This window comes from Novosphingobium sp. BL-S-21, from assembly GCF_055521655.1.
The window spans coordinates 734,169-789,285 of sequence record NZ_CM145496.1 but is presented as its reverse complement, the minus strand read 5'-3'; the positions used below and the strand labels follow the sequence as shown (position 1 = coordinate 789,285).

Genomic DNA, 55,117 nt, shown 5'->3' with positions numbered 1-55,117 from the left:
GACGACCTGATGGTCTCGCGCTGGCCGGGCGGTTTCTACATCGTCGTCAACGGCGCCACCAAGTGGGACGATATCGGCACGCTGCGCGAATATCTGCCGGACGACGTCACGCTCAACCACCTTGACGACCGCGCGCTGCTGGCGTTGCAAGGCCCCAAGGCTTTCGCTGCGCTGGAACGCGTGGCCGAGGGCGAATACCCGCTGTCGGCGCTGACGTTCATGAAAGGCGGCCGCTTCACGCTGGGCGGTGTCGATGCCTGGATCAGCCGTTCGGGCTACACCGGCGAGGACGGTTTCGAAATCTCGATCCCCGGCGAAGCTGCTGCCACCGTGGCGGACCTGCTGCTGGCCCAGCCCGAAGTGAAGCCGATCGGCCTTGGCGCGCGCGATTCCCTGCGCCTCGAAGCCGGTCTGCCGCTCTATGGCCATGACATGGACCCCGAGCGCGGCCCAGTCGAGGCCGGTCTTGCTTTCGGCGTCAACAAGCGCCGCCGCCTCGAAGGCGGCTTCCCCGGCGCGGACCGCGTGCAGCGCGACTTTGCCGAAGGCACCGCACAGAAGCGCGTCGGGCTGAAGCTCGAAGGTCGTCAGGCCGCGCGAGAAGGCGCCAAGGTCTTCCATGGCGAACAGGAAGTGGGCGTAGTGACCTCGGGCGGCTTCTCGCCCTCGCTCCAGCACCCCATCGCCATGGCCTATGTCGACGCCTCCGTGGCGGCGGACGGCACGGCTCTTTCCATCGAAATACGGGGCAAGAAGCTCGACGCCATCGTCGCAGCCATGCCCTTCGTCCCCAACCGCTATCACCGCTGAGGATACCTACCCATGACCCGTTATTTCTCGCAGGAACACGAGTGGATCGAAATCGAGGGCGACCTCGGCACCGTGGGCATCACCGACTATGCGCAGGGCCAGCTTGGCGACATCACCTTCGTCGACCTGCCCGAAGCCGGCGCCACGTTCGGCAAGGGCGATTCGGTTGCGGTCGTCGATTCGGTGAAGGCCGCTTCGGACGTCTACACCCCGGTTTCCGGCGCGATCGCCGAAGCCAATGGCGCGCTCGCCGATGAGCCCGAACTGGTCAATACCCAGGCCGAAACCGGCGGCTGGCTGTTCCGCATCACTCTTTCGGACGCTTCCGAACTCGGCGCGCTGATGGATGAGGCTGCTTACAAGCAGTACGTCGAAAGCCTCTGATTTACCGATAGAATTCACGGAGTATCGCCGCTTGCGCTACCTGCCCCTGACTCCCGCCGATCGTGCCGAGATGCTCGGCGTCATCGGTGCCGACACGGTCGACGACCTCTTCGTCGACGTGCCCGCCGAGGCCCGCCTTTCCGGTCCCATCGCGGGGCTGCCGCTCCACGCCAGCGAAATGGCGGTGGAACGGCACATGTCCGCGCTTGCGGCCAAGAACCTCTCGGCCGGAACGGCGCCGTTCTTTATCGGCGCTGGCGCTTATCGCCATCACGTTCCGGCCTCGGTCGATCACCTGATCCAGCGCGGCGAGTTCCTGACCGCCTACACGCCCTACCAGCCGGAAATCGCGCAGGGCACGCTGCAGGTGCTGTTCGAGTTCCAGACGCAGGTCGCGCGCCTGTTCGGCACCGACATCGCCAACGCATCGATGTACGACGGCTCGACTGCCTGCTGGGAAGCGATCCTGATGGCCAGCCGCATCACCCGCAAGACCCGCGCCGTGCTGTCGAGCGGTCTGCACCCGCACTACGCCGAAGTGGTGCGCACGATGGCCAAGTTCACCGAAGACGATATCGTCTCGTTGAAGGCCGAACTGGTGGCCGAGGCTGACGACGCCGCCGTGATCGCGTCGATCGACGACAAGACCTCCTGCGTCGTCGTCCAGTATCCGGACGTGATGGGCCGCATCCCCGACCTCGCCGCAATTGCTGAAGCCGCGCACGCCAAGGGCGCGCTGCTCATCGCGGTCGTCACCGAGCCGGTGGCGCTGGGCATGATCGAGGCGCCGGGCGCGCTGGGTGCCGATATCGTCGTGGGCGAAGGCCAGTCGATCGGCGTCGGCCTCCAGTTCGGCGGGCCTTACTTGGGCCTGTTCGGCTGCCGCGAGAAGTTCGTGCGCCAGATGCCGGGCCGCCTCTGCGGCCAGACGGTGGACGCCGAAGGCAAGCGTGGCTTCGTGCTGACGCTCTCCACGCGCGAACAACATATCCGCCGCGAGAAGGCGACCAGCAATATCTGCACGAATTCAGGGCTTTGTGCGCTTGCTTTCAGCATTCACCTGACCTTGTTGGGCGGTGAAGGCCTGGCCCAGCTCGCCGCCGTGAACCACGATAAGGCGCAGGCAATGATCGAGCGTCTGGCCAAGGTGCCGGGCGTGACCGTGCTGAACGACGCCTACTTCAACGAAGCAACGCTGGTCCTTACCCGCGACGCCCGCGAAGTGGTTCGCGAACTGGCAGATCGCAAGGTTCTGGGCGGCGTCTCGCTCGGCCGCCTGTTCCCCGAGGACAGCGATCTGCACAAGGGCCTGCTGGTGACGGCGACCGAGACCGTGACTGACGAGGACATCGAAGTGTTTGCCCGTGAACTTGAAGGAGTGCTGGCATGAACGCGGTAAACGCAAGCGGCTGGCGCCCGAGCATGGGTGAAGCTGGCGAAGGCACCCCCTTCAAGACCGCCTCGGGCGATTATGGCCTGATGCTGGAAGAAGCGCTCAGCTTCGAACTCGGTTCGTCCGAGAAGTGCGGCGTCGATCTCGACACGCCCAGCCGTCCGGCGGCGGCCGGCCTGTCGAAGTTCCTGCGCAAGTCGGCTCCGGCGCTGCCCGGCCTGACCGAGCCGGAAACCGTGCGCCATTACACCCGCCTGTCGCGCCAGAACTACGCGATCGACCTCGGGCCGTTCCCGCTCGGTTCGTGCACGATGAAGCACAACCCGCGCCTGAACGAGAAGATGGCCCGCCTGCCGGGCTTTGCCGACGTTCACCCGCTCCAGCCGCAGAAGACGGTCGAGGGCGCGCTGGAAGTGATCGAGCAGCTGGCCGACTGGCTGATCACGCTGACCGGCATGGCCTCTGTGGCGATGAGCCCGAAGGCCGGTGCGCACGGCGAGCTTTGCGGCTTGCTCTGCATCCGCGCCGCGCTCGACGCGCGCGGTGAGAAGCGCGACGTGGTGCTGGTGCCCGAAAGCGCCCACGGCACCAACCCGGCGACCGCCGCTTTCGCGGGCTTCAAGGTTCAGTCGATCCCGGCGACCCCGGAAGGCCGCGTCGATGTAGAGGCGCTGAAGGCCAAGCTGGGCCCGAACGTCGCTGGCGTGATGATCACCAACCCGAACACTTGCGGGCTGTTCGAGCCGGAGATGAAGGCGATCGGTGACGCGGTTCACGCGGCCGGCGGCTACGTCTATTGCGACGGCGCCAACTTCAACGCCATCGTCGGCAAGGTGCGCCCCGGCGACCTCGGCGTCGATGCCATGCACATCAACCTGCACAAGACCTTCTCCACCCCGCACGGCGGCGGCGGTCCCGGTGCCGGCCCGGTCGTGCTGTCCGAAGCGCTGGCGCCCTTCGCGCCGCTGCCCTTCGTCAGCCGCGGTGAAGACGGCCGCGTCCACCTCGTCGAGGAGGAAAACGCGGGCGAGGGCCATGCGCAGGCATTCGGCCGCATGGTCGCCTTCCACGGCCAGATGGGCATGTTCACCCGCGCGCTGACCTACATCCTCAGCCACGGCGCGGACGGTCTGCGCCAGGTGGCCGAAGACGCGGTGCTCAACGCCAACTACGTCCTGCGTTCGTGCGAGGATCTGCTGCCGGCACCGTTCGCCAAGAGCGGTCCGTGCATGCACGAGGCGCTGTTCAGCGATGCGGGTCTGGCCGAGGGCTTCTCCACGCTGGACATCGCCAAGGGCCTGATCGACGAGGGCTTCCACCCGATGACGGTCTACTTCCCCCTGGTGGTGAAGGGCGCGATGCTGGTCGAGCCGACCGAGACGGAAAGCAAGGCCGGTCTCGATCGCTTCATCGGTTCGCTGCGCAGCCTGGCCCAGCGCGCCAAGGATGGCGACCAGAGCCTCCACAGCGCCCCGCACTTCGCACCGCGTCGCCGCCTTGACGAAACGCTCGCGGCGCGCAAGCCTGTGCTCGTATGGCAGGGCGCCCCGGGTGAGCCGGGCACGCCTTCGCTGAGCGAAATCGGGGGTAGCTGAGACTATGGGGGGAAACGGATATGCGGCCTGGCTGCCGCTGCTGATTTTCGCAGCAGTGATGGCCTGGCGTTTTCGCAGCCTTGAAAAGGCGCGGCCGCTCCGTCTCCCCCTTCTCTGGATTGCGCCGCTGATCGTCGGAGCGACCGTCAGTCTGGCGCTCTATGGCATGCCGCCGGGGGCGCTGGGCTGGATGGCCCTGGCCGCCGGCTTCGCCATCGGCGGCGGGATCGGCATGCAGCGTTCGCGCCTCATGCGGCTCCATGTCGAGGGTGAGGGGGACGAGGCCCGGGTGATGATGCGCCAGTCGCCCTTGGCGCTGGTGCTGATTCTGGTCGTCTTCGCCTTGCGGCGGATGATCTTGCCGGGCGGAATGGCGATCGGGGCGGGCCATCCGGCTGCCAATGCCCTGCTGATGACCGATGCCATGCTCGGCTTCGTGCTGGGGATGGTGGTGATCAGCCGCATGATCCTGTGGCAGAGGGCGCGCGCCATGGTGGCGAACCACATCTCGGACAGCTGATCTTCAAGGGAAAAGCTTGTGGCGCGAAGCGGCAGACCGTTTCGCGCCACGTTACCTTCGGAGACCTCAGGTCGCGCGGTCAACCGCGTTTGCGGCAGACTCGATGTCCTGGCCGACGCCGCGAACGGTATTGCAGGCCGCCGCACTGAGCACGAGGCCCGAAACTGCAAGCGCCAGAACCGCTTTCCTGATCATGATTGCTTGACCCTTCAACGAACAATGTCCGAGGCGGATGCCTCGCGCTGTCGCTAATCCATCTTCCGATGGAGAGAAAGGGGCTCGCGGTCAGGTCAGCAGGCTATCCGCCGCGCCGATACGGCGTTGCGCCGCATCGGAGCAGCGGTGCTGGACGCCTCAGGCGAATTACTTGTTGATGGCGTCGTCGCCGGCCTGGCCGACCGATTCAACGTCCTTGCCCGCGCCCTTCACGGTGTTGCAGGCTGCGGCGGAGAAGACGATGCTTCCGGCGACCAGCGCGAGAACGAGATTCTTGACCATGTGAGGTTCCTTTCTACGCAATCCCGATCATTCAAGCGGGAACGTTGGAGGCAACTCTCGGTGAAGCCGCCGGTTCCCGGAGGCTAGCGCGAAGGCAGCACGGATTCTTCGATCGCGCTTTCATCCAGGGCGGAAGTCGGAGAGATCCGCTTGCTCAGGACATGCTCCCGCCAGGTGATGACGAGCCCGGCAGCGATGATCAGCGGGGCGCCGAACCAGATCGAAGGCGGCGGTGCGTCGCCGAAAACGGTGTATCCGTAAGTGGTTGCCCAAATGAGGGCGGTGTAGTCCATGACCACCACGGTGGCGACCGCGCCGTGGCGCAGCGCCGCGGTGATGAGCAGTTGCGCCAGGGTTCCGGTAACCCCCACGGCGACAAGCAGCAGCCATATCTGGGGTTCGTGAGCGCGACCGTAGAAGGGGAGCAGCACGGCGGCGAAGAGCGAACCGAAGAAGGCGAACCAGAACACGCAGGCGATGGGTTCTTCGGTCCGGGCAAGGTCGCGGATCTGGAAGCTCACCACGGCGACGATGACGCCGGCGCCCAGTCCGGCGGCCAGCCCCACCAGTGGCAGGTCCTGCACCGGGGCATCGGGCCGGGTGATGACAAGCACCCCGAGGAAGCCCAGGACCACCGCAAGCCAGCGCCAGGGTCCGACTTTGTCGCGCACGACCAGCGCAGTGATGAGCACGGCGAAGAGCGGCGCGGTGAAGCCCAGGGTCGTGCCCACCGGCAACGGCAGCAGCATGGCTGCGGTGACGTTGCAGACCAGGCCGAGCGTGCCTGTCGTCGCGCGGGCGGCGTGAGTGCCGAGCCGCCGTGTCCGCAACATCGGCAGGCGGCCCGTCATCAACAGTCCTCCGGCGATGAGGGGCACGGCCATGGCCTGGCGCCAGAACACCATCTCCGCTGCGGAGACCCCGCTGCGCCCTGCCAGCTTGACCAGCATGAACATCGTCGAGAGCATCACCATCGCCATCAGGCGCAGGGTGATGGCAAGCATCGGGCGGTCGGGCCGGGATGTTTTCGATGATGTGCGGGCGGCGTTCACCGCCAGGGCTTTAACTTGGCGGCGGAAGGAGGCAAGGGCGGGCCATGAACGATTCCGATAAGATCATGGCCGTGATCGGCGGCCTGGCGGTTGCCCTGGCGGCCGTGGCCTGGCTGGGCGACCGCCGCCGCATGAAGCGCCGCGACCTCGACCGGGTGGGCTTCATGCCCTGGACGCCCGTGTTCTTTTTCGCCCTCATGGCAGCGGTACTGCTGCTGGGGGTGGTCGGGAAGGATCTGTTCAGGGGTTAGAGGCAGGCTTCGAGATAGGCCTGGTCGAAGCCGAACTGGCGTGCTTTTTCCAGGGTGTAGGGGCGCAGGCCGGAGCTGCGGAATTCGCCGATGATCTTGCCGTCGTCGGTCTCGTCCAGATATTCGAACTTGAAGAGTTCCTGGGTGACGATGACATCGCCCTCCATGCCGATCACTTCGGTGATGTTGGTGGTGCGGCGCGAACCGTCGCGCAGGCGCTTCACCTGCACGATGAGGTCCACCGATTCGGCGATCTGGCGGCTGATCGCTTCCTTGGGGATCTTGATGTCGCCCATCAGGATCATGTTTTCCATACGGCCCAGGCACTCGCGCGGGCTATTGGCGTGAAGCGTGCACATCGAGCCATCGTGGCCGGTGTTCATCGCGGCCAGCAGGTCGAAGCATTCCGCGCCGCGGATTTCGCCCAGGATGATGCGGTCGGGACGCATGCGCAGTGCGTTCTTGACGAGATCGCCGATGGTGATGGCGCCCTGGCCTTCGAGGTTCGGCGGGCGGGTTTCCAGCGGCAGCCAGTGCGGCTGCTGCAGGCGCAGTTCGGCGGCGTCCTCGATGGTGAGCACGCGCTCGCCGGGGTCGATCATCTTGGACAGCGCGTTGAGCATCGTCGTCTTGCCGGACCCGGTACCGCCCGAGATCACGACGTTCATCCGGCAGGCTCCGGCGATCTTCAGCGTGGTCGCCATCTTCTCGCTCATCGAACCGAAGTCCTTGAGCATGTCGATGGTGATCGGCTTCTCCGAGAATTTACGAATCGAGATGGCGGTGCCGCGCAGTGAAAGTGGCGGCACGATCACGTTGACGCGGCTGCCGTCCTTGAGGCGGGCGTCGGCCAGCGGCGTGGTCTGGTCGACGCGGCGGCCGACCTGGTTGACGATGCGCTGGGCGATCTGAAACAAGTGCTGCTCGTCGCGGAACTTGGTCGTCGCGAGCTGGAGCTTGCCCTTCTTTTCGATGTAGGTCTGGTTCGGACCGTTGACCATGATGTCCGAGACGTCGGGATCGTTCAGCAGCTCTTCCAGCGGGCCGAAGCCCAGCAGCTCATCGATCAGGACCTTCTCCAGCGCGAACTGCTCGCGGCGGTTGAAGGTGATCTTGAGCTCGGCGAGGACTTCAATGATGATCGGGCGGAATTCCTCGGACAGTTCGTCCTTGGTCAGGGTCGCGGCGGCTTCGGGGTCCACGCGCTCCAGCAGGCGCGGCAAGACCTGCTCCTTGATCTTGTGGATCGATGCCTCGAAGCCGCTCTGCTCGGACTGGCCATCATGCACGGCATTGGCGCGGTCCGCGAGACGCGACATCGCATCGTCGCGGGAGTTTTGCGGCGCAGTCGTCCCGGAGCCGGCGGGCAGGGGGAAGGGATCACTGGAAGGCTGGGCGGCCCCGGCCGTAGTCTCGGCGCCAACCTTCAGCGGCTTGGCCACGCCGAACGCAGGCCTTGCGCCCTGGCCCAGTCCGCCGATGCCGTTGCGACGCCCGAATGCAGTCATGTTTTCGTCAACCCTTTCAGCGCCGGCACACCCTGCCGCATGGCGATGTCCTGCGATTGAGCGCAGGATTAAGGTTGAAACTTTGATAACTTCCTAATGGTGGCTGGAGTTCAACCATATTGCGGTGCACCGGCTCTTCAGGTCCAAAGGTGCCGCAAGTTGGCAGTTCAAAGCGGTCAGGGCGGTTTCCGGAAAGTGCTGATTAGCTATGCGTTAACTACGCTTGCAATAGATAGCCGGGCGAAAGATCGGCCGGGGCAGGTCAGGTCGAATGAACGTTGGCTTGTGGGGTGCCGATGGGTAAGTTTACTTTATTGCGTAGTTTCTCGTTCAGTTTTACTTTCTGGTGGATTTGCATTCCGAACATCGGTGCAATTGCCATGTGGCCGATTGGCGGGCCGCAGATGGCATTCCCGATGGCTGTCTGTGGTGTCGCTGCCGTCGCGATTTGCCATTCTGAAAACGTTTGGATCAGGCGAGCAGGTATTGTTTTCTGCTTTTTGACTAGCGTGATGATGTACATCGCAATCTCGTTCAATCTGAACCCAACGACGGTCGTTGCTTCCGTTGAGTTTGCAAGAGAACTCGATCTTCGGCAATCACCCGAATATCTAATGGCCGTGGGAACCATATTGGTAGCAATGGTGCTTGCGATCAAATTTGCGCCGCAAGTTCCAAAGCTCTCGACGCTGGATCACAAGATCATGGCTTTGGCTACGGTGGCGCTTCTGATCCTTGTCGATGGTGCCGCTACTGCTGGAGCACGAGGGTCGTATAAGATGACCGCCCCAGCGGATGCACCGATCGACTCCGCCATGATCCGGAATGAATTAACGCCGAGCACAGTTAGCGCGCGGAATCTTGTCGTCATTCTTGTTGAGTCCTTGGGGCAGCCCAACAACCCCCATGATCAGGCTTTGTTCGATAAAGCCTGGGGTAAAGCGCGTTGGTCCAGCCGATATGAAGTCACTGGCGGTACAAGCGCTTATTATGGTTCAACAACAAATGCAGAATTACGGGAGTGGTGCTCAGTCTGGAAGGACTTCGAGAGCTTCGACTTCGATAATGCGCATTGTCTGCCGGCGCAGTTCAAGGACGCGGGTTTTCACACGACCTCGATTCACACTTTCACTGGAGACTTTTTTGAGAGGCAAACCTGGCATCCAAAACTGGGGTTTCAGGATCAGCTTTTCATGCCCGAGTTACTGGGACTCGATGCCCATAAATGCGGGGGTGTTTTCCCAGGTGCCTGCGATACCGACATACCAAGTATAATCGGGGACAAGTTGCGTTCGTTACCTGACCAAAGGAACCTAATCTACTGGCTTACATTAAACAGTCATTTGCCAGTGGCGGAAGATAGTGACGCTCATACCGACAACTGTAGGCTTGCCGATCAGAATTGGAATGAGCAGTTTCCCATGCTCTGTCGTTCCTACTTGCTCCAGCAGCGACTTGCCGATTCTATCATGAAGGAAGTTATGAGGCGTGATTTCCCGGAAGCCGATATTCTCATTGTCGGGGATCACATGCCACCATTCTTCCAGCGAGCTCTTAGAAATCGCTACGATGCAGAACATGTTCCTTGGATCATGCTTCGCAACCGACGAGCATTGGATCGATCACGACAGGGGGCTGCCCTTTAAGAATATTGTTTCATCTTCAAATCAAAAAAAAGGCCGCCTCGGCTGAGGCGGCCTTTTTTTTATTTTTTTTATTTTTGCCGACTAGCGTGAGAGATCAGCCGACGTGCTCGGCGAGTACGGTCAGGCCTTTGTCGCCCACTTCGGCGAAGCCGCCGGTGATGCGGATTTCTTCCGGAGTGGCGTTCTCGGTCCGGTAGACCTTGAGCGCGCCGTCGGCGATCGTCGACATGAAGGGCGCGTGGCCCTCCAGCACGCCGAACTCGCCTTCGGTGCCGGGGACGACCACCATGTGGACGTCTTCCGAGCGGACGAGCTTGGCCGGCGTGACGAGTTCGAAGTGCAGAGCCATGATCGATTACGCCTCTTCGGCCAGCTTCTTGGCCTTGGCGACCGCTTCCTCGATGCCGCCGACCATGTAGAAGGCTGCTTCCGGAAGGTGATCGTATTCGCCTTCGACGACGGCCTTGAACGACTTCACGGTGTCTTCGAGCTGGACGAACTTGCCCGGGATGCCGGTGAAGACTTCCGCGACGTGGAACGGCTGCGAAAGGAACTTCTGGATCTTGCGGGCGCGGGCGACAGTGAGCTTATCTTCTTCCGAAAGCTCGTCCATGCCCAGGATCGCGATGATGTCCTGAAGCGACTTGTACTTCTGCAGGGTTTCCTGAACGCGGCGGGCGGTCTCGTAGTGCTCGGCACCGACGACGCGGGGCTCAAGAACGCGCGAGGTCGAGTCGAGCGGGTCGACGGCCGGGTAGATGCCCAGTTCCGAAATGGCGCGGTTCAGCGTGGTCGTTGCGTCCAAGTGGGCGAACGAGGTGGCCGGCGCCGGGTCGGTAAGGTCGTCCGCGGGAACGTAGATCGCCTGGACCGAGGTGATCGAGCCCTTGGTGGTCGAGGTGATGCGTTCCTGCAACTGGCCCATGTCGGTCGACAGGGTCGGCTGATAGCCCACGGCCGAAGGAATACGGCCGAGCAGGGCCGACACTTCCGCACCCGCCTGGGTGAAGCGGAAGATGTTGTCGACGAAGAACAGAACGTCCTGGCCTTCCTGGTCGCGGAAGTACTCGGCCATGGTCAGGCCCGAAAGAGCGACGCGGGCGCGGGCGCCCGGCGGCTCGTTCATCTGGCCGAACACGAGAGCAACCTTCGAACCTTCCGACACGGCGTTGCCTTCGGCGTCCTTGGCGATAACGCCGGCGTCGAGGAACTCGTGGTAGAGGTCGTTGCCTTCACGGGTACGTTCACCGACGCCCGCGAAGACCGAGACGCCGCCGTGGCCCTTGGCGATGTTGTTGATCAGTTCCTGGATGAGAACCGTCTTGCCCACGCCGGCGCCGCCGAACAGGCCGATCTTGCCGCCCTTGGCGTAAGGCGCGAGAAGGTCGATGACCTTGATGCCGGTGACCAGGATCGCCGCTTCGGTCGACTGGTCGACGAAGGGCGGGGCTTCGGCGTGGATCGGGGCGAACATGTCCGAGCCGACCGGGCCGCGCTCGTCGATGGGATCGCCGACGACGTTCATGATGCGGCCGAGCGTCTTGGGGCCGACCGGCACCGAGATCTGCTTGCCGGTGTTCGACACGGGCTGGCCGCGGGTCAGACCGTCGGTGCCGTCCATGGCGATGGTGCGCACGGTGTTCTCGCCGAGGTGCTGGGCGACTTCGAGAACCAGCTTCTGGCCGTTGTTCTCGGTCTCCAGCGCGGAGAGGATGGCGGGCAGTTCGCCTTCGAAGGTCACGTCGACGACGGCGCCGATGACCTGGCTGATCTTGCCGGTAGAAGTTTGGTTGAGCACGGGTGCAGTGGCCATTTCGGTTTCCTTGCCTGCGATGACTTAAAGCGCTTCCGCGCCAGCAATGATTTCGACGAGTTCGGTGGTGATCGCAGCCTGGCGGGTGCGATTGTAGACGATGGTCAGCTTCTTGATCAGGTCACCGGCGTTGCGGGTGGCGTTGTCCATCGCCGTCATCGACGCACCCTGTTCGGACGCGGCGTTTTCCAGCAGGGCGCCGAACAGCTGGGTGCGCAAGTAGCGCGGCAGCAGCGCGGCGAGGATTTCCTCTTCCTCCGGCTCGTATTCGGTCACCGCATCCGCACCGGCGGTAGCGGCCACCGCCTTGGGAGCGGGGACGGGAATGATCTGCTGGTCTGTCGGCTCCTGCAGCAGGGCCGACCGGAACTTCGAGTAGAACAGATGCGCCACGTCGAACTTGCCGGCTTCGTACATCGCCACCAGTTCGTTGGCGATACGCTCGGCTTCGTCGAAGCCGGGGTCACGCACATCGGTGGTGTCGAACATGTGAGCGATCTGCTTCGGGAACTCGCGGCGCAGCGGCGCGCGGCCCTTGCGACCGACGAGGTAGAACAGGACGGTCTTGCCCTGTGCTTCCAGTTCACGCGCCTTGACGCGGGCAGCCTTGACGATGTTCGAGTTGAACGCGCCGCACAGGCCCTTGTCCGAGTTCGCGACGACAAGCAGATGCACCTTGTCGCTGCCGGTGCCGGCGAGCAGCTTGGGGCTGTTCTCGCTGACAGTGATCTTGGACGCGAGCGAGCCCATGACCTCTGCGAGGCGGGCGGCGTAGGGACGCGCGGACTCCGCGGCGGCCTGCGCCTTGCGCAGCTTGGCCGCGGCGACCATCTGCTTGGCCTTGGTGATCTTCTGGGTCGACTTGACCGAGTTGATGCGGCCCTTGAGTTCCTTGAGCGAAGCCACTCGTTGTTCCTCGTTTCGTCTTCCCCGGGATGGTCCGGGACCGGTGGGCCATCTTCAGGAAATGCCTCGCAGGGAGGTCGGTCCCGATGATGGCCCGCGATCCCGGCTTACACCGGGATGACGGTTTCTCTTAAGCGAACTGCTTGGCGAAGGCGTCGAGCGCGGCCTTGGTCTTGCTCTTGGCTTCGTCGCCGAAGTCCTTGGTCGAGCGGATCAGCGCGAGGACATCGGCATGCTGTTCGTGCATGAAGTCGAGCATTTCGGCTTCATACTCGGTGACCTTGGCGACCGGCAGGCCGTCGAGGTAGCCGTTGGTGCCGGCGAAGATCGACACGGTCTGCTCTTCGAACGACAGCGGCGAGAACTGCTTCTGCTTGAGCAGTTCGGTCAGGCGCGCACCGCGGTTGAGGAGCTTCTGGGTCGAGGCGTCGAGGTCCGAACCGAACTGGGCGAAGGCCGCCATTTCGCGGTACTGGGCCAGCTCCAGCTTGATCGAGCCGGCAACCTTCTTCATCGCCTTGGTCTGGGCCGAACCGCCGACGCGCGACACCGACAGACCCACGTTGATGGCCGGACGGATGCCCTGGTAGAACAGGCCGGTTTCCAGGAAGATCTGGCCGTCGGTGATCGAGATCACGTTGGTCGGAATGTAGGCCGAGACGTCGCCGGCCTGCGTTTCGATGATCGGAAGCGCGGTGAGCGAGCCGTTGCCGTTCTCGTCGTTCATCTTCGCGGCGCGCTCAAGCAGGCGGCTGTGGAGATAGAACACGTCGCCCGGATAGGCTTCGCGGCCCGGAGGACGGCGCAGCAGCAGCGACATCTGGCGGTAGGCGACGGCCTGCTTGGAAAGGTCATCATACACGATCACGGCGTGCATCGCGTTGTCGCGGAAGAATTCGCCCATCGCGGCGCCGGTGTAAGGCGCGAGATACTGCAGCGGAGCGGGCTCCGAAGCGGTGGCGGCGATGACGATGGAGTATTCCATCGCGCCGTTCTCTTCGAGCTGGCGCACGATCTGCGCGACGGTCGAGCGCTTCTGGCCGACGGCAACGTAGATGCAGTAAAGCTTCTTGGATTCGTCGTCGCCTGCGTTCGCTTCCTTCTGGTTGATGAAGGTGTCGATGGCGACGGCGGTCTTGCCGGTCTGGCGGTCACCGATGATCAGTTCGCGCTGGCCGCGGCCGACGGGAACGAGCGCGTCGATCGCCTTGAGGCCGGTCTGCACGGGTTCGTGCACCGACTTGCGCGGGATGATGCCGGGAGCCTTGGCTTCGACGCGGGCGCGCTTCTCGGCGACGATCGGGCCCTTGCCGTCGATCGGGTTGCCGAGGGCGTCCACCACGCGGCCGAGCAGGCCCTTGCCGACGGGAACGTCGACGATGGTGTTGGTGCGCTTGACGCTGTCGCCTTCCTTGATCTCGGCGTCCGAGCCGAAGATCACGACGCCGACGTTGTCGGCTTCGAGGTTGAGGGCCATGCCCTGAACGCCGTTGGCGAATTCGACCATTTCACCGGCCTGGACCTTGTCGAGGCCGTGGATGCGGGCGATGCCGTCACCGACCGACAGAACCGAGCCGACTTCGGAAACCTGGGCTTCGGTGCCGAAGCTGGCGATCTGGTCCTTGATGACCTTCGAGATTTCTGCTGCGCGGATATCCATTGTTCTGCCTTTCTTAGCCCTTCATGGCCTGGGCGAGCGAATTGAGACGGGTGCGGATCGAGCTGTCGATGCGCTTGGAGCCGATGGTGACGACGAGACCGCCGAGCAGGTCCGGATCAACCTTGGTGCTGACCTTGACCTTGCGACCCTCGCGCAGTTCCAGCTTCTGGCGCAGCTGCTCGACCTGCTGGTCGTCCAGGGCGTGAGCCGACGTGACTTCGGCAGTCGATTCACCGCGCTGGGCGGCGGCGATCGAAGCGAAGGCGCGGATGATCTCGGGAAGGGCGACGAGACGGCGATTGGCCGCCAGAACGCCCAGGAAGTTCCTGGTCAGCGGCGCAAGGCCGAGGACATCGGCAACGGCTTCGATGGCCGCGCCGGCAGCCTTGCGGCTGATTTCGGGGTTGCGAATCAGCTCGGCCAGATCGGCGCTTTCGCTGATGGCGAGGGCGATCTTTTCGAGGTCGGATTCGACCGTCGTTACGACGCCGTTCTCGCTGGCAAGATCAAACAGCGCCGAAGCGTAGCGTCCTTGCAAGCTGGCCTTGATGCCGCCGGAATTCTCCACGCGTGTCCTATCCTTACATCGGGTGGGCTGGGACACTTTGGGGCGCACGACAATGACGTGCCCCCCGGCCCGCAGACGGGGCGCGCATAGCGACGATAGTGTTACGATGCAAGCTATGGGAGGCGGCCTGACCACAATGGTTGGGAAAGCGCTTTAAAAGCAAGGGGCGGGAAGTATCGCCGCAGCGGCTGCTGCAAGGTTGGGACAAACGAACCAATGGAGTTTGCCATGACCTATCGAATCATCGGTTTGCCGAAAGATCGGTTCGCACCGTTTTTCGCGATGGACGCGCAGGAACTGGAGAAAAACGGGATGCGGCGCGTGATCGCGACCTCCCGTCCGGGCTATCCGTGCCGTGTCAGCCTGCAGGATGCCGAGCCGGGCGAAAGCCTGATCCTGGCGAATTTCGTCAGCCATGATGTCGCCGGTCCCTATCGCAGCGCCTATGCGATATATGTAAGGGAGAACGCGGCGGAGGCCCAGCCGCATGTCGACCGGCTGCCACCGGTGTTCGCCGGTCGCACGCTTTCGTTGCGGGGCTTCGACCGGGAGGGGATGCTGGTCCGGGCCAGACTGGCAGGACCGGGCGAGATCGAGGAAGCGATCGGGGCCTTGTTCGAAGATCCCGCGATTGCCGGGATTCACGCTCACAATGCCGCTTACGGCTGCTTTGCCGCGCGGATCGAACGCCATGGAGAGATGCAGTGACCGTCCTGGACATCCCCGTAAGCGAGGACCGCGCCTGGCAGGCCGTGCAGTCGCGCGACCGCACGTTCGACGGCCGCTTCGTCACCGGCGTGCTGACCACCGGCATTTACTGCCGCCCCTCCTGCTCGGCGCGGCACCCCCGGCGCGAGAATGTGCGGTTCTTCCCGGATGCCGGCGAAGCGGAGCAGTTCGGCCTGCGCGCCTGCATGCGCTGCCGGCCCAACGATGTCTCGCGCGACGAGGAAGCGGTGACGATAGCGCTGCGGTTGCTCGATTCCGATGAGGAGCGAACGCCGGGCCTTGCCGAGCTGGCCGAGGCGACGGGCTATAGTCCGACGCATTTCCAGCGGGTGTTCAAGCGCGCGGTCGGTCTGTCGCCGGCGGAATATCTCCGGGCGAAGCGGGTCGCGCGTGCCGGCGATGCCCTGAGCAGCGGCGCGAGCGTGACCGAGGCGATCTACGAGGCCGGGTTCGGCGCCAGCTCGCGGTTCTACGAGGCAAGCGAGGGCAGGCTGGGCATGACGCCTTCGGCCTGGCGCGAGGGTGGGCGCGGCGTGACCATCCACTGGGCCGTCGTTCCCACCAGCCTCGGCGCCATGCTGGTGGCGGCGACCGGGAAGGGCGTGTGCCGGCTCTCCTTCGAGGAAGGGCGCGAGGAACTGGCCGCGCGGTTTCCGAATGCGGAACTGGTGGAAGGCGGCAGCGACTTTGCGCACCTGCTGGCAAGCGTTGTCGCGGCGGTGGAGCAGCCGGGGCAGTCGCGGGTGATCCCGCTCGATGTGCAGGGCACGGCATTTCAGGAGGCGGTCTGGCGCGAGCTGCAGCGCATTCCCGCCGGCGAGACGCGCAGCTATGCCCAGATTGCGGCGGCGGTCGGCAAGCCGGGCGCGGTGCGCGCGGCAGGCTCGGCGAACGGGGCCAACAATGTCGCGGTGCTCATTCCCTGCCACCGAGTGATCCGCACCGACGGGTCGATCGGCGGCTATGCCTACGGCGAGGAGATCAAGCGGGAACTGCTCAAGCGGGAGCGGGGGTGAACGGCAAGGCCCTCGCCGCGCATCGATCCGGCGCGGTGAATTTCACACGAACGAATAAGGATCGATGTCGATGTTCACCCGCACACCGCGGGGGAACTGCAGCGGTTCCAGCCATTCGCGCAAGGTCTTCTGCAATTCGGCCGAGCGACGGGCATTGATCAGCAGGCGGAACCGATGACGGCCGCGGAGCAGCGATAGCGGGGCAGGGGCCGGGCCGAGCACCAGCATGTCGGGATGGTTGGGCGCCGTGCCGCCAATGGCGCGGGCGGCGGCTTTCGCCTCGGACTGGTCTTCCGAGGAAACGATGATCGCCGCCCAGCGTCCGAAGGGGGGCGCACCCGCATCGCGGCGGGCCTCGGTCTCGGCGGCGTAGAATGCGTCCCGGTCCCCGGCGGCCAGTGCCGAGATCACCGAGGCTTCCGGATGGCGCGTCTGGATCAGCACTTCGCCCGGCTTTTCGCCGCGGCCCGCGCGCCCGGCGACTTGGGCGACCTGTTGGTAGGTGCGCTCCGCCGCCCGCAAGTCGCCGCCCTCCAGGCCCAGGTCGGCATCGACCACGCCCACCAGGGTGAGATCGGGGAAGTGGTAGCCCTTGGTCACGAGCTGCGTGCCGACGATGACGTCGATCGCCTTACCCTCCGCCTTGGCGACGAATTCGCCGACGGCCTCGGCCGTGTTCATCGTATCGGACGTGACGAGCGCGACACGGGCCTCGGGCAGGATCTCGGCGACTTCGTCGGCAATGCGCTCGACCCCCGGCCCGCAGGCGACCAGGCAGTCTCCGGTGCCGCATTCGGGGCAGGCCGCGGGCACCGGCACTTCATGGCCGCAGTGGTGGCAGGCCAGGCGCTGCGAGAAGCGGTGCTCCACCAGCCAGGCCGTGCAGTTCGGGCACTGGAAACGGTAGCCGCAGTGACGGCACAGCGTCAGCGGCGCGTAACCGCGGCGGTTGAGGAACAACAGGGACTGTTCGCCGCGCGCCAGCCGCGCCTTCATTTCCTCCACCAGGCGCGGGGCGAGCCACTTGCCGCGCTCGGGCGGCTCCTGGCGCAAGTCGAGGATCTGGATGTCGGGCAGTTGCGCGCCGCCGAAGCGCGAGGGCAGGTCGACCTTGCGATAGACGCCTGCCTCGGCCAGCTGCATCGATTCGAGCGCGGGTGTCGCGCTGGCGAGCACGACCGGTATCCCTTCGAACTTGGCGCGCATCACCGCCACGTCGCGCGCGTTGTAGCGCACCCCGTCGTCCTGTTTGAACGAGACTTCGTGAGCCTCGTCGACCACGATCAGGCCGAGGCGGGCATAAGGCAGGAACAGCGCCGACCGCGCGCCGACCACGACTTGCGCCTCGCCCGCCACGATGGCGCGCCAGGCGCGGCGCCGCTCGCTGGATTTCAGTGAAGAATGCCAGAGGATCGGCGGCACGCCGAAGCGGTGCTCGAAGCGGCGCAGGAAATTCTCGGTCAGCGCGATCTCGGGCAGCAGGACCAGGATCTGCCGTCCGCGCCGCAGCGCCTCGGCCACGGCCTCGAAATAAGTCTCGGTCTTTCCAGAGCCGGTCACGCCGTCGAGCAGGAACGGCGCGAACGCATCGGCGCGAACGGCCTCGACGAAGATGTCGGCCGCTTCCTGTTGACCGTCCGACAGCATGGGCTGGGCATGTTCGGGCCGGGCGCGGGCATAAGGACGGTCGAGATCGACGACCACCGGCTCCAGCAGGCCCGCGCCGACCATGCCGCGCAGAACGCCGTCCGACACCGAGGCCAGCTCGGCCAGTTCCTTGATCGAGGCCTGCTCGCCCTGGAGAGCGTCCAGCGCGGCGGCGCGTTGCGGGGTGAGCCGGGCGGGCTCCTGTCCGGTCAGGCGGTATTCGGTGGTGGTGCCGCCGCCGCGCAGCGCCGCCATGCTGCCCAGCGCCATGCGCGCCACGGACGAAAGCGAGGCGCAGTAGTAGTCCGCGGTCCATTCGATGAGGCGCCGCAGACGCTCCGGCAGGGGCGGCACGGGCATGACTTCCAGCAGGGGGCGCAGTTTCGATTCAGGCACTTCCTGCGTGTTCAGGCGTTGCGGCTCCCAGACGATGCCGAGCACCTGCCTCGGCCCGAGGGGCGCAACCACCACGGAGCCGAATTCTATCGCCATGCCTTCGGGGACGCGGTAGTCGAGGACGCCCAGTGCGGCGTTGAAGACGAGGATTCGGACGCGTTTCATGTAGGTTGCATATAGGCACTGCTGTCCGGGGGCGTGAAGGAGTTGATGATGGTGAACTGGGGAACAGGGGATAATTCGGCAGCCATGGGCGCTTCGGCGGAAGCGGACATGCATGTCGAAACCGGCGCGGCAAGCGCGTTTCGGTCCGACTGGAGCCGCCGCGGCGTGCTCATCGGCATGCTTGCAACCGGAGTGCTGATGCTGCCGGGCTGCTCGACTCTCGCGACGGGTTCGGGCCTGGGCTCGGGCTCTTCGGCCGGCGCGGACCCCGTACGCCGCCTCATGCGCTTTTCCTCGGAACGGGCTTTCGCCTGGCTCGGCCAGCCCGAGGGCTTCTGGACCAGCCCCGTGGCCCGCATCCCGATGCCGGTGCTGTTCGACCGCCCCGGGCGCACGACCACGGGCGTGCTCAAGTCGAAGGCCTTCCGCGACAAGCTTCAGTATCAGCTCAACCTCTTCGCGACGCCCGGCGCGCGCGTGGCCGGTCCGCTGGTGCTCAAGACCGTGCAGAGCGTCGCCATCCCGAATCCGGCCGAAGTGATGGCAGGCGGCAATACCGCGGCCACCACGCTGCTGCGCCGCGCGATGGGGCCGGCGCTCGTCAACGCCATGATCCCCGAGATCGAGCGCGCCATGAAGGAGGCGCAGGACCCCACGCTGAACCAGGCGATCGCCGCGCTGAAGGGCGTGACCGTCCAGGACACCGCCCATGCCCTCGCGCTCGATGCCGACAACGGCATCTGGTACGAGATCGGTGCGGCCGAGGCGGCAATCCGCCAGGATCCGGCCGATACCAACGATGCCGTGCTGATCGGCGCGTTCAAGAAGGCCTGACCGGCCGGCCGCTCCGGCGGCCGCAAGGCGCAGGGTAGCGGGGAAGGGCGCGCTTCCCTATAGGGGGCGCCAGAATCGACGGGCAGCGCGACGCCGCCCGTCGCAGCCCCGCACCCACAGGAACCGCGCCATGAAGTTCTTCGTCGACACCGCAGACACCAACGACATCGCCGATCTGGCCGCCACCGGCCTGCTCGACGGCGTTACCACCAACCCCTCGCTGATCGCCAAGTCCGGCCGCGACTTCCTGGAAGTCACCAAGGAAATCTGCGGTCTGGTCGATGGTCCGGTCAGCGCCGAAGTCGTTGCGCTCGACCATGAAGGCATGATGCGCGAGGCCGAAATCCTCCGCAAGATCGCCGACAACGTCTGCATCAAGGTGCCGCTCACCATCGACGGCCTGAAGACCTGCAAGAAGCTGACCAGCGACGGCACGCTCGTCAACGTCACGCTCTGCTTCTCGGCCAACCAGGCCCTGCTCGCAGCCAAGGCCGGCGCGAGCTTCGTCTCGCCCTTCGTCGGCCGTCATGACGACAACGGCTTCGACGGCATGGACCTGATCCGCGACATCCGCCTGATCTACGACAACTACGCGTTCGAGACCGAGATCCTCGCGGCTTCGATCCGCCACCCGGTCCACGTCCTCGAATGCGCCCGCATCGGCGCCGACGTCGCGACGATGCCGCCGGCCGTCATCAAGAACCTCGTGAAGCACGTCCTCACGGACAAGGGCATCGAAGGCTTCATGGCCGACTGGGCCAAGACCGGCCAGTCGCTCTGAAATTGACGTCCCTCTGACTTGACGTCGCTCTGACTTGACGCCGCTCTGATCTGAAGCCGTTCCGGCCCGAGGTCAGGGCAGCATGGATCGTCGTCCCGGACCGCGTCCGGGACGACCTCTTGCTCCCAACCGATCCTTCCCGGCTTGCACCCGGCGGACTATGTCGCCATTGAGCGGTCATGTCCGATGAAACACCCGTCGATCGCTTCAAGCTGGCCCTGACTGGCGCTTCGCGCGCCATCGCGCAGGATGCCGAAGTCGAGGTCAACTGGACCGCCGACGCTCCAAGCTCCACCGGCCAGACGTTCCGCGTGCCGATGCCGGGCCGCTCGATTCCGCAGGCGGCCGCCATGCAGGCGCGCGGCTATGCCGACAGTTTCGCGCTCAGGCTGCGCCATCACAACGACAGGCTGCACATGCGCAATGCGCCCGCCGATCCTTCGGCCCGGGCCTGCTACGATGCGGTGGAGGCCGTGCGCTACGAGGCGCTGGGCGCCAATCACTACGAGGGCATGCGCGCCAACCTCGATGCCTCGCTGGAAGCGCGCATCGCCAGCGATCCGATCTCGCGGGCGGACAGCCCGGACGGCGTGCCGATCCCGACCGCGCTGGCGCTCATGCTGCGCGAGCGTCTGACCGGCCAGCCAGTGCCGGAATCGGCCCAGTTCGGCGTCGACATGGTCCGCCGCTGGATCGAATCGAAGGCGGGTGACGATTTCGAGGCGCTGGCCGATTCCATCGAGAACCAGAAAGCCTTCCAGAAGCTCTCGCTCGACATGCTCATGCACCTGGAGATGACCCAGGCCGAGCAGATCGAACAGCCGCCCGAAGAGTCCGAGGACATGGACGGCGACGAGGAGACCGAGGAAGACGAAACCGGCGACGAAAGCGGCAAGGAGGAGCAGTCCACCGAGATGGCCGCCGAGCCGTCGAGCGGTCAGGACGAGGGCGAGAGCGAGGCCGAGGGCGAGAACTCGGACGAGATGGACGACGGCGAAGAGGGACAGGAAGGCGAGGAGGGCATGATGCCCGTGCGCCCGAACCGACCCTGGACCGACATTCCCGACAGCTTCGACTATCAGGTCTTCACCGAGGCCTTCGACGAAGTGGTGGTCGCTTCCGAACTGTGCGACGACGAGGAACTGACCCGTCTGCGTGCTTATCTCGATGCCCAGCTCAAGGGGTTGCAGGGCGTGGTGACGCGCCTTGCCAACCGGCTCCAGCGCCGCCTCATGGCCCAGCAGAACCGTTCGTGGGACTTCGACCAGGAAGAGGGCATGCTCGATGCCGCGCGGCTCGCCCGCGTGGTCGTCTCGCCCGGACAGTCGCTGTCCTACAAGATCGAGCGCGATGTCGAGTTCAAGGATACGATCGTCACCCTGCTGCTCGACAATTCCGGCTCGATGCGCGGTCGTCCGATCTCGATCGCGGCGATCAGCGCGGATGTGCTGGCGCGCACGCTGGAGCGCTGCGGCGTCAAAGTGGAGATCCTGGGCTTCACCACGCGCGCCTGGAAGGGCGGACAGAGCCGCGAATCCTGGCTGTCGAACGGGCGCCCCCAGCATCCGGGCCGCCTCAACGATCTTCGCCACATCATCTACAAGAAGGCCGACGAGCCGTGGCGCCGGGCGCGCAAGAATCTGGGCCTGATGATGCGCGAGGGCCTGCTGAAGGAAAATATCGACGGCGAGGCGCTGCTCTGGGCGCACAACCGCATGCTGGCCCGGCCCGAAGACCGGCGGATCATGATGGTGATCTCCGATGGCGCTCCGGTGGACGATTCGACGCTATCGGTGAACTCCGCGGGCTATCTCGAAGCGCACCTTCGCCGCGTGATCGAGTGGATCGAGACCAAGAGCCCGGTCCAGCTCGTCGCCATCGGCATCGGCCACGATGTGACGCGCTACTACCGCCGCGCCGTGACGATCATGGACGCCGAACAGCTCGGCGGGACCATGATCGAACAGCTCGCCGGACTGTTCGAAGAGGAAAAGGGCAGGAAATGAGGGCGTCCCGGACCTGGTCCGGGACTGCCGGCCTTTCTTCAGGGCGTCGCTTGCGCGGGAGCTTCCCGTTATCGGGATCCGTTCGGGTCGGCGTCCTCAAGGATTGACCTCGCCTCGGCCAGCCGCTTATGCCGCGGCGCATGACCGAAACCCAAAGCCTTACCCTGTTCAACAGCCTCACCCGCCAGCTGGAGCCGTTCCAGCCCGTCCATGAAGGCGAGGCGCGGGTCTACAGCTGCGGGCCGACGGTCTACAACTACCCCCATATCGGCAACATGCGCGCCTATGTCTTCGCGGACATCCTCGGCCGGACGCTGAGCCACAAGGGCTACAAGCTCACGCACGTCATCAACATCACCGATGTCGGCCACCTGACCGACGACGCCGATGCCGGTGAGGACAAGATGGAGAAGATGGCGCGCACCCAGGCGCAGTCCATCTGGGACATCGCGGCCCATTACACCCAGGCCTATTGGGCCGACATCAAGGCGCTCAATATCCGTCAGCCGGCGAAGTGGTCGATCGCGACCGACTATGTGCCGCAGATGATAGAATTTGCCGAGAAGATAGCTCCAACTCACTGCTACGAATTGGAAAGTGGTCTCTATTTCGACGTTTCCACCGTGTCCGACTACGGCCGCCTGGCCCGGGCCGTCACGGACGAGGGGGAGGGGCGCATCGAGGCTGTCGCGGGCAAGCGCAATGCGGCGGACTTCGCCATATGGCGCAAGACTCCATTGGGCGAGACGCGCCAGATGGAATGGGATTCGCCTTGGGGCAAAGGTGCTCCGGGATGGCATCTCGAATGCTCGGTGATGTCCGGCGACTTGCTCGGCTTTCCCTTCGACATCCACACCGGCGGCATCGATCACCGCGAGATCCATCACCCCAACGAGATTGCCCAGAACCAGGCATTCTGCTGCACCAATGGCCTCGACATGGCCGCAAATTCCGGTGCCAAGATATGGATGCACAACAATTTTCTGGTCGAACGCTCAGGCAAGATGAGCAAGAGCTCGGGTGAATTCCTGCGGCTGCAATTGCTGATCGACAAGGGCTACCACCCGCTCGGCTACCGCATGATGTGCCTGCAGGCGCACTATCGCTCGGAGCTGGAATTTTCGTGGGATGGGCTGGCCGCCGCGCTGGTTCGCCTCAAGCGCATGATCATCGTGATCGAGCGACTGGGCGACGTGGAGCCGGGCGATGCCGGCCATCCCAAGCTCGCGCCCATGCTCGAAACTTTCGAGAAGGCGGTGGGAGAGGATCTGAACACCGCCGTGGCGCTTACCGCGCTGGAAGACGTTCTGGCCGCCAAGAAAGTCGATCCCGGCGCCAAGCGGGCCGTGATCGAGGCGATGGACGCGGTGCTGGGTCTCGACCTGTTCGGCACCAGCCGCGCCGATCTTCGCCTTCGGCCCAAGGCGGCCGAGATCACCGAGGCCGAAATCGAGAGCGTCCTCGTCCAGCGCAAGGAAGCGCGCGCGCAGAAGGATTTCGCGACATCGGATGCCCTGCGCGACGCGCTGGCCGCGAAGGGCGTGGACGTGATGGACGGCGATCCGCTGGGCTGGGAATGGAAGCTCGGCTGACCGCTTGAGCGGGGCGGGACAGGGCTTGCAGTAAGCGCGGGCCAGGCCCCCTTGTCATCCCGGCTGGCCATCCCGATCAAGGTGCAAAGGCCTGAATTAGGCCGCCAATCGGAGTCCGTCCATGACCGCCGCCGTGATCAACGCCAAGTCGCGTGCCCTTCTTGAAGGGCGCTTGCCCGAGGGTGTGGAGCCGCTCTGGTTCGAAAGCGATGCGCAGCTGCTGCAACTGGCGCCGCGCGCGGAGATCGCCTGGCTCGATCCCGTATCGCCTGCCATCGCGGCCGAGTTCATTGCCGCTGCAGACAAGCTGACCTGGTACACGGCGCTGTCGTCTGGGGTCGACTGGCTTCCCCTGACGCTCCTTGTGGAGCGCGGCGTCCAGCTTACCAACGGTTCGGGCATTCATGCGCAGTCGGTGGCCGAATACGCGGTGATGGGGATGCTGTCGGTCGCCAAGGGCTGGCGCGAGGTGGTGCGGGCGCAAGATCGGCACCAGTGGCTGGCCCAGCCGCCGGGCAAGCGCGAACTGCTGGATTCGAAAGTCCTGGTGGTCGGCGCCGGCGAGATCGGCGGCCGGATCGCCGAACTCCTGCGCGTGTTCGGTGCGGACGTGACGGGCGTGCGCCGCCGTCCGGGACCGGGCGACCTGGCATCCGATGCCTGGCGCGCGGAACTCGGCCGATTCGACTGGGTCATCGCCGTCGTGCCCTCGACCCCGGAAACCCAGCGCATGTTCGGTGAGGCGGAGTTCTCCGCGATGAAGCCCGGCGCCGTCTTCCTCAACTTCGCGCGCGGGACGGTGATCGATCAGGACGCCCTGCTGGCCGCCATCGACTCGGGCCATCTGGGCGGCGCTTTCCTCGACGTGACGGAACCCGAGCCGCTTCCGGCCGACCATCCGCTCTGGTCGCGCGAAAATATCCATATTTCGATGCACCTGGCCGGCCGGGCGCAGGACACCCTGTACGAGCGCGGATCGGCGCGATTTCTCGCCAATCTTCAGCACTTCGTGCGCGGCGAGCCCCTGGACCATGTCGTCGATCTGTCGCGGGGTTATTGACCGGCCACTACTTTGGCCAGATGCCCGGCGTTGAATTCTTCGCCACATGCCCTGACACTACGACCTGAAATTCGGGATCAAGCGGAGGGAAGATGCACATGGCAGAGAGCGACAAGCGCAAGGCGTCCGATCTATTCATCGAATGCCTGGAGGCGGAGGGCGTCGAATATATCTTCGGCGTTCCGGGCGAGGAGAACCTCGATTTCCTCGATTCGCTTTCGCGGTCCAAACAGATCCGGCTGATCCTCACCCGGCACGAGCAAGGGGCGGGCTTCATGGCGGCCACTTATGGCCGCCATACCGGGAAAGTGGGCGTCTGCCTCTCCACACTCGGCCCGGGCGCGACCAATTTCGTGACCGCCGCGGCCTATGCGACGCTTGGCGGCATGCCGATGCTGATGATTACCGGGCAGAAGCCGATCAAGAAATCGAAGCAGGGGCGCTTCCAGATCCTGGACGTCGTTTCGATGATGCAGCCCATCACCAAGTACGCGCACCAGATGGCCAGTTCGGACAATATCCCGAGCCGCGTCCGCGAGGCGTTCCGCATCGCCGAGGAAGAGAAGCCCGGCGCCACCCATGTCGAACTGCCCGAGGACATTGCCGACGAATATACCGATTCGCGCCCGATTCCGCGCTCGACGGTGAGGCGGCCGACGGCTGACGCGAAGTCGATCGCACAGGCGGTGGAGGCCCTGCAGAAGGCGAAGCGCCCGGTGCTGGTGATCGGTGCAGGCGCCAACCGCAAGATGACCAGCAAGATGCTGGGCGAATTCGTCGAGAAGACCGGAATTCCTTTCCTCACCACGCAGCTCGGCAAAGGCGTGATCGACGAGCGCCATCCGCGCTTCCTGGGCTGCGCGGCGCTGTCCTCGGGCGATTTCGTTCACCGCGCGATCGAGGACGCCGACTGCATCGTCAATATCGGCCACGACGTGATCGAGAAACCGCCGTTCTTCATGCATAACGACGGTACGCGGAACGACCGCGTGGTGATCCACGTCTCGACCAAGACCGCGGAAGTCGATCCGGTCTATTTCCCGCACATCGAGGTGATCGGCGATATCGCCAACGCCGTATGGCAGATCAAGGAAGCCATCGCGCCGTCGGCGAAATGGAACTTCGATGCCATGCTCGGCTATCGCCAGGCCGAAGTGGAGCATACTGAAAAGCTGGCTGCCGACGAGCGCTTCCCGATCTTCCCGGCGCATCTCGTGAAGCAGGTTCGCAGCGCCTTGCCTGACGATGCGATCGTCTGCCTCGACAACGGCGTCTACAAATTGTGGTTTGCCCGCGGCTATTGCGCGTCCAAGCCCAATACCGTGCTGCTCGACAATGCGCTGGCATCGATGGGAGCAGGGCTGCCGTCTGCCATGGCCAGCGCGATGGTCTATCCGCACCGCAAGATCTTCGCGGTCTGCGGCGACGGCGGCTTCATGATGAACAGCCAGGAGATGGAAACGGCGGTTCGCCTGGGCCTCAACCTCACCGTGCTGATCCTGAACGACAATGCCTATGGCATGATTCGCTGGAAGCAGGCCAACATGGGCTTTGCCGATTTCGGGCTGACTTACGGCAACCCCGACTTCGTGAAATATGCAGAGAGCTATGGCGCCAGCGGCCACAGGGTGGAGAGCGCGGCCCATCTCAAGACACTGCTGGCCCACTGCCGCGATACACCGGGCGTCCATGTGATAGATTGCCCGGTCGACTATTCGGAAAACGATCGCATCCTGAACAGCGAGATCAGGGAGCTTTCGCTGGCCCTCTGAATGAAAACGGGAAGGCAGGGCGCGCGCCTGCCTTCCCGCAGCGTGGCTTTTTCCCGATCAGCAGTCTTCGAGCAGCAGAAGTTCGATCTCCACGGTCAGGCTGGGCGGCGGACCTGCCCGGTGGTCGGCTTCGGTCACCACCGCGTCCGCCACCAGGTGGCCGGAAATGGTGAATTCATGGTCGGGCAGAGCCGCGATCAGGTTCTCTCCGTCCTCGATGGCGTCCTCGCCCGCGAAAGTCAGCGCCACCGTATGGCGAGAGCCGGCGAAAGTGGCGCTTGTCCAGGGGCGTTCGGCGTGGCGCAGGAACTCGGCGCGGGAACCGGCGAGTTTGAGCAGGGCCGCAATCAAGGGCAGCCATGGTCCGCGCGCCGCATAGCGCTGCGCACCGTCGCCCAGGGCCTGTCGAGCCGATGCGAGCATCGCGCGGTCATGGGCAAAATTAACGTGCATGTGGGCTCTCCAGGTAAGTCGTCATGAAAAGTCGGATGCGTGCCGCGGTCCCGGCGCGGGGCCGGCGCCCGTTGCGTAAATCGCCGACGAATCGCGGATCGTGTGCAGCGAGGCGCCCGAACTTGGTCCACGGCATCCGGGTGAGGCGCAGGAAGCGCTCTATCTGGCGTAAAAGCATGGAACTTTGGGCTCCGGTGAGTGAGATTCGCGACTCGTGTTCCTAATATGTTCCAACCGAATGGGGCTTGTCTAGGAAATTTCCTACGACTAGGATTACATTATGGAAAACGCCGAAATTCGCCGCCGTTTGCTGGAACTTGCCGAGGAACGCGGTGCGAGCCTCTCGTCCCTGTCGCGAATGATCGGAAAAAATACCACTTATCTTCAGCAATTTATAAGAAAAGGCAGTCCGAGGAAGCTGGAGGAGGGGGATCGCGGCCAGCTTGCACGGTTCTTCGGAGTGGACGAATCGGAATTCGGGAAATCGAAGGAAAAATCCTACGTAAGCGACCGAAATTCCTACGCCGGTGATTGGGTGGACGTTCCGCGTCTTTCGATCGGCGCCTCCGCGGGGCCGGGCGCCTTGCCGGACGGGGAGGACGTGTTCGGAACGATCCGTTTCTCCCCCCGCTGGCTGCGTTCGATGGGGCTGCGCCCGGAAATGCTGTCGGCCATCGTGGTCAGCGGCGATTCGATGGAGCCGGTGCTGCGCGATGGCGACGAGATCCTCGTGGACCGCGACTGGCGGCCGCTGCGGGACGGCATCCATGTCGTCCGACTCGACGATACGGTGCTGGTGAAGCGACTGGAGGCCGGGCGGGCCGGACGCATCGCCTTGTTGAGCGATAATCCGGCCTATCGGCCTATCGAATGCGATCTCCAGGAAATCGAGGTGATCGGCCGCGTCGTGTGGAAGGGCGGGCGAATCTGAACGGCTCGCAGGCCTGACGGGGAGGGGCGCAAGGTTGCATTCCTCCCGGCTTGCGGCCATTTCCGCAGCCATGACCCAAACCAGCGAGAAGCCTCAGGAACAGTCGATGCGTGTCGGCATCATTCCCGTCACGCCGCTCCAGCAGAACTGTTCACTGCTGTGGTGCACCAGGACCATGCGCGGTGCCTTCGTCGATCCGGGAGGAGACCTTTCCAAGCTGCGGCAGGCTCTGGAAAAGACCGGGGTGACGCTGGAGAAGATACTCGTCACCCATGGCCATCTCGATCACTGCGGCATGGCGGGAATCTTCGCGAAGGAAATGGGCGTCCCGATCGAGGGGCCTCACGAAGAGGATCGGTTCTGGATATCCAAACTGGACGACGACGGTCCGCGCTGGAACATGGAAGCCGAGACGTTCGAGCCCGATCGCTGGCTCGAAGACGGCGACAGGGTGACCGTGGGCGAGCTGGAACTGGATGTCGTCCATTGCCCGGGGCACACGCCGGGGCACATCGTGTTCCATCATGCACCCAGCAAGTTCGCGATGGTGGGGGACGTGCTGTTCAAGGGCGGCATCGGCCGGTGGGATTTCCCGCGCGGCAATCTTCAGGATCTGGTCGAATCGATCACCGCGAAGCTCTGGCCGCTGGGTGACGAAGTGACGTTCGTCCCGGGCCACGGACCTATCAGCACGTTCGGAGACGAGCGGGCGAGCAATCCCTATGTCGGCGACGCGGCGCTGGAGCACGGCTTGCCGGGCTGAGGGCTGTGCCATTCCTCACGCTATTATAGGAGGGCGGTGCCGGTGCACCGCCCCTTTTCGTTTTAGAACCACCCCAGGGCGATCAGCACGGCCACGGCGGACAGTCCGGCCAAGGTGAGGACGGTTACGAGAACGCCGACCATGCGCAGCGGGTTGGGCCTGTCGATGTCCATGCCCAGGCCATGGGACACGCGGCCCAGCATGAAGAGCGAGCCGACGATGGCCAGCCAGATGCCGCCCTTTCCGGTCATTTCGATCGCTGCGGCCAGGATCAGCACGAAAGGCGTGCTTTCCACGAAATTGAGCTGCGCCCGCATGCGCCGCGCGAGAGGATCGTGGCCTCCGTCGCCGAACAGCACCTTTTCCCGCATGCGCATCTGGCCGATACGCGCTATATGCCAGAAGGTAATCACGCCGGCCGCGGCCGCGAGGCACAAAGTTGTCTGCAGAATCATGGTTCGAATTCCCCCTAGGTGGATTTCACGTTCATGCTGCGGGGAGGAACGGGTTGCAACTCGTGCGAAATCGGTTATAGGCGCGCCTTCGCAAGCCGCCGGTCCGCGAACACGGTTTCCGGCGGCCTTTTTGACATTCAATTCCAGGAACAGGTGCCGAAATGGCTGTCCCTAAAAGAAAAACGTCCCCGTCCCGCCGGGGCATGCGCCGCAGCCACGATGCTCTGCAGGTCGAAGCATTCCACGAATGCCCGAACTGCGGCGAACTGAAGCGCCCGCACAACCTCTGCAACGCTTGCGGCCACTACAACGGTCGTGAGATCGTCGCGGTCGAAGCTTAAGACCAAGACGATTTTCGGAGGTTGCCCATGAGTTTGCCGCGTATCGCTGTCGATGCGATGGGCGGCGACGAGGGCGTGCGCGTCATGATTGAAGGCGCTGCTCTCGCGCGCCGTCGTCACGATCGCTTCAAGTTCCTGTTGGTCGGTGACGAGCCGCGGATCAAGGCCGCGCTCGAAAGTCATCCGAATCTCAGGGCAAGTTCCGAGATATTGCACACTGAAGGCGTCATCAGTGGCGAGGATAAGCCCAGCCAGGCATTGCGCCGGGCCAAGGGCACCTCGATGGGACGCGCTATCGAGGCGGTGAAGGCGGGTGACGCCGGAGCCGCCGTCAGTGCCGGCAATACCGGCGCTTTGATGGCGATTTCCAAGCTCGCGTTGCGCACGATGCCCGGCATCGATCGCCCGGCGCTGGCTGCCCTGCTGCCGACTCTGGAAGATCATGACCTGGTCATGCTCGATCTCGGCGCCAATGCCGAGTGCGATGCGCGCAATCTCGTGCAGTTCGCGATCATGGGCGCTGCCTATGCCCGCGTCGCCACGGGCCGCGAGCACCCGCGCGTGCGCCTGCTGAACATCGGCACCGAGGAAACCAAGGGCACCGAAGACTTGCGCGACGCTGCGGCGATGCTCAAGGCCTCGGCCGCCGACCTGTCGATCTCGTTCGACGGTTTCACCGAAGCCGACAAGCTCGGCCGCGGGGACATGGACGTCGTCGTGACCGACGGTTTTTCGGGCAATGTCGCGCTCAAGGCTGTCGAAGGCACGGCGCGCTTCGTGGCAGACTTGCTGCGCCGCGGCTTTTCGAGTTCGCTGCGCTCGAAGATCGGTTTCCTGATCTCGAAGCCGGCCACCGAGCTGCTCAAGCATCACCTCGATCCCAACAATCATAACGGCGCGGTTTTCCTGGGCCTCAACGGCATCGTGGTGAAAAGCCACGGCGGTGCGAACGCCGCAGGCGTCGCCAATGCCGTGGCGGTTACCGCGCGCCTCTTGGAGGAAAACGTGACCGAGCGGATTTCCGCGGACCTTGCCCGTCTGGGCGGGACGTCCCTGCGCAAGCCTCGCGTCCAGGAAGAGAGTGCCTGATGATTCGTTCGGTTCTCGTCGGTACGGGTTCGGCCCTGCCGCGACGCGCGGTCAGCAATGCCGAACTCGCCGAGCGCGTCGACACCAGCGACGAATGGATCGTCGAGCGTACCGGCATTTCCAATCGCCACATCGCCGCGCCTGACGAAACGACCTCTAGCCTGGCCACCGATGCGGCCCGCAAGGCCATCGAGGCGGCCGGCTTCGAGGCTTCGTCGATCGACCTGATCGTGCTGGCCACGGCCACCCCTGACCAGACGTTCCCGGCCACGGCCACGATCGTCCAGAACAACCTCGGCTGCCGCGGCGGAATCGCTTTCGACGTTGCCGCCGTCTGCTCCGGTTTCCTCTACGCAGTGGGCGTTGCCGATTCGATGCTCCGCACCGGCATGGCCAAGCGGGCACTCGTCATCGGTTCGGAAACCTTCAGCCGCATTCTCGACTGGGAAGATCGCACCACTTGCGTTCTTTTTGGAGACGGCGCCGGGGCGATCGTTCTCGAAGCGCAGGAGCAGGGCGAAGAGGGTTCGCGCGGTATCCTGGCGACGCGGCTTCATGCCGATGGCGCGCACAACGAACTGCTCTATGTCGATGGCGGTCCCTCGACGACCGGCACCGTGGGCAAGTTGCGCATGAAGGGCCGTGAGGTCTTCCGGCACGCTGTTGTGAACCTGGCCGAAGTTCTCAAGGAAGTCCTTGAGGAAACAGGACATTCTCCTTCCGATATCGATTGGCTGGTGCCGCATCAGGCCAATGCCCGCATCCTCGATGCGACGGCGCGCAAGCTCAATCTGCCGGCCGAAAAGGTCGTGATGACGGTGGGCCAGCACGCCAATACTTCAGCTGCCTCGGTGCCTCTGGCGCTCGACCAGGCCGTTCGCGACGGCCGCATCGTGCAGGGCGATCTTGTCGTCCTCGAAGCGATGGGCGGCGGTTTCACCTGGGGCGCAAGCGTCGTTCGGATCTGATTCGGTGCTCCGTTATGGAGGATCGGGTGAACTGATGTGGGGGAGCATTGCTTTTCCCGCATTTTTTCATAATATTGTCCGGGGGGTTGTCGCACGGAGGGGATGCGGGACTTATGCGCTCCACGGACACATTGACGAGGGCCGAAATCGCTGAAGCCATCCACAGGAAGCTGGGATTGTCCAGATCCGAGTCGCTTGCGATGGTCGAAGCTATACTGCAGCATATGTCGGAAGCCCTTTCGGAGGGCGAAAATGTCAAGATTTCCGGGTTCGGGACTTTCCTGCTTCGCGACAAGGGCGAACGGATCGGCCGTAATCCGAAAACCGGCGTGGAGGTGCCGATTACGCCTCGCCGGGTCATGACATTCCGGGCCAGTCAGATGCTGAAGGACCGCATTACCGACTGATCCGGTTCCGGCATCACGTTGGTTATACGGAGAATTCTGCCATGACTGCGATCGAAGCGAACCGTCCGGAAGCGACCATCGTCAATGATGGAGCGTCCGGGACGGGGGTCTTCAACGACGGCAAGGCGCACGATGCGCTGCGCACGATCGGTGAAGTGACGAAGGCATTGGGCATTCGCCAGCATGTCCTGCGTTACTGGGAAGAGCAGTTTCCTGCCCTTCAACCGATCAAGCGCAGCGGCAATCGTCGCTATTACCGGCCGGAAGACGTCCTGCTGATCGCCGAGATCGACCGACTGGTCAATCGCGAGGGCTATACGTTGCGCGGTGCGCGCATGGCTCTTGAGGAGCCGGCATCGGTGGAGACCGGCGCCGTGAGTGATCGACTCGCGGAGGCGGCGCCTGCAGGCGCGTCCGATTCCTTCATTCAGGAACTGCTCGGAATTCGCCTTCGACTGGCACGGGCGCTGGCCGCGGCCTGACAGGGCCGAGGCGGTACGCCGCGTTCCGGCTTAATCCAGCGCGCTGGGCCCCAGTTCGGGGTCGAGGTCGCGTGGGCGGGTGAGATGCACCAGCCGGCCTGTGCCTTCGGCGATCTCGTCCCAGGATTCGATGTCCAGTTCCACCACGGCATAAGCGGCGGTGGGAAATTTTTCCTCGACCACATCGCGCATCGGGCTGCTGCCGTCGTCCGGCACGAGATCGAAGATCAGGTCTTCGAGGCCCGGATTGTGCCCTATCAGCATGATCGAGCGCGGATCGCCCGCCTGTTCGCGCAGGAGGTCGATCAAGGTGGCGGAACTGGCAAGGTAAATCCGGCGATCCCAGGTGATCGGCGGCATTTCGCCCGCGGCTTCTCCGGCCAATTCGATCGTCTGGGTGACGCGAACGGCGGGGGAGGCGAGGATGCGCTTCCAGCCCACGGCGTGGTCGCGGATGTGCAGGCCGATCAGGGCGGCGCCCTTGCGGCCGCGCCCGTTGAGCGGGCGGTCGAAGTCCCGGAGGCGGGCATCGTGCCAGTCCGATTTGGCGTGTCTTAGGATTCCGAGGGTTTTCATCGAGGCTTTCGGTTCGCTGATCGGTCAAATGGGCGGTTGGCTGGGCGGGGCTTCGGCGGTGCCGGCTGCCTCGTCTGGTTTTTCGCTCCCCCCGGAACTGCTCCCTGCTGAACTGTTCTCTCCTGAACCATTCCAGCTCACGCGTTGCAAGGCTTCCTCCAGCGAAATGCGGAGCACCGGCGTGCCGGCCGGGAAGGCGCTGAGCAGCCGCGAGGGGAATGCCGAAGACAATACCACGAAGTGCCCGCGGTCGCCGCGGCTGCGGATGAGCCGGCCGAAAGCCTGGGCCAGCTTGGCGCGGATCAGGCTGTCGTCATAGGAGGAGCCGCCGCCGGCCAGCCGGCGCGCGCGGTGCAGGATGGTCGGGCGCGGCCAGGGAACCTGTTCCATGATGACCAGTCGCAGCGATTCTCCGGGAACGTCCACTCCGTCGCGCAGGGCATCGGTGCCCAGCAGCGAAGCGGCCGGATCGTCGCGGAAGATGTCGACCAGGGTGCCGGTGTCGATCGGATCGACGTGCTGCGCATAGAGCGGCAGGCCCGCGCGGGCGAGTCGATCGGCGATGCGGCCGTAGACAGCGCGCAGGCGCCGGATCGCCGTGAACAATCCGAGCACGCCGCCGCCCGCCGATTCGATCAGCCGCGCATAGGCCCCGGCCAGCGCCGGAATATCGCCGCGCGGGATATCGTTGACGATCAGCACTTCGGCCTGTGCGGCATAGTCGAACGGGCTGAGATGCTCCGAAAGCCGGGGCGCCACTTCGATATGGGCGGCGCCGGAACGGGCGATGGCCTTGTCCCAGCTCTCGCCGTCGCGCAGCGTCGCCGAAGTCATGACGACGCCGTGGGCCGGTTCCAGCACGACGCTGGCGAAGGGCTTCATCGGGTCCAGCCAATGGCGATGAATGCCGACGTCGTATTCGCGCGCCTCGGAACGATCGAGGGCGAGCCAATCGACGAATTCGGGATCGGCGGGTCCATTGAGGCGGCCCAGCATGGATTCCCAGGCGAGCAACAAGTCGACGCGCCAGGACAGGGACTGGCGCGCGCCTTCGATCCGGGCGCGGCCCTGGCCGTCCAGCCAGTCAGGTCCGTCCTCCAGCAGGGCTTCAAGGCGCAGCCCTAACCGGACGAGGGGCTGGCGCAGTTCGCCGAGCGCCTCGCGCGCTGCCTCGGTCACTTCCGCGAAGGCGCCCTCCAGCCCCGCCGCTTCGGTTTCGAGGCCGTAGCCGGCCTCCTGTCCGCCGCTTTCGTCGCGCGCGTAGACGGTGGCGCGTACCGCCGCGAGCAGTTCCTCGATCGGACCGGAAGGCTCACCTTCGGTCAGGCGCTGCATCCAGCCGTCGCCGGGAAGCGCTTCGGCGGCGGCGCGCGCGGCCTCGATCGCCTTGGCGCCGGCTTCATCGTAGCTGGCGACATCGGCGAGACGGGCGGAGAGGCCGCGCCGTCTGCCGCGCGAGGCTTTCTCGGGACCGATCACCCAGCGGCGCAGTTCGATGGCTTCGCTGCCGGTGAGGGCTGCCGCGAAAGTCGAGTCGGCGGCGTCGAAGACGTGATGGCCTTCGTCGAAGACGATGCGCGTGGGACGCGCGGCGTGATCGCGCCCGCGTGCGGCGTTGATCATGACCAGCGCGTGGTTGCCGATCACCAGGTCCGCCCCGGCGCTGGCGCGCGCGGCGCGCTCGATGAAGCATTTGCGATAATGCGGGCAGCCCGCATAGACGCATTCCCCGCGGCGGTCGGTGAGCGCGGTGATGCCGCGTTGGCGGAACAGCGTGCCGAGCCAGCCCGGCAGGTCGCCGCCGATCATGTCGCCGTCCTGGGTATAGGCGGCCCAGCGCGCCACGAGCTGCGCGAGAATCGCCGCGCGGCCGGCGAAACCGCCTTGCAGCGCATCTTCCAGATTGAGCAGGCAGAGGTAGTTCTCGCGCCCCTTGCGCACGACGACGGGCCGCGAGCCGTCCGCGCGCCGGTCCGGCCAGGCGCGGCGGCTTTCCTTGCGAAGTTGGCGCTGCAGGGCCTTGGTGTAAGTGGAAACCCAAGTGGTGCCGCCCGACAAGCCGCTCCAGAGCGAAGCCGGCGCGAGATAGCCGAGCGTCTTGCCGATGCCGGTTCCGGCCTGGGCCAGGAGGACGTGCGGCCGGCCCGAGGACTGGCGCGGGGCGAAGGCGGCGGCGGCCTCGGCAGCATAGGCCTGCTGGGTCGGTCTCTGCTCCGCGTCGCTGCCGGTCAGCTCCGCAAGGCGTTGCAGCACTTCGCCGCGTTCCAGCGTGACTTGCCGGGGCTGGGGCAGTTCCGGGCTCTCCTCCCATTCGGGCAGGCGCGTGAAGAGCCAGCGTTCGGCGCGCTCGGGCCGGGCGACACGCGGGTTGAGCAGGGTAGCCCAGGGCCAGCGCATGCGGGTGAGCGATTGCAGTGCGGTCCAGGCGCCTTCGCGCTCGGGCCAGTGGGGACTCTCGCAAATGTCGAGCAGGGCGCCGGCCGCTTCCTGAAGCAGGCGCGGCACGTCGGCATCGTCCTTCGGTTCTGCGAGGCCAAGCGCATGGGCAAGGCCCTTGGGCGTCGGCACCACGAACCGGGCCGGGTGCATGAAGGCGTAGAGTTCCAGCAGGTCGAGCCCCGAGAGATCGGGATAGCCGAGACGCGTGGCGATGAGCGGAGCGTTGAGAATCAGCAGCGGCGTGTCCGCCGCCGACATGACCGCCTCGCCCTTGGAAACGGGACGCGTTCTGCCGGCTCCGTCGCGCATCCAGGAACCGCCATGGCTGGCGTGAAGGGCGGGGAGGGGCAGGGCGGCCATGGTGATCGTCTTAGGCAAGGCGCGGACAAAAGGGAAACCTCTGAACCTGCCCCGCGGTCGAAAACCCGGCGCTCCGGCAGGAAAATACATCAAGATACATTTTAGCGTCTTGCGAAGATCGATTTAAGATATATCTTGTGGCCATCATGAGAAACAAGAGAGATGAAATGAGAAACATCAACAACCCTTACGGACATGGCGGCTTCGGCCGTGATCGCGGCATGCGCGATGGCATGGAACACGACATGGAGCGGGGCGGCGGCCGATGCGGCCATCGCGCTCATCGCGGTCATCGCCATGAAGAACACGGCATGCGCGGGCGCGGCGGCTTCGGCATGGCCCGCGGACCGTTCGGCCGCGATGGCGACGGGTTCGAAGACGGCTTCCCCGGTGGCCGAGGACGGGGTCGTGGTGGCCGCGGGGAAGGCTTCGGGGGCGGCTTCGGCGGCGGTTTTGGTGGCGGCTTCGGAGGTCGCCCCGGTGGCGGTCGCCGCAAGCGGCTGTTCGATCAGGCCGAACTCCAGGTGCTCCTGCTTGCGCTGATCGCCGAGGCGCCGCGCCACGGTTACGACTTGATCCGCGAGATCGAGACGCTGTCCGGCGGCGACTATGCGCCGAGCCCGGGTGTCGTCTATCCGGCGCTGACGTACATGGAGGAATCGGGGCTGATCGCTCCGACTGCCGAGGAAGGTTCGCGCAAGTCCTATGAAGCGACCGAGCAGGGCCGGACCCAGGCCGATGCCGATGCCGAAAAGGCCGCTGCGCTGAAGCTGCGTCTCTCGGCGCTGGCCGAAGCACGCGAGAAGGTCGATCCTGCCCCGGTCCGCCGCGCGATGCATGCGCTGAAGATCGCCATGTTCGACCGTCTCTCCAAGGACGGCGCCAATCGCGAGGTGATCCTGCAGATCGCCGATGCCCTCGACGAGGCGACCCGCAAGATCGAAAGGATCGAAGGTTGAGCACGATCGCAGCCCGCGTGCCCACGGAGAATGGCGGCAAGTACGTCCGCCAGCTCTGCAAGCACTGGAGCCACAAGCTCCAGACCGAAGTCGAAGGCGATACCGGCACGGTGACCTTCCCCACGGCCGTTGCCACCATGGCGGCCGACGGGGAGGGTATCTCCATCGCCATCACCGGCGAAAACCGCAGCGATGTCGAGGGTTTGACCGACGTGGTCGCCCGCCACATCGATCGTTTCGCCTTCCGCGAGGCGCCGCTGGCCTACGATTGGCAGTGGCGGGAAGATTGAACTCCACACCGCATCCCGGGGGCGATCCGGGGCTGCTGGTCCGGGCGCGCTTTGCCCTTCGCAAGGCGCCTCCAGGCCGATAGCGGCTGCCGATCGAGTCCGGGGCGCGGCAATTTCACAGGCCGTGCTTGCGCCTTCGCCCTTGCGAAATGCGCGCTTTTCGCCAAAGAGCGCTGCATGACTGAACAAGCCCTGATCGAAGCCGCACGCGTATCCAAGGCCTGGCCCTTCCAGGAGGCCCAGAAGCTGCTGAAGCGTTTTCCTCAGGGCAAACCCGGCGGCGCGCCCGTGCTGTTCGAGACTGGCTACGGTCCTTCGGGCCTGCCGCATATCGGCACGTTCCAGGAAGTTCTGCGCACCACCCTCGTGCGCCGTGCCTACGAAGCGCTGACGGGCGGCGCGCCCACGCGCCTTGTCGCCTTTTCGGACGACATGGACGGGCTGCGCAAGGTGCCGGACAATATCCCCAACGCCGAAGTGCTCGCCGCCAATCTCGGCAAGCCGCTCAGCCGCATTCCCGATCCTTTCGGCCATGAAGGCGAGCAGGGGCATGAGAGTTTTGCGCATCATAACAATGCGATGCTGCGCGATTTCCTCGACCGTTTCGGTTTCGACTACGAATTCGTCTCGGCCAGCGATCGCTACAATTCCGGTGCCTTCGATTCCGCGCTGACGCGGGTGCTGGAGTGCAACCAGGCCATCCTCGACGTCATGCTCCCCACCTTGCGCGAGGAGCGTCGCAAGACCTATTCGCCGGTGCTGCCGGTTTCGCCCACCAGCGGCGTCGTGCTGCAGGTGCCGGTCGAAGTGCTCGATCCCGCCACCGGCCTGATCCGTTTCACGGACGAGGACGGCACCGTGGTCGAACAGTCGGCCTTCGGCGGCAAGGCCAAGCTCCAGTGGAAGGTCGACTGGGCGATGCGCTGGTATGCGCTGGGCGTCGATTACGAAATGTGCGGCAAGGACCTGACCGACTCGGTCACCCAGTCCGGCAAGATCGTGCAGGTTCTGGGCGGCCGCAAGCCGGAAGGGCTGATCTACGAACTGTTCCTCGATGAGAATGGCGAGAAGATCTCGAAGTCCAAGGGCAACGGCCTGACCATCGAGCAGTGGCTGACGTACGGCACCGAGGAGTCCTTGGGGTTCTACCTGTTCCGCGAACCGAAGAGCGCCAAGCAGCTTCATGTCGGCGTGATCCCCAAGGCTGTGGACGAGTATTGGCAGTTCCGTGGCAATCTGGCCGGACAGGCGCTCGACAAGCAATTGGGCAATCCGGTCTGGCACCTGCTGCGCACGGCGGGCGGCAACCAGGGCGAAGCCACGGAAGGCGCGGGCGATACCGTGCCGGTGACGTTCTCGCTGCTGCTCAACCTGGTGGGCGTGCTGGGTGCCGATGCGACGGCCGACCAGGTCTGGTCCTACCTCGGTAACTATGTGGCCGACGCCACGCCCGAGGCGCACCCGGAACTCGGCGAGATGGTGCGGGCCGCGCTTGCCACCAACCGCGATTTCATTGCGCCCACCCTCCAGCGCCGCGCGCCCACCGCCAATGAGGCGGAAGCGCTCGCCGTGCTCGACGCCGAACTGGAAAAGGCCGGCCCCGAAGCCACGGCAGAAACGCTGCAGAACGTGGTCTACGAGATCGGCAAGAACGAGGCCTATCAGTTCGAAAGCCTGCGGGACTGGTTCAAGGCGCTTTACGAAACGCTTCTCGGTTCCTCGCAGGGCCCGCGCATGGGCAGCTTCATTGCGCTCTACGGCGTGCCGGAAACGCGCAAGCTGATCGCCGAGGCTCTTTCCGCGGCGGGCTGACGTCAGGGATCGAGGCGGCGATGCACAAGGATCCGCGAACGCCCGAGGAACTTGCCGAAGAGTTGCTCGGGCGCAATTTCGCGGAACTGGGAGGCGAGGAGCAGCGCGTGCTCTGCCGCATCGCCTCGGGTACGGTGATCGGGCTGGATGCCGACGAACTGGCCGCGACCCATGCCACCCGCGCGGACCGTCTGGCCGATCGGGTGGCGGCGGTGGGTGGCAGCTGGGGCTTCATCATGGCTTTTGCCGTGGTGCTGCTTGGCTGGATGCTGCTCAACAGCACGATCCTCCAGGCGCTGGGTATCAGGCCCTTCGACGGCTATCCCTATATCTTCCTGAACCTGATGCTCTCGATGCTGGCCGCGATACAGGCGCCGGTAATCATGATGAGCCAGAACCGCCAGGCCGACAAGGATCGCATCACGGCGCGCCACGATTACGAGGTGAACCTCCGCACGCAGTTGGAGATCATCCGGTTGCACCGCCGTTTCGACCGGTTCGCCGAGTATTTCGAAGCGCGTCGCTCTGCCGAAGATGGCAAGGAATGCCAGGCGCCGAGCGGCAGTCAGTCCCAAGCCGACGGCGGCCATACCTGCGGATAGTCTTTCGAACGCCAGCCTCGCAGTCTCTCGCTGTGTCGGTCGGTACCAGTCGCGCGGGAGACAGTCGCGAAAGCGGCTGACACCTCCCTGCCAATGCCGATCGGCAACAGAGAAGTTAGCCTTGGACCTCAGCGCCAATGGCGCGCCCGGAACCACTTCGTCACGACATATTTGACCCCGCTCACCACCGGGCGCGCCGCGTGCATCGTCAGCGGGTTGGGTGTGCCGTCCGGAAGCGCATTGTTCCAGATCAGCAGCGATCCCGCGGCAGGCGCGACCTTCAGGTCGAGATGGACGAAATCCGTCGTTCCGCCTTCGTCCACTGCGTTCAGGTAGACCATCGCCGTCCAGCTGCGCTGGCCGCCGTTGCGGCTTTCGTGCCCCCAGTAGGGGGCATCGGTGTCGAACCAGTCCCAGTGATCGTGGTAGAATTCGCCCCGGTGGTAGCGCTGGCCCTGGGTGGACTCGCCGTGGCCGGGATCGATTCCGGTCAGCTTGCAGAGCCGGGCATCGAGCGAGCGGACGATCCGGTCGCGGGGGTTGATGTCGCCCGAGAAGCTGGTGCGGTAGCCGTCCCAGTCGTCCTCGTCGACGAGGCGCGAAGGGCAGGCGACGCCATCGATCAGGCCGATGACATGGCGGCAATGCGCCTCGCTGAGGAATTCGGCGGCCCTGTAGATTTCCGCACCTTCCACGGGAAAGCGAGAAAAGGCAGTGTTTCCGGCCAGGCGCTCGCGCACGGAGATGCCGATCCTGGCCAGGGCGTCGCAGTCAGGATGGGCGGAGTTCGGCATCGTCCGGCGAGAGTACCGGCGCCTTGCCGCGGATCAATCGCACTGCCTTAGGAAACTGTGGCTGACTTGCGAAAAGAGCCCCCGGATCGCGAAATCCGGGGGCTCCATCGTATTACCAGAAGAAGTCGTAGATCACGTCCACCACTTCGCCGGAGTAAGTGTCTACCAGCAGCACGTCGTCATAGTAGCGGACCCAGCGATAGGCACCGTAGACGGGCGGCAGGCGGTACTGCCAGGGATCGTCGAGCCAGTAGTTGTTGCCGTAAAACATCGAACCCAGCGTGAAGCCGATGCTCAGGCGGCGATAGGCGTAGCCGCGATAGGGCGCGTAGTAGCCGCCGATATGGTAGACCGAGCGGTTGCGGTCACGATAGCGCTGCCAGTCGTAGCGGTTATCGCGGCGCCAGTCGTTGCGGTCCCAGCGGCGGTTGTCGTTACCGGACCAGCGACGATCGTCGTCGCGGCGATCCCGGCCCCAGGCGTTTCGGTCCGGGCGATTGTCGTTGTTGTTCCAGCGGCGGTCGTTGTCGCGGCGGTCCTTGCCCCAGGCATTGCGGTCGGGCCGGTTGTCGTTGCGGTTGTCGTTGTTCCAGCCGGGACGGCCGTCGGGACGGTTCTCGCCCGGCCGAACGTCCGGACGATCCGGGCGACTTCCGCCATTCCAGCGACGGTCGTCGTTGCGGGACGACCCACGCAGGTTATCCGGCGTAGCGCCGTTGTTCCAGCGAACGTCGGAAGTCCAGCTCGGATTGCCGCGCACGACACCGCGATCGGGCCGCTGCGACTGGCCCGCCTGCTGGGGCGGACGGGCATCGTTACCGGGGCGACCACCCTGCGGCGCCTGTTGGGGCTGCTGACGCTGCTCACCGCCGCGCCAGGCCGAAGGGCGCTGGGCTGCCTGCGGACGCGGCATTTCCGGTCGAGCCTGCTGGGGTTGCTGACGGGCCTGTTGCGGCTGAGGCGCAGGGCGATAGGCGCCCCCGTTGCCGCCCTGGCGTTCTCCGCCGCTGCGGCCTTCGCTGCGGGCGCGCTCCTGCCGGGGTTCCGCCATGGCGGCGGCCGGAAGGGTGAGCGCGACGGCAGCGACTGCCATGGCGCCGAATGCGCCGGCCGAGAGAAGCCTTCTCGCCTTCAGTGTATGTTCCTTCTTCATTTTCCGGTCTCCAAAACCGGATTTGCCGCCCGGCGATGACGGTTCATCCTAATGCATACCCCTAGGGGAAATGCACTGTCGGAATGGTGAACCGGGATGTGGCTATTTGTTCATGTTCGATCGCGCTGAAATGAACAAAGCCGCCGACCGGCTTTCCCGGACGGCGGCTTTGGATCTTTCAGCCTTGCGCCATGAACCGGCGCGTCGGCTTCGAGCCTCTGCGGGTCAGCGCGTCAGCTTCTTGTAGGCCAGACGGGTCGGACGGTCGGCCGCATCGCCCAGGCGGCGGCGCTTGTCTTCTTCGTAGGCCTCGAAGTTGCCTTCGAACCATTCGACGTGGCTGTCGCCCTCGAAGGCCAGGATGTGCGTGGCCAGACGGTCGAGGAAGAAGCGGTCGTGGCTGATGACCACGGCGCAACCGGCGAAGTTCTCGATCGCTTCTTCAAGCGCACCCAGCGTTTCGACGTCAAGGTCGTTGGTCGGTTCGTCGAGCAGGAGTACGTTGCCGCCCAGCTTCAGCATCTTGGCCATGTGGACGCGGTTGCGTTCACCGCCCGAGAGCTTGCCGACGTTCTTCTGCTGGTCGGCGCCCTTGAAGTTGAACGCGCCGACATAGGCGCGGGTCGACATCTCGTGCTTGTTGACGGTCATGTAGTCATGACCCTCGGAGATTTCTTCCCAGACGTTCTTCTTCGGATCGAGGTGGTCGCGGCTCTGGTCCACGAAGCCGAGATGCACGGTCGAGCCGATCTCGATCGAACCCTCGTCCGGCGTTTCCTTGCCGGTGAGCAGCTTGAACAGCGTCGATTTGCCGGCGCCGTTCGGGCCGATCACGCCGACGATGCCACCCGGCGGCAGGATGAACGAGAGGTTCTCGAACAGCAGCTTGTCGCCGTAAGCCTTCGAGATGTCCTTGACCTCGATGACCTTGCCACCGAGGCGCTCAGGCACCTGGATGACGATCTGGGCCTTGCCGGGCTTGCGGCCGGCCTGGGCATCCTGGAGCTGTTCGAACTTGCGGATACGCGCCTTCGACTTGGTCTGGCGGGCGGCGGGGGTCTGCCGCATCCACTCCAGCTCGTCCTTGAGCGCCTTCTGGCGGCCGGATTCCTCGCGGTCCTCCTGCTCCATGCGCTTGGCCTTCTTCTCCAGGTAAGTGGAGTAGTTGCCTTCGTAGGGGAAGTACTTCCCGCGGTCGAGTTCGAGGATCCAGTCCACCACGTGGTCGAGGAAGTAGCGATCGTGGGTGATCATCAACACCGCGCCCGCGTATTCCTTGAGGTGGTTTTCCAGCCATTCGACGGATTCGGCGTCGAGGTGGTTGGTCGGTTCGTCGAGCAGCAGGATCGACGGCTTCTGGATCAGCAGGCGGGTGAGGGCCACACGGCGCTTTTCACCGCCCGAGAGCTTGTCCACCGGCCAGTCGCCCGGCGGGCAGCGCAGCGCTTCCATCGCGATTTCGAGCTGGTTGTCGAGCGTCCAGCCATCGACTGCGTCGATCTTGTCCTGCAGTTCGCTCATCTCGGCGCCGAGCGCTTCGAAATCGGCGTCTTCCTCGCCCATTTCCATGCCGATCTGGTTGAAGCGGTCAACCATGTCGGCGGTCGCGCGCGCGCCGTCCTTGACGTTCTCCAGGACGGTCTTGGTCGGGTCGAGTTCCGGTTCCTGCTCCAGATAGCCGACGGTGATGTTCTCACCGGCCCAGGCTTCACCCGTGTAGTCGGTGTCGATGCCGGCCATGATCTTGATCAGGGTCGACTTGCCCGCGCCGTTCGGACCGACGATGCCGATCTTGGCACCCTGGTAGAATTGCAGGTTGATGTCGGACAGCACCGGCTTCGGAGCGCCGGTGAAGGTCTTGGTCATGCCCTTCATGACGAAGGCGTATTGGGCAGCCATCGGTTTCCTCTGGAAATAGGATCTGGATCGGATAGATTTGCGGCCCGCTCTACAGGCGCGCGGGCCTGTTGCCAAGGGCAGCGGCCCCGGCGCCCCTGGCAGTCGCCATTGGCAGTGCCAGGCGCGTGACGCAGCGGGTTACATGTGAGAACAAGATTGTGCCGCGACGGCGAAGTTTCAAGCCGTCATAAAACGGCGGCCCGCCCTGTCGCGCCCGCATCGGGCCTCGACTGCTCCGCCGCGGCCGGAACCTCATCAGGCAATCGGGATGGACCGGTTGGCAGGAGCGGCAGGGCGCGTTACGCATCTGTCATGCAACGCAGATTCTCCCGCGCGGCGCTTCTCGCCGTCTCTCCGCTCCTCGTCGCCGCTCCGCTGCTGACGTGCCCCGCACAAGCCACCCCCACCGAGGGTTCGGGCGTCGCCTGGGAGATCGTGGAGGGCCTGACCACCGAGATCGGTCCCCGCCTCGCCGGGTCGCCGCAGGAGGGACAGGCGCGCGCCTGGGCCGAAGCCAGGCTGAACGCGCTGGGCTTCCAGAACGTCAAGGTGGAACCGTTCAAGACCCTCGCCTGGACGCGCGGCGAAGAGCACGCGAAACTCACAGCGCCTTATGCGCAGCCGCTGGCCATTGCCGCGCTGGGCATGTCGACGCCCACGCCGGCCAAGGGCCTCCAGGCCGAACTCGTCTATTTCCCGACGCTCGACGCGCTGCGCGCGGCGCCGGACGGCTCGCTGAAGGGCAAGGTGGCCTTCGTGGACCATGCGATGCGGCCGGCGCAGGACGGCTCGGGATACGGCCCCTATGGCGACGTGCGCCGCCGGGGACCGTCTATCGCATCGCAGAAAGGCGCTGCTGCCATCGTCATCCGATCGGCCGGTACGGACAACCATCGCAATCCGCACACGGGCGTCACCGTGTTTGCCAAGGGTGTGACCGGCATTCCGGCTGGCGCCGTCTCCAATCCCGATGCGGACCTGATCGCGCGCATCGCCGGGCGCGGCAAGCCGATGAAGATAGATCTGACCCTGCTCGGCAAACCGTTCCCGGATGCTCCCTCGGGCAACGTGATCGCCGACCTTCCGGGCAGCGACCCCTCGCTGCCCAAGATCGTGCTCGCCTGCCATCTCGATTCCTGGGACCTGGCGACCGGCGCCATCGATGACGCCTCGGGCTGCGGCATCGTCACGGCCGCGGCACTGGCCGCGCAGAAGGAGGGCAAGACCCTGCGCACGATCCGCGTGCTCTGGGCCGGAAACGAGGAAATGGGCGTCACCGGAGGCGGCAGCAAGGCCTATGCCGAGATGCATGGGGACGAGCCCCATGCCGTGGCGATGGAAAGCGATTTCGGGGCGGACAAGGTCTGGCAGTTCCGCCTGACGCTCGCCGAGAGCAACCAGGCGATGGCGGAACGGATCAAGGCGGCGCTCTGGCCGATGGGCATCGTCTATCACGAAGGCGCGGCCACGGGCGGCGCCGATGTCTCGGGCATCATCGCCAAGCAGGAGCTGGCCGTCGTCGATCTTGGGCAGGACGGCATGCACTATTTCGACTTGCATCACACGCCGGACGATACGCTGGACAAGGTCGATCCGGCGGCTCTTCAGCAGAACGTGGATGCCTGGACGGCCGTGCTGAAAGTGATCGCCAACGAGCCCGGCGCGATCGCGCGGGTGCCAGGTTCGAAGGGCGAAGGCTGACGGTTCGGCGAGGCGACGATCATCGTCGCCTCGCTATCGACCAGGCTGATCTCGTCCCGGCCTCGTTGCCCTCGCCAAGGCAAGGATCCCGTTTCTTTCCGACAGCTGGCGCGGCCTCCGATTTGGCGCATGCACCGCCGCTTTCCTACCTCATGCCGCCGATCTGCCTTGCGATCTCCACCAGCCGCCGTGCCTGCTCCAGATGCAGCAGTTCGGTCATCTTGCCCTCGACGCGGATAGCGCCCTTGCCCTGGTTTTCCGGCAGGGCGAACGCCTCGATCACGCCCCGCGCCCAGTCCAGGTCGGCTTCGCTCGGAGAAAACACCGTGTTGCAGGGGTCGATCTGGGCGGGGTGGATCAGGCTCTTGCCGTCGAAGCCGAACATCAGGCCCTGCCGCGCCTCGGCCTCGAACATGTCGAGGTCGCGAAACTCGTTGCAGACGCCGTCCAGGATCGACAGGCCATGGCTGCGCGCGGCGGCGACGGCCATGGCCAGGAACGGCAGGAACGGCGTGCGACACGGCGTGAGCTGCGCGCGCATTTCCTTGGCGAGATCGTTGGTGCCCATGATCCACAAGGAGAGCCGGGTGCTCCGGGCCATGGCGGCCATTGCGGGAAGGTTGCCGACGCTCTCGCAGGTCTCGATCATCGTCCAGAGCTGCATCTGCGGCGCCGCGCCGGACAGGGCGGCGTGATAGCGTGCAATGTGCTCGGGCGAATCCACCTTGGGCACGAGTACGGCGTCGGCCTGCGAAGCGGCGATAGCGGCCAGGTCCGCGGCGCCCCACTCGGTGTCGATGCCGTTCGCGCGAATGGCGACCTCGCGCTGTCCGAAACCGCCTTCCGCGACGGCGGCAATGGCGGCGGCGCGAGCGGCCTCCTTCGCTTCCGGCGCGACGGCGTCCTCAAGGTCCAGCACGACCATGTCGCAGGGCAGGGTGCGCGCCTTGGCGATGGCCTTGGCGTTCGAGGCGGGCAGATAGAGGGCGCTGCGCCGGGGACGCTCCGCGCCGTGGCGTGTGCCAGTATCAGAGGAAGAGACGGTCATCGGGCAGGGCTCCTCGCAGTTGGCGGAGGCATTGCGGAGCCGGGCAGGGAGGTCAAGGCTCACGGTGCTTGACGTCGGTCGAGACCCCCGCAGCGATGGAGGCGCCCGGGAAAAAATTCACCTTGAATGTTGCTACAGGGCTGACGGGTAGTGCAAACGTTTGAAAGTTCGTGTAGCAGCGCGCCGTCGTATTCGATCGTTCCTCCTCCTCCACGATCGAAGAACGCGCGGGCCGGAACTTTTCGGCTCACGCTGCGATAGCCCTTTACGGGTCGCACAGCCGTCCCGCGACCGCTTCACGAAGAAGCGGCGCGGGACGGTTTTTTAATGGGGGCCCGTTGCGGAAAGCCCCGGCCTCACAAAGTCAGCGGCGCTTCCAGCACTTGCTCCAGAATGCGCTCGCTTTCCTGCCAGAGTTTTTCCGCTTCGAAATCGTCCAGCGCCTGAGGGGCCGGCGTTTCCTCGGCAAGATCGTGGAAGTAGTGGCCGCCCTTGCCGCCCAGATCGGGATCGGTTGCCAGCCAGACGATCGTGCGGGCCGGCTGTTCCGGCGCGGCGCATTCGTTAGCGGCCATGTAGGCCTGCATGGCCTCGTCCCCGTGGCTGGCGAAGTTGGAGCCGACCCGGCCCGGATGCATGGCAAGGGCGACGATTCCCTTGTCGATCAGCCGGCTGTGCAGCGCCCGCGCATGAAGCAGGTTGGCGAGCTTGGCCTGGCAATAGGCCGTGCCGGGCTCGAAGGCGGCCTTCATCATGAGGTCGTACCAGCGCATGCCGGCGCAGGCCCGGTGGCCGCTGGAGGAGACGGCGATTATCCGCACTTGTCCCGGCGGGGCATCGCCGGCGGCGCGCTCGAGCAAGGGTTGAAGTTCCCGCGTGAGCAGGAACGGTGCCAGGTGGTTGGCCGCAAAGGTCGCCTCCAGTCCTTCCGAAGTCGCGTGATATCCGTCGCGGACACCGCCCGCATTGTTGACGAGCACGTCGACCCGGTCAGTGAGCGCGCGGATTTCTCCGGCCACGCGGCGGACCTCATGCATTTCCGAAAAGTCGCCGCGCAGCATGTCGACGCGGGCGCTTTCTGAGCCTGCCGCCCGAATTTCGGCCTCCGCGTCCTCACTGCGCTTGCGGTCGCGGCCCGTGCCGATGACGTGCCAGCCCATGCGGGCGAAAGCCGCGGCGCTGGCCCGGCCGATCCCGGAACTCGCCCCGGTGACGACGACGCATCGCCGGCGGACCTCGGGCTGATCGTCTTTCTGCGGCATCGTTCTGTTCTCCCTGATGAAATCCGGTTCGGCGCGGCGCTCTCAGCGTGGGAGAGCGCCCTTGAGGAACAGCCTCACGGCGAAGCGAACCCTTCGGTCCACATCCTGCGCCGGAAGCTCGTTCCCCGAAATCAGGAAACGTACGGGGGCGCTGACCACCATGCTCATGAACACCGTGGACGAAAGCATCGCGTCCTCGATGGCCAGGCGTCCGGCGCGGGTCTCTTCGTCCAGGATATCCGCTAGAAACCGCACGGTGGGGAGGGCGGCGATCTCGTAATAGGTCTGGAAGATGTCCGGAAAGCGGTAGGCCTCGGTATTGATGAGGCGCTGGAGTTTCACGCCCTCCGGCGACCCTGCGAGCTGGATGCGCAGCATGGCTATCCCCACGAGCGTCTCTTCCAGGGTATCTGCGCGGGTCGCCGCGATGGTTTCGGCACTGGCGGCGCGGCGTTCGGTCCCCCGCTGGATGGCGGCGCGGAACAGGGAGGCCTTGTCCGGATAGCGGGCATAGACGGTGCGTTTCGTCATGCTGACTTCGGCGGCCAGTGCCTCGATCGTCGTCGGCTCGAACCCTTTGTCGAGAAAATGGTCGAAGGCGCAGTCGAGCAGCTGCGCATGACGCGCCTGGGCCTGTTCGCGGGTGGGCCGACCGGCGCGGACGGGCGAGGGCGGGGCGTCGGTGGCAGCGATGCGCTTGGGTTGGATCGTCTCGGGCATCTGGCCATTCGAGCCGATCGCGCTTGCGCTGCCAAGAGGATCGTGAATAATGATACGCATGAGTTGTCATTAATCGAGTCGCGCGGATCTGTCCACTGGAGGCGGAGCGCACGGCGATCCGGGAGAGAACGAATGGGTGAAGCCGTCGACAGGCTCATGGCGCTGGTCGTCGATCCGCAGCGTTTCAGTTTCAGTGCCGAGGAACTGCGCGCAACGCAGGTTGCCGCGCTGGATGAGCGCTTTCAGGAGCGGAAGGATCGCATCAAGCTCTTGGCTCTGCGTGCCCGCGATGCCGGGATCGAGAAGATTGGGTCCGTGGCGGACATGGTGCCGCTGCTGTTCCCGCACACCGCCTACAAGTCGTACCTCGAGAGCTTCCTGATGGAGGAGCGCTGGGACCGGTTGACCAAGTGGCTCGGCACGATCTCGCCTTATCCGATCGAGGGGCTGGACCTCGAAGATGTCGAGGGCATCGACGACTGGATCGAGCGGCTGGCGGCGCTTGGCTATTTCATCTCCTGCTCCAGCGGCACCACTGGCAAGTCGGCCATGCTGATTGCCTCGCAGAAGGACATGGACTGGTCGAAGATCGATACGGTCAACGTCTTCGCCTGGGGCTCGGGCGTGGTTCCGGCGCAGGACCGCGTGATCGTCGGCTGTGCGCCGGTGGCGACCGTGCCCAAGAATGCGACGATCGCCCAGGCGCAGTATGAGGCATTCGCCGATCCCGCGGCGCCCCGCTGGCACTATCCGGTGCCGCCGATCACCGTGGGCTCGCTGACCGCGATGGTGGTGATGCGCAAGAAGATCGCCGATGGCACCGCCCGTCCGGATGAGATTGCCGCTTTCGAGGAAACCTCCGCCGCGCGCGCCAAGGCGGTGGCCGATGCCATCCCGGCGACGGCGCAGTTCATCATCGAGAACCGCCATCGCAAGCTCCAGCTTTCGGGCTTGTGGAGCGGGCTGTGGCAGGTCGCCAAGGCAGTTCGCGACGCGGGCTATGGCCGCCCAGACTTCGATCCGGACAACTCGATCTACGTCGGTGGCGGGCTGAAGCGCGCACAACTTCCCGATGATTATCAGGAATATGTGTTCGATACCTTCAACATTCCTGAGGATCGCCACTTCCAGAATTACTCGATGCAGGAACTGAACTCCGGCATGCCCAAGTGCCGCGAGGGCGGCCGCTATCACGTGCCGCCGTGGATCGTTCCGGTGCTGCTCGACAAGTCGGGCGACAATGCGTTGGACCACACTTCAGGTGAAATGGAAGGTCGCGCCGCGTTCTTCGACCTTTCCCTCGATGGTCGCTGGGGCGGAGTGATCACGGGTGACCGGATCTCGCTCGAATACGGCCCCTGCAAGTGCGGCAACCACGGTCCTTCGATCCGCGACAACATCGTTCGCTACGCGGATCTGGAAGGGGACGACAAGATCGGCTGCGCGGGCACGGTCGACGCTTATGTGCGAGGTGTAGCATGAACTCCGTAACGCAACATGCTGAAAATGAAGAACTCGTTTCGGCGCCGTTCTTCTTGCGGGGAGAGGTGCTGCACGGCACCGACGTGATCCAGACCTCGCGCGACCTTGGCGTGACGTTCGCGACGCCCAGGATACCCTTTGATCGCGCCGTGCCGCCGCGCACCGAAGTGCCGCCACTGCTGAACGTGCCGCTGGCCGAAATCATCGACTTCCTTGTCGAGACCGGCCAGCGCCTCATCGCGCCTGACAACGACCACATGCAGGAATGCATCGAGCGAATGTGTCGCACGCATATCCTGCCGCGTGCCGTGGTCGAGAACACCGCGCGCCATGCCGCAGCCTATCTCGACAAGCGCGTGCTGATGGCGGAGGTGGAGCAGAACTTCCCCGATCCGCGCGCGCTGGATGAGTGGGTGCCGAAGCAGGACTTCACCGGCCGCCGAAGTTTCGTGCGCGCCTTCGCGCCCCGCCTGATTCATGTGCTGCCGGGCAACTCGCCGGGCGTGGCGGTGAAGTCGGTGGCGCAGGGCTCGATGGTGAAGGGCGTGAACCTGTTCAAGATGAGCAGTGCCGATCCCTTCACCATGGTCGCGATCTTGCGGACCATGGCGGATATCGATGCGAACCATCCCATCGTCCGTTCCATGTCGGCGGTCTACTGGCGCGGCGGCGACGATGCGACCGAGCGTGTGCTCTATCGCCCGCAGTACTTCGACAAGATTGTCGCCTGGGGCGGGGGTGATGCAATAAACAACGTTATCAAGTACTTGGGTCCTGGTTTTCAACTCGTTTCCTTCGATCCCAAGACCTCGATCTCGATGGTCGGGCGCGAGGGGCTGGTGGATGAGGCGACGGTGGACCGCGTGGCGGACCTCTGTTCCACTGACGTCATGACGCTGAACCAGGAAGCCTGCGTCGCCAGCCGCTTCCAGTTCGTGGAGGGCAGCGAGGAGGAAGTGGACCGCTTCTGCGAGCGCCTCCACCACCACATCGCCCGTCGTGCGGCGGAGAGTGGCGACGTTCGCCCGCTCGATCGTGATATGCGCGAGGCGGTGGATACGATGACCTTGATGGACGACGAATACGGCGTCTGGGGGCGGACCGACGGCAAGGGTCTTGTCATCCGCTCTGAAGAGCCGGTCGACTTCCATCCGATCAACAAGACCGCCAACGTCGTGCGGGTGGACAGCCTTGATGAAGCGGTGAAGTGGATCAATGTCGCCACGCAGACGGTGGGTTTCTATCCCTTCGACCGCATGGCCGATTACCGCGACCGGCTGGCGGCGGGCGGTGCGCAGCGCGTGGTCCATCTGGGCGAGGCGGGGCCTTCGACGATCGGCAACCCGCACGACGCGATGTATCCGCTCCACCGCTTCGTTCACTGGATGGCGCACGAGGATGGCAAGCCGGATTGAGGCTCTCATATCGCCGGCGCGGATAGCGGGGTGGGCGGCTTGCCTGCCCCGCGCCTTGCGCTAGTCAGAATGGCAAATCGCCGTGATGGGGCAGGGGCCTCGGGCACGCGAAATCCTGGAGGACTGGAAGTACCATGGCCGTTGAAATCCTGCTCCCGAAGATCGGTTTCTCGATGCAAGAAGGCCAGGTTGCCGAATGGCTGGTCGGCGATGGCGCCGCCGTGACCGAAGGCGAGCCGCTGTTCTCGCTGGAAGCTGACAAGTCCACCAATGAGGTGGAGGCGCCCGCCTCGGGCACCCTGCGGATCGTCGCAGCGGTGGGTGAGACCTATGAGGTTGGCACGGTGCTCGGCTACATCGAATAAGCGGCAGGAACGGAGGCGCGATCGGGGCCGGGAAGGGACTGGACAGGTCCCTTTCCGAAGTTCAGATTGCCCGCCATGCGCAAGATCCTGCCCGCCGCCATCGCGGCTCTCGCCCTCGCTGTTTCCGCCGGTGCCGCTCAGGCCGCATTGCCCGTCGGAGCCAAGGCTCCCGCGTTCTCGACGCAGGGCGCGAAGGGCGGCAAGGTCATGGCCTTCGACCTCAAGGCGGCGCTGAAGAAGGGGCCGGTCGTGCTCTACTTCTATCCGAAGGCCTTCACACAGGGTTGCACGCTGGAAGCCCATGCGTTCGCCGATGCGACCCCCGATTTCGCCAAGTTGGGCGCCACCGTGGTAGGCATGTCGGCCGATGACCTGCCGACGCTGCAGAAGTTCTCGACCGAAGCCTGCCGGGACAAGTTCGCCGTCGCCGTCGCCACGCCGGCGATCACCAAGGCCTACGATGTCGCGATGAAGCGCGAAGGCGTGCCGGCCGGCATGACCGACCGCACCAGCTATGTGATCGCGCAGGACGGGCGCATCGTCATGGTCCATTCCGAACTCGACTACCGCGACCATGTGAAGCTCACCCTTGAGGCCGTGAAGAAGCTCAAGGGCTGAGGGCCGCGCTGATTGCAGCGGGCTGAGGCGGCCTGGAACCTCCACCGGGTGAACAACCGCACTCCAGCCTTGAACAGCACCCCCATAGGCGGGTAAGAGCGCCGTTTCCGCGCGCCACTTTGCTCGCGCGCTTTACATATGCCGTCGCTGCGCTATGCGCGCGCTGTCGCTTCTTGGGAGTTTCAAGTCATGCGTGCCGAAGGGCAGGCCCACATTGCGCGTATCGAGAAGGCCCTCGCGCTGGTCCGCAAGTTCCTCGATTGGGACCGCGCCCTGCGCCGGTTCGACGAGCTGAACGCGCGTGTCGAAGATCCCACGCTTTGGGACAAGCCCAAGGAAGCGGAAGCGGTGATGAAGGAGCGTCGCCGTCTTGAGGCTGCGATCGGTGCCGTGAACGATATCGGCCGCGAAATGCAGGACGCCATCGAGTTCGTCGAACTGGGCGAGATGGAGGACGACGAGGATACCATTAACGAAGGTATCGCCACGCTCGCCGCTCTTGCCGAACGCGCCGACCAGGACAAGGTGACCGCGTTGCTTTCCGGCGAGGCCGACAGCAACGACACGTATCTCGAAGTCCATGCCGGTGCCGGCGGGACGGAAAGCCAGGACTGGGCCGAAATGCTCCAGCGCATGTACACGCGCTGGGCGGAGCGTCACGGCTACAAGGTCGAACTGGTGGACTACCACTCGGGCGAAGCCGCGGGCATCAAGAGCTGCACCCTGCTGATCAAGGGCGAGAACGCCTATGGCTATGCCAAGACCGAAAGCGGCGTCCATCGCCTGGTCCGCATCAGCCCTTACGACAGTTCGGCGCGGCGCCACACCAGCTTCTCCTCGGTCTGGGTCTACCCGGTGATCGACGACAGCTTCGAGATCGACATCAACCCGGCGGACCTGAAGATCGATACTTATCGCGCTTCGGGTGCGGGCGGGCAGCACGTCAACACCACGGACTCGGCAGTGCGCATCACGCACGGTCCGTCCGGCATCGTCGTCGCCAGCCAGATCGACCGTTCGCAGCACAAGAACCGCGAAATCGCGATGGGCATGCTGAAGGCGCGTCTGTTCGAGGAAGAGATGCGCAAGCGTGAGGAAGCGGCCAGTGCCGAACACGCCAGCAAGAGCGACATCGGCTGGGGCCACCAGATCCGGTCCTACGTTCTTCAGCCCTACCAGCAGGTGAAGGACCTGCGCACCGGCGTCGTCTCGACGGCGCCCGGTGACGTGCTTGACGGCGCGCTCGACCCCTTCATGGCCGCCGCGCTTTCGCAGCGCGTGACGGGTGAGAAGGTCGAAGTGGAAGACGTCGACTGAGATCGGTAGCGGAATTCGAACCCGCGCTTCGGCAGCGATTTTGCCAAGCGCGGGGCGAACCGCTAAAGGGCCGCATGCGCTTGTCCTTCCCCCTTTCCTGCCGCTCCGCCCTGGCGGTGTCGACGCTCGCGCTCGGCCTGGTTCTGGGGGGGTGCCACCGCGAGCCGGTCGACGAATCGCGGGCCGAAAGCGCGCGCGCCTTTCCGGTGGCGGACCGCCCGGTTTCCAGGACACCCGACGGCGCCGTCGGCACCGAAGTCCAGCGTGATAGCCTGAACGAGGCGCAAGTCGTCATGGACCTGGCCAGGATCGAGCCGGGCATGAGCGTCGCCGATCTCGGTGCGGGTGAAGGCTACTACACGGTTCGCCTGGCCCAGCGCGTCGGCACCAAGGGCCGTGTGTTGGCCGAGGATATCGACCGCGCGGCGAACGAGCGGCTCGGCAACCGCGTGATGCGCGAGGAGCTGGAGAACGTCTCCATCAAGCTCGGCACGCCGGACGATCCGAAACTGCCGGAAAACAGCTTCGATCGCGTCTTCCTGGTGCACATGTACCACGAAGTGACGGAGCCTTACGCGTTCCTCTGGCATTTGCGGCCTTCGCTGCGCGAGGGCGGCCGCGTGGTCGTCGTCGACGTCGATCGCGCCAGCGACAGCCACGGCATTCCGCCGCAACTCCTTTTCTGCGAATTTGCGTCCATGGGCTTTCGTTTGACGGAATTTGTCCGTAAGCCGGAGCTCCAGGGCTACTACGCACAGTTCGAGGTCGCCGGTCCGCGTCCGGAGCCGGCAAACATCGTACCTTGCCGGATATCCGGCAACACCATGACGCAAAAGTAGTGCGTCAGTAGCACAGGGCGTATACAGGGCCGCTGAACCGGCGTGCCTCACGCCGGGGGAAAGACGAAAGAGAAAATGGGTTTCAAGGGTCTCAAGCCGATTGTCTATGGTGGACGCGAAGTCTGGCCGCTCGTTGAGGGCGGCAAGGGTGTTGCCGCGACCAACCACATGAGCTCGGGCGCCTGGGCGGCGGCCGGCGGCATCGGTACGGTCAGCGCCGTCAATGCCGACAGCTATGATGCCGAGGGCAAGATCGTCCCGCAAGTCTACAACGCCCTTACCCGCAAGGAGCGGCACCAGGAACTGATCGACTACGCCATCGACGGCGCTGTCGAGCAGGTTCGCCGTGCCTACGAGATTTCCGGCGGCAAGGGCGCGATCAACATCAACGTCCTGTGGGAAATGGGCGGCGCCCAGACCATCCTCGAAGGCGTTCTGGAGCAGACCCGCGGCATGGTCACGGGCGTGACCTGCGGTGCGGGCATGCCTTACAAGCTGTCCGAGATCGCGGCGCGCTTCAACGTCAACTACCTGCCGATCGTCAGCTCCGGCCGCGCTTTCCGCGCGCTGTGGAAGCGCGCCTATCACAAGGTGCCCGACCTGCTGGGCGCGGTGGTCTATGAGGATCCCTGGCTCGCCGGCGGCCATAACGGCCTGTCGAACGCCGAAGATCCGCTCAAGCCGGAAGATCCCTATCCCCGCGTCAAGGCGCTGCGCGACACCATGCGCGCGGAAGGCATTGCCGACACCGTGCCGATCGTCATGGCCGGCGGCGTCTGGTTCCTGCGCGACTGGGAAAACTGGATCGACAATCCGGAACTGGGCTCGATCGCCTTCCAGTATGGCACGCGCCCATTGCTGACGCACGAAAGCCCGATCCCGCAGGCGTGGAAGGACCACCTTCGCACCCTCGAACCGGGCGACGTGCTGCTGCACCGTTTCTCGCCGACCGGGTTCTATTCCTCGGCGGTGCGC

General features: G+C 64.9%; 55 protein-coding genes (2 of these 55 only partly in view). 34 read left to right on the top strand and 21 right to left on the bottom strand.

Annotated elements, in window-relative coordinates; all coding sequences use genetic code 11:
• The 5 genes in view from gcvT to ACZ1J6_RS12095 are tightly spaced (at most 31 nt apart) and all read left to right on the top strand, a layout consistent with a single transcriptional unit that may run on beyond the window.
• A protein-coding gene (gene gcvT / locus ACZ1J6_RS12115) for a glycine cleavage system aminomethyltransferase GcvT (protein ID WP_431567016.1) crosses the window boundary here: on the top strand, nucleotides 1–810 show its 3' portion. It extends 360 nt beyond the left edge of the window; 810 of the gene's 1,170 nt are visible here — the last part of the coding sequence; the start codon falls outside the window, past its left edge; it ends in the stop codon at nucleotides 808–810.
• A gap of 12 nt (nucleotides 811–822) precedes the next feature.
• Nucleotides 823–1,194 carry a glycine cleavage system protein GcvH gene (gcvH, locus tag ACZ1J6_RS12110; RefSeq protein WP_431567015.1) on the top strand — a complete coding sequence of 124 codons (372 nt, stop codon included), beginning with the start codon at nucleotides 823–825 and terminating at the stop codon, nucleotides 1,192–1,194.
• Between the two features lie 31 nt (nucleotides 1,195–1,225).
• Nucleotides 1,226–2,584: an aminomethyl-transferring glycine dehydrogenase subunit GcvPA gene (gene gcvPA, locus ACZ1J6_RS12105; protein ID WP_431567014.1), complete on the top strand. Its 1,359-nt coding sequence runs from the start codon at nucleotides 1,226–1,228 to the stop codon at nucleotides 2,582–2,584.
• Nucleotides 2,581–4,182 carry an aminomethyl-transferring glycine dehydrogenase subunit GcvPB gene (gene gcvPB / locus ACZ1J6_RS12100; RefSeq protein ID WP_431567013.1) on the top strand — a complete coding sequence of 534 codons (1,602 nt, stop codon included), beginning with the start codon at nucleotides 2,581–2,583 and terminating at the stop codon, nucleotides 4,180–4,182. The genes gcvPA and gcvPB overlap by 4 nt, the downstream gene beginning before the upstream one ends.
• Before the next feature lie 4 nt (nucleotides 4,183–4,186).
• Nucleotides 4,187–4,702, top strand: coding sequence for a CcdC protein domain-containing protein (locus ACZ1J6_RS12095; RefSeq protein WP_132263032.1), 516 nt, complete (start codon nucleotides 4,187–4,189; stop codon nucleotides 4,700–4,702).
• Between the two features lie 66 nt (nucleotides 4,703–4,768).
• Here ACZ1J6_RS12095 and ACZ1J6_RS12090 read toward each other — a convergent pair whose 3' ends face one another.
• The 3 genes from ACZ1J6_RS12090 to ACZ1J6_RS12080 all read right to left on the bottom strand — a co-directional run bounded on the left by ACZ1J6_RS12090 (nucleotide 4,769) and on the right by ACZ1J6_RS12080 (nucleotide 6,204).
• Complete coding sequence (locus ACZ1J6_RS12090) at nucleotides 4,769–4,897, bottom strand: hypothetical protein (RefSeq protein WP_431567012.1); 129 nt, start codon at nucleotides 4,895–4,897, stop codon at nucleotides 4,769–4,771.
• Nucleotides 4,898–5,065: 168 nt separating this feature from the next.
• Entirely contained in the window at nucleotides 5,066–5,200 is a 135-nt protein-coding gene (locus ACZ1J6_RS12085) for an entericidin A/B family lipoprotein (protein WP_132263029.1), read from the bottom strand.
• 83 nt (nucleotides 5,201–5,283) lie between these two features.
• On the bottom strand, nucleotides 5,284–6,204 hold the full coding sequence (locus ACZ1J6_RS12080; protein WP_431567011.1) for a DMT family transporter: 921 nt from the start codon (nucleotides 6,202–6,204) through the stop codon (nucleotides 5,284–5,286).
• A gap of 92 nt (nucleotides 6,205–6,296) precedes the next feature.
• Here ACZ1J6_RS12080 and ACZ1J6_RS12075 point away from each other — a divergent pair, with 92 nt between their 5' ends.
• On the top strand, nucleotides 6,297–6,503 hold the full coding sequence (locus tag ACZ1J6_RS12075; protein WP_132263025.1) for a hypothetical protein: 207 nt from the start codon (nucleotides 6,297–6,299) through the stop codon (nucleotides 6,501–6,503).
• Here the strand turns inward: ACZ1J6_RS12075 and ACZ1J6_RS12070 are convergent.
• Entirely contained in the window at nucleotides 6,500–8,011 is a 1,512-nt protein-coding gene (locus ACZ1J6_RS12070) for a CpaF family protein (protein WP_431567010.1), read from the bottom strand. The two genes, ACZ1J6_RS12075 and ACZ1J6_RS12070, sit on opposite strands and share 4 nt — an antisense overlap.
• A 296-nt stretch (nucleotides 8,012–8,307) precedes the next feature.
• Here ACZ1J6_RS12070 and ACZ1J6_RS12065 point away from each other — a divergent pair, with 296 nt between their 5' ends.
• On the top strand, nucleotides 8,308–9,657 hold the full coding sequence (locus tag ACZ1J6_RS12065; protein ID WP_431567009.1) for a sulfatase-like hydrolase/transferase: 1,350 nt from the start codon (nucleotides 8,308–8,310) through the stop codon (nucleotides 9,655–9,657).
• A 94-nt stretch (nucleotides 9,658–9,751) separates the two neighbouring features.
• On the opposite strand, the gene ACZ1J6_RS12060 is transcribed toward ACZ1J6_RS12065, so the two are convergent.
• The 5 genes from ACZ1J6_RS12060 to ACZ1J6_RS12040 form a co-directional block, all read right to left on the bottom strand.
• A complete protein-coding gene (locus ACZ1J6_RS12060) occupies nucleotides 9,752–10,006 on the bottom strand; it encodes an ATP synthase F1 subunit epsilon (protein WP_132263020.1) in 255 nt (84 codons plus the stop codon).
• 6 nt (nucleotides 10,007–10,012) lie between these two features.
• A complete protein-coding gene (gene atpD, locus ACZ1J6_RS12055; RefSeq protein WP_132263019.1) occupies nucleotides 10,013–11,470 on the bottom strand; it encodes a F0F1 ATP synthase subunit beta in 1,458 nt (485 codons plus the stop codon).
• A 24-nt stretch (nucleotides 11,471–11,494) separates the two neighbouring features.
• The gene (locus ACZ1J6_RS12050) at nucleotides 11,495–12,376 is read right to left on the bottom strand and encodes a F0F1 ATP synthase subunit gamma (RefSeq protein ID WP_132263017.1); all 882 of its coding nucleotides are present in this window, start codon (nucleotides 12,374–12,376) and stop codon (nucleotides 11,495–11,497) included.
• Between the two features lie 130 nt (nucleotides 12,377–12,506).
• Nucleotides 12,507–14,036 carry a F0F1 ATP synthase subunit alpha gene (gene atpA, locus ACZ1J6_RS12045; RefSeq protein WP_132263015.1) on the bottom strand — a complete coding sequence of 510 codons (1,530 nt, stop codon included), beginning with the start codon at nucleotides 14,034–14,036 and terminating at the stop codon, nucleotides 12,507–12,509.
• Between the two features lie 13 nt (nucleotides 14,037–14,049).
• Complete coding sequence (locus ACZ1J6_RS12040) at nucleotides 14,050–14,604, bottom strand: F0F1 ATP synthase subunit delta (RefSeq protein ID WP_132263014.1); 555 nt, start codon at nucleotides 14,602–14,604, stop codon at nucleotides 14,050–14,052.
• Nucleotides 14,605–14,832: 228 nt separating this feature from the next.
• On the opposite strand from ACZ1J6_RS12040, the gene ACZ1J6_RS12035 reads away from it, so the two are divergent.
• A complete protein-coding gene (locus ACZ1J6_RS12035; protein ID WP_431567008.1) occupies nucleotides 14,833–15,312 on the top strand; it encodes a DUF1203 domain-containing protein in 480 nt (159 codons plus the stop codon).
• Nucleotides 15,309–16,349 carry a bifunctional DNA-binding transcriptional regulator/O6-methylguanine-DNA methyltransferase Ada gene (ada, locus tag ACZ1J6_RS12030; protein WP_431567007.1) on the top strand — a complete coding sequence of 347 codons (1,041 nt, stop codon included), beginning with the start codon at nucleotides 15,309–15,311 and terminating at the stop codon, nucleotides 16,347–16,349. The genes ACZ1J6_RS12035 and ada overlap by 4 nt, the downstream gene beginning before the upstream one ends.
• Before the next feature lie 42 nt (nucleotides 16,350–16,391).
• Here the strand turns inward: ada and ACZ1J6_RS12025 are convergent, their stop codons facing one another.
• A complete protein-coding gene (locus ACZ1J6_RS12025; RefSeq protein ID WP_132263010.1) occupies nucleotides 16,392–18,557 on the bottom strand; it encodes a primosomal protein N' in 2,166 nt (721 codons plus the stop codon).
• Nucleotides 18,558–18,608: 51 nt separating this feature from the next.
• Between ACZ1J6_RS12025 and ACZ1J6_RS12020 the strand changes: the two genes are divergently transcribed.
• From ACZ1J6_RS12020 to ACZ1J6_RS11995, 6 genes are all read left to right on the top strand, one after another.
• Complete coding sequence (locus ACZ1J6_RS12020) at nucleotides 18,609–19,391, top strand: DUF4197 domain-containing protein (RefSeq protein WP_431567006.1); 783 nt, start codon at nucleotides 18,609–18,611, stop codon at nucleotides 19,389–19,391.
• Between the two features lie 130 nt (nucleotides 19,392–19,521).
• A complete protein-coding gene (gene fsa, locus ACZ1J6_RS12015) occupies nucleotides 19,522–20,172 on the top strand; it encodes a fructose-6-phosphate aldolase (RefSeq protein ID WP_132263009.1) in 651 nt (216 codons plus the stop codon).
• Between the two features lie 179 nt (nucleotides 20,173–20,351).
• Nucleotides 20,352–22,178, top strand: coding sequence for a cobaltochelatase subunit CobT (gene cobT / locus ACZ1J6_RS12010; protein WP_431567428.1), 1,827 nt, complete (start codon nucleotides 20,352–20,354; stop codon nucleotides 22,176–22,178).
• 140 nt (nucleotides 22,179–22,318) lie between these two features.
• Entirely contained in the window at nucleotides 22,319–23,770 is a 1,452-nt protein-coding gene (cysS, locus tag ACZ1J6_RS12005; RefSeq protein ID WP_431567429.1) for a cysteine--tRNA ligase, read from the top strand.
• 121 nt (nucleotides 23,771–23,891) lie between these two features.
• A complete protein-coding gene (locus tag ACZ1J6_RS12000) occupies nucleotides 23,892–24,830 on the top strand; it encodes a D-2-hydroxyacid dehydrogenase (protein ID WP_431567430.1) in 939 nt (312 codons plus the stop codon).
• A gap of 98 nt (nucleotides 24,831–24,928) precedes the next feature.
• Nucleotides 24,929–26,602, top strand: coding sequence for an acetolactate synthase large subunit (locus tag ACZ1J6_RS11995; protein ID WP_431567431.1), 1,674 nt, complete (start codon nucleotides 24,929–24,931; stop codon nucleotides 26,600–26,602).
• A 57-nt stretch (nucleotides 26,603–26,659) separates the two neighbouring features.
• On the opposite strand, the gene ACZ1J6_RS11990 is transcribed toward ACZ1J6_RS11995, so the two are convergent.
• Nucleotides 26,660–27,055, bottom strand: a complete 396-nt coding sequence (locus ACZ1J6_RS11990; protein ID WP_431567432.1) for a hypothetical protein — start codon at nucleotides 27,053–27,055, stop codon at nucleotides 26,660–26,662.
• A gap of 280 nt (nucleotides 27,056–27,335) precedes the next feature.
• On the opposite strand from ACZ1J6_RS11990, the gene ACZ1J6_RS11985 reads away from it, so the two are divergent.
• A complete protein-coding gene (locus ACZ1J6_RS11985; RefSeq protein WP_431567433.1) occupies nucleotides 27,336–27,986 on the top strand; it encodes a S24 family peptidase in 651 nt (216 codons plus the stop codon).
• Nucleotides 27,987–28,056: 70 nt separating this feature from the next.
• Nucleotides 28,057–28,749, top strand: a complete 693-nt coding sequence (locus ACZ1J6_RS11980; protein WP_431567434.1) for an MBL fold metallo-hydrolase — start codon at nucleotides 28,057–28,059, stop codon at nucleotides 28,747–28,749.
• Between the two features lie 62 nt (nucleotides 28,750–28,811).
• On the opposite strand, the gene ACZ1J6_RS11975 is transcribed toward ACZ1J6_RS11980, so the two are convergent.
• The gene (locus tag ACZ1J6_RS11975; RefSeq protein WP_132262994.1) at nucleotides 28,812–29,204 is read right to left on the bottom strand and encodes an MAPEG family protein; all 393 of its coding nucleotides are present in this window, start codon (nucleotides 29,202–29,204) and stop codon (nucleotides 28,812–28,814) included.
• Between the two features lie 161 nt (nucleotides 29,205–29,365).
• On the opposite strand from ACZ1J6_RS11975, the gene rpmF reads away from it, so the two are divergent.
• From rpmF to ACZ1J6_RS11950, 5 genes are all read left to right on the top strand, one after another.
• Nucleotides 29,366–29,545 carry a 50S ribosomal protein L32 gene (gene rpmF / locus ACZ1J6_RS11970; RefSeq protein WP_132262993.1) on the top strand — a complete coding sequence of 60 codons (180 nt, stop codon included), beginning with the start codon at nucleotides 29,366–29,368 and terminating at the stop codon, nucleotides 29,543–29,545.
• A 27-nt stretch (nucleotides 29,546–29,572) separates the two neighbouring features.
• Nucleotides 29,573–30,634, top strand: coding sequence for a phosphate acyltransferase PlsX (gene plsX / locus ACZ1J6_RS11965; protein WP_132262991.1), 1,062 nt, complete (start codon nucleotides 29,573–29,575; stop codon nucleotides 30,632–30,634).
• Complete coding sequence (locus tag ACZ1J6_RS11960) at nucleotides 30,634–31,602, top strand: beta-ketoacyl-ACP synthase III (protein ID WP_132262989.1); 969 nt, start codon at nucleotides 30,634–30,636, stop codon at nucleotides 31,600–31,602. Before plsX ends, ACZ1J6_RS11960 begins: the two co-directional genes overlap by 1 nt.
• Before the next feature lie 113 nt (nucleotides 31,603–31,715).
• A complete protein-coding gene (locus ACZ1J6_RS11955) occupies nucleotides 31,716–32,009 on the top strand; it encodes an integration host factor subunit alpha (RefSeq protein ID WP_132262987.1) in 294 nt (97 codons plus the stop codon).
• A gap of 41 nt (nucleotides 32,010–32,050) precedes the next feature.
• Complete coding sequence (locus ACZ1J6_RS11950) at nucleotides 32,051–32,491, top strand: MerR family transcriptional regulator (protein ID WP_431567435.1); 441 nt, start codon at nucleotides 32,051–32,053, stop codon at nucleotides 32,489–32,491.
• A 30-nt stretch (nucleotides 32,492–32,521) separates the two neighbouring features.
• Here ACZ1J6_RS11950 and ACZ1J6_RS11945 read toward each other — a convergent pair whose 3' ends face one another.
• The 3 genes from ACZ1J6_RS11945 to ACZ1J6_RS11935 all read right to left on the bottom strand — a co-directional run bounded on the left by ACZ1J6_RS11945 (nucleotide 32,522) and on the right by ACZ1J6_RS11935 (nucleotide 36,165).
• Nucleotides 32,522–33,067, bottom strand: coding sequence for a SixA phosphatase family protein (locus ACZ1J6_RS11945; protein WP_132262983.1), 546 nt, complete (start codon nucleotides 33,065–33,067; stop codon nucleotides 32,522–32,524).
• Nucleotides 33,068–33,091: 24 nt separating this feature from the next.
• Complete coding sequence (locus tag ACZ1J6_RS11940) at nucleotides 33,092–35,866, bottom strand: ATP-dependent DNA helicase (RefSeq protein WP_431567436.1); 2,775 nt, start codon at nucleotides 35,864–35,866, stop codon at nucleotides 33,092–33,094.
• A 101-nt stretch (nucleotides 35,867–35,967) separates the two neighbouring features.
• Nucleotides 35,968–36,165, bottom strand: coding sequence for a hypothetical protein (locus tag ACZ1J6_RS11935; RefSeq protein ID WP_431567437.1), 198 nt, complete (start codon nucleotides 36,163–36,165; stop codon nucleotides 35,968–35,970).
• A 12-nt stretch (nucleotides 36,166–36,177) separates the two neighbouring features.
• Here ACZ1J6_RS11935 and ACZ1J6_RS11930 point away from each other — a divergent pair, with 12 nt between their 5' ends.
• The 4 genes from ACZ1J6_RS11930 to ACZ1J6_RS11915 all read left to right on the top strand — a co-directional run bounded on the left by ACZ1J6_RS11930 (nucleotide 36,178) and on the right by ACZ1J6_RS11915 (nucleotide 39,529).
• A complete protein-coding gene (locus tag ACZ1J6_RS11930) occupies nucleotides 36,178–36,825 on the top strand; it encodes a PadR family transcriptional regulator (RefSeq protein WP_431567438.1) in 648 nt (215 codons plus the stop codon).
• Nucleotides 36,822–37,115: a DUF2218 domain-containing protein gene (locus ACZ1J6_RS11925; RefSeq protein ID WP_134092975.1), complete on the top strand. Its 294-nt coding sequence runs from the start codon at nucleotides 36,822–36,824 to the stop codon at nucleotides 37,113–37,115. The genes ACZ1J6_RS11930 and ACZ1J6_RS11925 overlap by 4 nt, the downstream gene beginning before the upstream one ends.
• Nucleotides 37,116–37,292: 177 nt before the next feature.
• Nucleotides 37,293–38,927: a lysine--tRNA ligase gene (locus ACZ1J6_RS11920; protein WP_431567439.1), complete on the top strand. Its 1,635-nt coding sequence runs from the start codon at nucleotides 37,293–37,295 to the stop codon at nucleotides 38,925–38,927.
• Between the two features lie 20 nt (nucleotides 38,928–38,947).
• Nucleotides 38,948–39,529 (top strand): DUF1003 domain-containing protein, encoded by a 582-nt coding sequence (locus ACZ1J6_RS11915; RefSeq protein ID WP_134092974.1) that lies wholly within the window; start codon nucleotides 38,948–38,950, stop codon nucleotides 39,527–39,529.
• Between the two features lie 128 nt (nucleotides 39,530–39,657).
• Here the strand turns inward: ACZ1J6_RS11915 and ACZ1J6_RS11910 are convergent, their stop codons facing one another.
• From ACZ1J6_RS11910 to ettA, 3 genes are all read right to left on the bottom strand, one after another.
• Nucleotides 39,658–40,323: a 2OG-Fe(II) oxygenase gene (locus ACZ1J6_RS11910; protein WP_134092973.1), complete on the bottom strand. Its 666-nt coding sequence runs from the start codon at nucleotides 40,321–40,323 to the stop codon at nucleotides 39,658–39,660.
• Between the two features lie 112 nt (nucleotides 40,324–40,435).
• On the bottom strand, nucleotides 40,436–41,476 hold the full coding sequence (locus tag ACZ1J6_RS11905) for an RcnB family protein (protein ID WP_431567440.1): 1,041 nt from the start codon (nucleotides 41,474–41,476) through the stop codon (nucleotides 40,436–40,438).
• A 225-nt stretch (nucleotides 41,477–41,701) separates the two neighbouring features.
• A complete protein-coding gene (gene ettA / locus ACZ1J6_RS11900) occupies nucleotides 41,702–43,375 on the bottom strand; it encodes an energy-dependent translational throttle protein EttA (RefSeq protein ID WP_132262972.1) in 1,674 nt (557 codons plus the stop codon).
• 312 nt (nucleotides 43,376–43,687) lie between these two features.
• Here ettA and ACZ1J6_RS11895 point away from each other — a divergent pair, with 312 nt between their 5' ends.
• Nucleotides 43,688–45,076, top strand: a complete 1,389-nt coding sequence (locus ACZ1J6_RS11895; RefSeq protein ID WP_431567441.1) for a M28 family peptidase — start codon at nucleotides 43,688–43,690, stop codon at nucleotides 45,074–45,076.
• Nucleotides 45,077–45,221: 145 nt separating this feature from the next.
• Here ACZ1J6_RS11895 and ACZ1J6_RS11890 read toward each other — a convergent pair whose 3' ends face one another.
• From ACZ1J6_RS11890 to ACZ1J6_RS11880, 3 genes are all read right to left on the bottom strand, one after another.
• Complete coding sequence (locus ACZ1J6_RS11890) at nucleotides 45,222–46,124, bottom strand: HpcH/HpaI aldolase/citrate lyase family protein (protein WP_431567442.1); 903 nt, start codon at nucleotides 46,122–46,124, stop codon at nucleotides 45,222–45,224.
• Nucleotides 46,125–46,480: 356 nt separating this feature from the next.
• Nucleotides 46,481–47,386 carry an SDR family NAD(P)-dependent oxidoreductase gene (locus ACZ1J6_RS11885; RefSeq protein ID WP_431567443.1) on the bottom strand — a complete coding sequence of 302 codons (906 nt, stop codon included), beginning with the start codon at nucleotides 47,384–47,386 and terminating at the stop codon, nucleotides 46,481–46,483.
• A gap of 42 nt (nucleotides 47,387–47,428) precedes the next feature.
• A complete protein-coding gene (locus ACZ1J6_RS11880; protein ID WP_243654066.1) occupies nucleotides 47,429–48,166 on the bottom strand; it encodes a TetR/AcrR family transcriptional regulator in 738 nt (245 codons plus the stop codon).
• A gap of 72 nt (nucleotides 48,167–48,238) precedes the next feature.
• Between ACZ1J6_RS11880 and ACZ1J6_RS11875 the strand changes: the two genes are divergently transcribed.
• The 7 genes from ACZ1J6_RS11875 to ACZ1J6_RS11845 all read left to right on the top strand — a co-directional run.
• Nucleotides 48,239–49,588 (top strand): hypothetical protein, encoded by a 1,350-nt coding sequence (locus ACZ1J6_RS11875; protein ID WP_431567444.1) that lies wholly within the window; start codon nucleotides 48,239–48,241, stop codon nucleotides 49,586–49,588.
• Nucleotides 49,585–51,003 carry an acyl-CoA reductase gene (locus ACZ1J6_RS11870; protein WP_431567445.1) on the top strand — a complete coding sequence of 473 codons (1,419 nt, stop codon included), beginning with the start codon at nucleotides 49,585–49,587 and terminating at the stop codon, nucleotides 51,001–51,003. The genes ACZ1J6_RS11875 and ACZ1J6_RS11870 overlap by 4 nt, the downstream gene beginning before the upstream one ends.
• A 134-nt stretch (nucleotides 51,004–51,137) precedes the next feature.
• Nucleotides 51,138–51,368, top strand: a complete 231-nt coding sequence (locus ACZ1J6_RS11865; RefSeq protein WP_132262960.1) for a biotin/lipoyl-containing protein — start codon at nucleotides 51,138–51,140, stop codon at nucleotides 51,366–51,368.
• A 75-nt stretch (nucleotides 51,369–51,443) separates the two neighbouring features.
• The gene (locus tag ACZ1J6_RS11860) at nucleotides 51,444–51,986 is read left to right on the top strand and encodes a peroxiredoxin (protein WP_132262958.1); all 543 of its coding nucleotides are present in this window, start codon (nucleotides 51,444–51,446) and stop codon (nucleotides 51,984–51,986) included.
• 189 nt (nucleotides 51,987–52,175) lie between these two features.
• A complete protein-coding gene (gene prfB, locus ACZ1J6_RS11855; protein WP_132262956.1) occupies nucleotides 52,176–53,303 on the top strand; it encodes a peptide chain release factor 2 in 1,128 nt (375 codons plus the stop codon).
• 74 nt (nucleotides 53,304–53,377) lie between these two features.
• Complete coding sequence (locus ACZ1J6_RS11850) at nucleotides 53,378–54,142, top strand: class I SAM-dependent methyltransferase (RefSeq protein WP_132262954.1); 765 nt, start codon at nucleotides 53,378–53,380, stop codon at nucleotides 54,140–54,142.
• 75 nt (nucleotides 54,143–54,217) lie between these two features.
• Nucleotides 54,218–55,117, top strand: the 5' portion of a protein-coding gene (locus ACZ1J6_RS11845; protein WP_132262952.1) for an NAD(P)H-dependent flavin oxidoreductase. Its footprint extends 507 nt past the window's final position; the window shows 900 of its 1,407 coding nt (coding positions 1–900); its start codon is at nucleotides 54,218–54,220; the stop codon falls past the right edge of the window.

Coding starts and splice junctions, on each gene's coding strand:
- ACZ1J6_RS11990 (WP_431567432.1), bottom strand. CDS start 27,055: ATGCACGTTAATTTTGCCCATGACCGCGCGATGCTCGCATCGGCTCGA.
- cobT (WP_431567428.1), top strand. CDS start 20,352: ATGTCCGATGAAACACCCGTCGATCGCTTCAAGCTGGCCCTGACTGGC.
- ACZ1J6_RS11885 (WP_431567443.1), bottom strand. CDS start 47,386: ATGCCGCAGAAAGACGATCAGCCCGAGGTCCGCCGGCGATGCGTCGTC.
- ACZ1J6_RS11915 (WP_134092974.1), top strand. CDS start 38,948: ATGCACAAGGATCCGCGAACGCCCGAGGAACTTGCCGAAGAGTTGCTC.
- ACZ1J6_RS11890 (WP_431567442.1), bottom strand. CDS start 46,124: ATGACCGTCTCTTCCTCTGATACTGGCACACGCCACGGCGCGGAGCGT.
- ACZ1J6_RS11895 (WP_431567441.1), top strand. CDS start 43,688: ATGCAACGCAGATTCTCCCGCGCGGCGCTTCTCGCCGTCTCTCCGCTC.
- ACZ1J6_RS11950 (WP_431567435.1), top strand. CDS start 32,051: ATGACTGCGATCGAAGCGAACCGTCCGGAAGCGACCATCGTCAATGAT.
- ACZ1J6_RS11870 (WP_431567445.1), top strand. CDS start 49,585: ATGAACTCCGTAACGCAACATGCTGAAAATGAAGAACTCGTTTCGGCG.
- ACZ1J6_RS11865 (WP_132262960.1), top strand. CDS start 51,138: ATGGCCGTTGAAATCCTGCTCCCGAAGATCGGTTTCTCGATGCAAGAA.
- ACZ1J6_RS11960 (WP_132262989.1), top strand. CDS start 30,634: ATGATTCGTTCGGTTCTCGTCGGTACGGGTTCGGCCCTGCCGCGACGC.
- ACZ1J6_RS11860 (WP_132262958.1), top strand. CDS start 51,444: ATGCGCAAGATCCTGCCCGCCGCCATCGCGGCTCTCGCCCTCGCTGTT.
- plsX (WP_132262991.1), top strand. CDS start 29,573: ATGAGTTTGCCGCGTATCGCTGTCGATGCGATGGGCGGCGACGAGGGC.
- ACZ1J6_RS12095 (WP_132263032.1), top strand. CDS start 4,187: ATGGGGGGAAACGGATATGCGGCCTGGCTGCCGCTGCTGATTTTCGCA.
- ACZ1J6_RS11945 (WP_132262983.1), bottom strand. CDS start 33,067: ATGAAAACCCTCGGAATCCTAAGACACGCCAAATCGGACTGGCACGAT.
- ACZ1J6_RS11955 (WP_132262987.1), top strand. CDS start 31,716: ATGCGCTCCACGGACACATTGACGAGGGCCGAAATCGCTGAAGCCATC.
- ACZ1J6_RS12070 (WP_431567010.1), bottom strand. CDS start 8,011: ATGACTGCATTCGGGCGTCGCAACGGCATCGGCGGACTGGGCCAGGGC.
- ACZ1J6_RS12035 (WP_431567008.1), top strand. CDS start 14,833: ATGACCTATCGAATCATCGGTTTGCCGAAAGATCGGTTCGCACCGTTT.
- atpD (WP_132263019.1), bottom strand. CDS start 11,470: ATGGCCACTGCACCCGTGCTCAACCAAACTTCTACCGGCAAGATCAGC.
- ACZ1J6_RS12085 (WP_132263029.1), bottom strand. CDS start 5,200: ATGGTCAAGAATCTCGTTCTCGCGCTGGTCGCCGGAAGCATCGTCTTC.
- rpmF (WP_132262993.1), top strand. CDS start 29,366: ATGGCTGTCCCTAAAAGAAAAACGTCCCCGTCCCGCCGGGGCATGCGC.
- ACZ1J6_RS11920 (WP_431567439.1), top strand. CDS start 37,293: ATGACTGAACAAGCCCTGATCGAAGCCGCACGCGTATCCAAGGCCTGG.
- ACZ1J6_RS11975 (WP_132262994.1), bottom strand. CDS start 29,204: ATGATTCTGCAGACAACTTTGTGCCTCGCGGCCGCGGCCGGCGTGATT.
- ACZ1J6_RS11995 (WP_431567431.1), top strand. CDS start 24,929: ATGGCAGAGAGCGACAAGCGCAAGGCGTCCGATCTATTCATCGAATGC.
- ACZ1J6_RS12065 (WP_431567009.1), top strand. CDS start 8,308: ATGGGTAAGTTTACTTTATTGCGTAGTTTCTCGTTCAGTTTTACTTTC.
- ACZ1J6_RS11985 (WP_431567433.1), top strand. CDS start 27,336: ATGGAAAACGCCGAAATTCGCCGCCGTTTGCTGGAACTTGCCGAGGAA.
- ACZ1J6_RS12075 (WP_132263025.1), top strand. CDS start 6,297: ATGAACGATTCCGATAAGATCATGGCCGTGATCGGCGGCCTGGCGGTT.
- fsa (WP_132263009.1), top strand. CDS start 19,522: ATGAAGTTCTTCGTCGACACCGCAGACACCAACGACATCGCCGATCTG.
- ACZ1J6_RS11880 (WP_243654066.1), bottom strand. CDS start 48,166: ATGCGTATCATTATTCACGATCCTCTTGGCAGCGCAAGCGCGATCGGC.
- ettA (WP_132262972.1), bottom strand. CDS start 43,375: ATGGCTGCCCAATACGCCTTCGTCATGAAGGGCATGACCAAGACCTTC.
- ACZ1J6_RS12025 (WP_132263010.1), bottom strand. CDS start 18,557: ATGAAACGCGTCCGAATCCTCGTCTTCAACGCCGCACTGGGCGTCCTC.
- ACZ1J6_RS11930 (WP_431567438.1), top strand. CDS start 36,178: ATGCGCGGGCGCGGCGGCTTCGGCATGGCCCGCGGACCGTTCGGCCGC.
- ACZ1J6_RS12060 (WP_132263020.1), bottom strand. CDS start 10,006: ATGGCTCTGCACTTCGAACTCGTCACGCCGGCCAAGCTCGTCCGCTCG.
- ACZ1J6_RS11935 (WP_431567437.1), bottom strand. CDS start 36,165: ATGGCGATGACCGCGATGAGCGCGATGGCCGCATCGGCCGCCGCCCCG.
- ACZ1J6_RS11980 (WP_431567434.1), top strand. CDS start 28,057: ATGACCCAAACCAGCGAGAAGCCTCAGGAACAGTCGATGCGTGTCGGC.
- ACZ1J6_RS11910 (WP_134092973.1), bottom strand. CDS start 40,323: ATGCCGAACTCCGCCCATCCTGACTGCGACGCCCTGGCCAGGATCGGC.
- ACZ1J6_RS11940 (WP_431567436.1), bottom strand. CDS start 35,866: ATGGCCGCCCTGCCCCTCCCCGCCCTTCACGCCAGCCATGGCGGTTCC.
- ACZ1J6_RS12000 (WP_431567430.1), top strand. CDS start 23,892: ATGACCGCCGCCGTGATCAACGCCAAGTCGCGTGCCCTTCTTGAAGGG.
- atpA (WP_132263015.1), bottom strand. CDS start 14,036: ATGGATATCCGCGCAGCAGAAATCTCGAAGGTCATCAAGGACCAGATC.
- cysS (WP_431567429.1), top strand. CDS start 22,319: ATGACCGAAACCCAAAGCCTTACCCTGTTCAACAGCCTCACCCGCCAG.
- gcvPB (WP_431567013.1), top strand. CDS start 2,581: ATGAACGCGGTAAACGCAAGCGGCTGGCGCCCGAGCATGGGTGAAGCT.
- prfB (WP_132262956.1), top strand. CDS start 52,176: ATGCGTGCCGAAGGGCAGGCCCACATTGCGCGTATCGAGAAGGCCCTC.
- ACZ1J6_RS11875 (WP_431567444.1), top strand. CDS start 48,239: ATGGGTGAAGCCGTCGACAGGCTCATGGCGCTGGTCGTCGATCCGCAG.
- ACZ1J6_RS11850 (WP_132262954.1), top strand. CDS start 53,378: ATGCGCTTGTCCTTCCCCCTTTCCTGCCGCTCCGCCCTGGCGGTGTCG.
- ACZ1J6_RS12080 (WP_431567011.1), bottom strand. CDS start 6,204: ATGCTTGCCATCACCCTGCGCCTGATGGCGATGGTGATGCTCTCGACG.
- gcvH (WP_431567015.1), top strand. CDS start 823: ATGACCCGTTATTTCTCGCAGGAACACGAGTGGATCGAAATCGAGGGC.
- ACZ1J6_RS12090 (WP_431567012.1), bottom strand. CDS start 4,897: ATGATCAGGAAAGCGGTTCTGGCGCTTGCAGTTTCGGGCCTCGTGCTC.
- ACZ1J6_RS11905 (WP_431567440.1), bottom strand. CDS start 41,476: ATGAAGAAGGAACATACACTGAAGGCGAGAAGGCTTCTCTCGGCCGGC.